The 57,042-nt window shown below is 72.0% G+C and carries 49 protein-coding genes, 2 tRNA genes and 1 pseudogene (1 of these 52 cut by a window edge); 8 read left to right on the top strand and 44 right to left on the bottom strand.

The window, feature by feature from the left end; translation table 11 throughout:
• From ACGFYQ_RS02025 to ACGFYQ_RS02000, 6 genes are all read right to left on the bottom strand, one after another.
• A protein-coding gene (locus ACGFYQ_RS02025; RefSeq protein ID WP_393738918.1) for a cytidine deaminase crosses the window boundary here: on the bottom strand, window positions 1-236 show its 5' portion. The gene continues 118 nt to the left of window position 1, outside the view; only the first 236 of its 354 coding nucleotides appear in the window; it begins with the start codon at window positions 234-236; its stop codon lies beyond the left edge, outside the window.
• Between the two features lie 50 nt (window positions 237-286).
• Window positions 287-649: an MmcQ/YjbR family DNA-binding protein gene (locus ACGFYQ_RS02020; RefSeq protein ID WP_393738916.1), complete on the bottom strand. Its 363-nt coding sequence runs from the start codon at window positions 647-649 to the stop codon at window positions 287-289.
• Window positions 646-1,950 carry a hemolysin family protein gene (locus ACGFYQ_RS02015; RefSeq protein ID WP_393738914.1) on the bottom strand — a complete coding sequence of 435 codons (1,305 nt, stop codon included), beginning with the start codon at window positions 1,948-1,950 and terminating at the stop codon, window positions 646-648. Before ACGFYQ_RS02015 ends, ACGFYQ_RS02020 begins: the two co-directional genes overlap by 4 nt.
• A complete protein-coding gene (ybeY, locus tag ACGFYQ_RS02010; protein ID WP_393738912.1) occupies window positions 1,947-2,444 on the bottom strand; it encodes an rRNA maturation RNase YbeY in 498 nt (165 codons plus the stop codon). Before ybeY ends, ACGFYQ_RS02015 begins: the two co-directional genes overlap by 4 nt.
• Before the next feature lie 13 nt (window positions 2,445-2,457).
• The gene (locus tag ACGFYQ_RS02005; protein ID WP_393738910.1) at window positions 2,458-3,501 is read right to left on the bottom strand and encodes a PhoH family protein; all 1,044 of its coding nucleotides are present in this window, start codon (window positions 3,499-3,501) and stop codon (window positions 2,458-2,460) included.
• A 126-nt stretch (window positions 3,502-3,627) separates the two neighbouring features.
• On the bottom strand, window positions 3,628-4,725 hold the full coding sequence (locus ACGFYQ_RS02000; protein WP_393738908.1) for a carbohydrate kinase family protein: 1,098 nt from the start codon (window positions 4,723-4,725) through the stop codon (window positions 3,628-3,630).
• A 213-nt stretch (window positions 4,726-4,938) separates the two neighbouring features.
• Between ACGFYQ_RS02000 and ACGFYQ_RS01995 the strand changes: the two genes are divergently transcribed.
• Window positions 4,939-6,387: an MFS transporter gene (locus ACGFYQ_RS01995; RefSeq protein ID WP_393738906.1), complete on the top strand. Its 1,449-nt coding sequence runs from the start codon at window positions 4,939-4,941 to the stop codon at window positions 6,385-6,387.
• Window positions 6,388-6,435: 48 nt separating this feature from the next.
• On the opposite strand, the gene ACGFYQ_RS01990 is transcribed toward ACGFYQ_RS01995, so the two are convergent.
• From ACGFYQ_RS01990 to hrcA, 6 genes are all read right to left on the bottom strand, one after another.
• Complete coding sequence (locus tag ACGFYQ_RS01990) at window positions 6,436-7,347, bottom strand: ribonuclease Z (protein ID WP_393738904.1); 912 nt, start codon at window positions 7,345-7,347, stop codon at window positions 6,436-6,438.
• A gap of 3 nt (window positions 7,348-7,350) precedes the next feature.
• Window positions 7,351-7,710: a histidine triad nucleotide-binding protein gene (locus ACGFYQ_RS01985; protein WP_393738902.1), complete on the bottom strand. Its 360-nt coding sequence runs from the start codon at window positions 7,708-7,710 to the stop codon at window positions 7,351-7,353.
• 248 nt (window positions 7,711-7,958) lie between these two features.
• Window positions 7,959-8,702 carry a 16S rRNA (uracil(1498)-N(3))-methyltransferase gene (locus tag ACGFYQ_RS01980; protein ID WP_393738900.1) on the bottom strand — a complete coding sequence of 248 codons (744 nt, stop codon included), beginning with the start codon at window positions 8,700-8,702 and terminating at the stop codon, window positions 7,959-7,961.
• Entirely contained in the window at window positions 8,699-9,790 is a 1,092-nt protein-coding gene (locus tag ACGFYQ_RS01975) for a nitronate monooxygenase (protein WP_393738898.1), read from the bottom strand. The genes ACGFYQ_RS01980 and ACGFYQ_RS01975 overlap by 4 nt, the downstream gene beginning before the upstream one ends.
• A gap of 157 nt (window positions 9,791-9,947) precedes the next feature.
• A complete protein-coding gene (gene dnaJ / locus ACGFYQ_RS01970) occupies window positions 9,948-11,087 on the bottom strand; it encodes a molecular chaperone DnaJ (RefSeq protein ID WP_393738896.1) in 1,140 nt (379 codons plus the stop codon).
• Window positions 11,088-12,104: a heat-inducible transcriptional repressor HrcA gene (gene hrcA / locus ACGFYQ_RS01965; protein WP_393738894.1), complete on the bottom strand. Its 1,017-nt coding sequence runs from the start codon at window positions 12,102-12,104 to the stop codon at window positions 11,088-11,090.
• Window positions 12,105-12,254: 150 nt separating this feature from the next.
• Here hrcA and ACGFYQ_RS01960 point away from each other — a divergent pair, with 150 nt between their 5' ends.
• Together ACGFYQ_RS01960 and ACGFYQ_RS01955 are read left to right on the top strand one after the other, a co-directional pair.
• Entirely contained in the window at window positions 12,255-12,980 is a 726-nt protein-coding gene (locus ACGFYQ_RS01960; protein WP_393738892.1) for an MBL fold metallo-hydrolase, read from the top strand.
• Between the two features lie 28 nt (window positions 12,981-13,008).
• Entirely contained in the window at window positions 13,009-13,806 is a 798-nt protein-coding gene (locus ACGFYQ_RS01955; RefSeq protein WP_393738890.1) for a DUF3097 domain-containing protein, read from the top strand.
• 29 nt (window positions 13,807-13,835) lie between these two features.
• On the opposite strand, the gene ACGFYQ_RS01950 is transcribed toward ACGFYQ_RS01955, so the two are convergent.
• The 4 genes from ACGFYQ_RS01950 to lepA all read right to left on the bottom strand — a co-directional run bounded on the left by ACGFYQ_RS01950 (window position 13,836) and on the right by lepA (window position 20,029).
• Entirely contained in the window at window positions 13,836-14,450 is a 615-nt protein-coding gene (locus ACGFYQ_RS01950) for an HdeD family acid-resistance protein (RefSeq protein ID WP_393738888.1), read from the bottom strand.
• A gap of 149 nt (window positions 14,451-14,599) precedes the next feature.
• A complete protein-coding gene (gene hemW / locus ACGFYQ_RS01945) occupies window positions 14,600-15,832 on the bottom strand; it encodes a radical SAM family heme chaperone HemW (protein ID WP_393738886.1) in 1,233 nt (410 codons plus the stop codon).
• 235 nt (window positions 15,833-16,067) lie between these two features.
• Window positions 16,068-17,960, bottom strand: coding sequence for an AMP-dependent synthetase/ligase (locus ACGFYQ_RS01940; RefSeq protein WP_393738884.1), 1,893 nt, complete (start codon window positions 17,958-17,960; stop codon window positions 16,068-16,070).
• A gap of 203 nt (window positions 17,961-18,163) precedes the next feature.
• Window positions 18,164-20,029, bottom strand: coding sequence for a translation elongation factor 4 (gene lepA / locus ACGFYQ_RS01935; RefSeq protein WP_393738882.1), 1,866 nt, complete (start codon window positions 20,027-20,029; stop codon window positions 18,164-18,166).
• A 256-nt stretch (window positions 20,030-20,285) separates the two neighbouring features.
• On the opposite strand from lepA, the gene rpsT reads away from it, so the two are divergent.
• Window positions 20,286-20,552 (top strand): 30S ribosomal protein S20, encoded by a 267-nt coding sequence (gene rpsT, locus ACGFYQ_RS01930; protein ID WP_030384651.1) that lies wholly within the window; start codon window positions 20,286-20,288, stop codon window positions 20,550-20,552.
• A 256-nt stretch (window positions 20,553-20,808) separates the two neighbouring features.
• Here the strand turns inward: rpsT and holA are convergent, their stop codons facing one another.
• Entirely contained in the window at window positions 20,809-21,801 is a 993-nt protein-coding gene (gene holA, locus ACGFYQ_RS01925; RefSeq protein ID WP_393738879.1) for a DNA polymerase III subunit delta, read from the bottom strand.
• A 61-nt stretch (window positions 21,802-21,862) separates the two neighbouring features.
• Here holA and ACGFYQ_RS01920 point away from each other — a divergent pair, with 61 nt between their 5' ends.
• Window positions 21,863-22,105 (top strand): hypothetical protein, encoded by a 243-nt coding sequence (locus ACGFYQ_RS01920; RefSeq protein ID WP_393738877.1) that lies wholly within the window; start codon window positions 21,863-21,865, stop codon window positions 22,103-22,105.
• A gap of 53 nt (window positions 22,106-22,158) precedes the next feature.
• Here ACGFYQ_RS01920 and ACGFYQ_RS01915 read toward each other — a convergent pair whose 3' ends face one another.
• The 14 genes and pseudogenes from ACGFYQ_RS01915 to ACGFYQ_RS01850 all read right to left on the bottom strand — a co-directional run bounded on the left by ACGFYQ_RS01915 (window position 22,159) and on the right by ACGFYQ_RS01850 (window position 36,352).
• Window positions 22,159-23,040: a YceI family protein gene (locus ACGFYQ_RS01915; protein WP_393738875.1), complete on the bottom strand. Its 882-nt coding sequence runs from the start codon at window positions 23,038-23,040 to the stop codon at window positions 22,159-22,161.
• 136 nt (window positions 23,041-23,176) lie between these two features.
• A pseudogene (locus tag ACGFYQ_RS01910) lies at window positions 23,177-25,549 on the bottom strand (ComEC/Rec2 family competence protein); the annotation flags it as partial.
• Window positions 25,546-26,178, bottom strand: a complete 633-nt coding sequence (locus tag ACGFYQ_RS01905) for a helix-hairpin-helix domain-containing protein (protein WP_393738873.1) — start codon at window positions 26,176-26,178, stop codon at window positions 25,546-25,548. The pseudogene ACGFYQ_RS01910 and the gene ACGFYQ_RS01905, both read right to left, overlap by 4 nt.
• A gap of 548 nt (window positions 26,179-26,726) precedes the next feature.
• On the bottom strand, window positions 26,727-27,572 hold the full coding sequence (locus tag ACGFYQ_RS01900; RefSeq protein WP_393738871.1) for a DegV family protein: 846 nt from the start codon (window positions 27,570-27,572) through the stop codon (window positions 26,727-26,729).
• Between the two features lie 130 nt (window positions 27,573-27,702).
• On the bottom strand, window positions 27,703-28,419 hold the full coding sequence (locus tag ACGFYQ_RS01895; protein ID WP_393738869.1) for a hypothetical protein: 717 nt from the start codon (window positions 28,417-28,419) through the stop codon (window positions 27,703-27,705).
• 131 nt (window positions 28,420-28,550) lie between these two features.
• Window positions 28,551-31,421 (bottom strand): leucine--tRNA ligase, encoded by a 2,871-nt coding sequence (leuS, locus tag ACGFYQ_RS01890; RefSeq protein WP_393738867.1) that lies wholly within the window; start codon window positions 31,419-31,421, stop codon window positions 28,551-28,553.
• A 290-nt stretch (window positions 31,422-31,711) separates the two neighbouring features.
• Window positions 31,712-31,784, bottom strand: a tRNA-Ala gene (locus ACGFYQ_RS01885).
• Window positions 31,785-31,915: 131 nt separating this feature from the next.
• Complete coding sequence (locus ACGFYQ_RS01880) at window positions 31,916-32,149, bottom strand: hypothetical protein (RefSeq protein WP_008738908.1); 234 nt, start codon at window positions 32,147-32,149, stop codon at window positions 31,916-31,918.
• 144 nt (window positions 32,150-32,293) lie between these two features.
• A tRNA-Ala gene (locus tag ACGFYQ_RS01875) sits at window positions 32,294-32,366 on the bottom strand.
• Between the two features lie 180 nt (window positions 32,367-32,546).
• Window positions 32,547-33,227, bottom strand: coding sequence for a histidine phosphatase family protein (locus ACGFYQ_RS01870; protein WP_393739697.1), 681 nt, complete (start codon window positions 33,225-33,227; stop codon window positions 32,547-32,549).
• Entirely contained in the window at window positions 33,224-33,670 is a 447-nt protein-coding gene (rsfS, locus tag ACGFYQ_RS01865) for a ribosome silencing factor (RefSeq protein ID WP_362396666.1), read from the bottom strand. The genes ACGFYQ_RS01870 and rsfS overlap by 4 nt, the downstream gene beginning before the upstream one ends.
• A 118-nt stretch (window positions 33,671-33,788) precedes the next feature.
• Window positions 33,789-35,480 carry an LCP family protein gene (locus ACGFYQ_RS01860; RefSeq protein WP_393738865.1) on the bottom strand — a complete coding sequence of 564 codons (1,692 nt, stop codon included), beginning with the start codon at window positions 35,478-35,480 and terminating at the stop codon, window positions 33,789-33,791.
• 24 nt (window positions 35,481-35,504) lie between these two features.
• A complete protein-coding gene (nadD, locus tag ACGFYQ_RS01855; protein WP_355406730.1) occupies window positions 35,505-36,122 on the bottom strand; it encodes a nicotinate-nucleotide adenylyltransferase in 618 nt (205 codons plus the stop codon).
• A 62-nt stretch (window positions 36,123-36,184) separates the two neighbouring features.
• Window positions 36,185-36,352: a hypothetical protein gene (locus tag ACGFYQ_RS01850; protein ID WP_393738862.1), complete on the bottom strand. Its 168-nt coding sequence runs from the start codon at window positions 36,350-36,352 to the stop codon at window positions 36,185-36,187.
• Window positions 36,353-36,492: 140 nt separating this feature from the next.
• On the opposite strand from ACGFYQ_RS01850, the gene ACGFYQ_RS01845 reads away from it, so the two are divergent.
• The gene (locus tag ACGFYQ_RS01845) at window positions 36,493-37,569 is read left to right on the top strand and encodes a M48 family metallopeptidase (protein ID WP_393738860.1); all 1,077 of its coding nucleotides are present in this window, start codon (window positions 36,493-36,495) and stop codon (window positions 37,567-37,569) included.
• Here ACGFYQ_RS01845 and ACGFYQ_RS01840 read toward each other — a convergent pair.
• The 7 genes from ACGFYQ_RS01840 to ACGFYQ_RS01810 all read right to left on the bottom strand — a co-directional run bounded on the left by ACGFYQ_RS01840 (window position 37,553) and on the right by ACGFYQ_RS01810 (window position 44,071).
• On the bottom strand, window positions 37,553-38,716 hold the full coding sequence (locus tag ACGFYQ_RS01840; protein WP_393738858.1) for a hypothetical protein: 1,164 nt from the start codon (window positions 38,714-38,716) through the stop codon (window positions 37,553-37,555). The two genes, ACGFYQ_RS01845 and ACGFYQ_RS01840, sit on opposite strands and share 17 nt — an antisense overlap.
• Before the next feature lie 68 nt (window positions 38,717-38,784).
• Complete coding sequence (locus ACGFYQ_RS01835) at window positions 38,785-39,339, bottom strand: hypothetical protein (RefSeq protein ID WP_393738856.1); 555 nt, start codon at window positions 39,337-39,339, stop codon at window positions 38,785-38,787.
• Between the two features lie 77 nt (window positions 39,340-39,416).
• Window positions 39,417-40,694 carry a glutamate-5-semialdehyde dehydrogenase gene (locus ACGFYQ_RS01830; RefSeq protein WP_393738854.1) on the bottom strand — a complete coding sequence of 426 codons (1,278 nt, stop codon included), beginning with the start codon at window positions 40,692-40,694 and terminating at the stop codon, window positions 39,417-39,419.
• Between the two features lie 253 nt (window positions 40,695-40,947).
• The gene (locus ACGFYQ_RS01825) at window positions 40,948-41,415 is read right to left on the bottom strand and encodes a hypothetical protein (RefSeq protein ID WP_393739694.1); all 468 of its coding nucleotides are present in this window, start codon (window positions 41,413-41,415) and stop codon (window positions 40,948-40,950) included.
• A 34-nt stretch (window positions 41,416-41,449) separates the two neighbouring features.
• Window positions 41,450-42,577 carry a glutamate 5-kinase gene (gene proB / locus ACGFYQ_RS01820; RefSeq protein WP_393738852.1) on the bottom strand — a complete coding sequence of 376 codons (1,128 nt, stop codon included), beginning with the start codon at window positions 42,575-42,577 and terminating at the stop codon, window positions 41,450-41,452.
• 76 nt (window positions 42,578-42,653) lie between these two features.
• Window positions 42,654-43,079 (bottom strand): GtrA family protein, encoded by a 426-nt coding sequence (locus ACGFYQ_RS01815; RefSeq protein ID WP_393738850.1) that lies wholly within the window; start codon window positions 43,077-43,079, stop codon window positions 42,654-42,656.
• Window positions 43,076-44,071: a glycosyltransferase family 2 protein gene (locus ACGFYQ_RS01810; RefSeq protein ID WP_393738848.1), complete on the bottom strand. Its 996-nt coding sequence runs from the start codon at window positions 44,069-44,071 to the stop codon at window positions 43,076-43,078. Before ACGFYQ_RS01810 ends, ACGFYQ_RS01815 begins: the two co-directional genes overlap by 4 nt.
• 177 nt (window positions 44,072-44,248) lie before the next feature.
• Here ACGFYQ_RS01810 and ACGFYQ_RS01805 point away from each other — a divergent pair, with 177 nt between their 5' ends.
• A complete protein-coding gene (locus ACGFYQ_RS01805) occupies window positions 44,249-47,137 on the top strand; it encodes a CDP-glycerol glycerophosphotransferase family protein (protein WP_393738846.1) in 2,889 nt (962 codons plus the stop codon).
• Entirely contained in the window at window positions 47,134-48,306 is a 1,173-nt protein-coding gene (locus tag ACGFYQ_RS01800; protein ID WP_393738844.1) for a glycosyltransferase, read from the top strand. The genes ACGFYQ_RS01805 and ACGFYQ_RS01800 overlap by 4 nt, the downstream gene beginning before the upstream one ends.
• 77 nt (window positions 48,307-48,383) lie before the next feature.
• Here ACGFYQ_RS01800 and galE read toward each other — a convergent pair whose 3' ends face one another.
• From galE to ACGFYQ_RS01770, 6 genes are all read right to left on the bottom strand, one after another.
• The gene (gene galE / locus ACGFYQ_RS01795; RefSeq protein ID WP_393738842.1) at window positions 48,384-49,409 is read right to left on the bottom strand and encodes a UDP-glucose 4-epimerase GalE; all 1,026 of its coding nucleotides are present in this window, start codon (window positions 49,407-49,409) and stop codon (window positions 48,384-48,386) included.
• A gap of 51 nt (window positions 49,410-49,460) precedes the next feature.
• The gene (locus tag ACGFYQ_RS01790) at window positions 49,461-51,077 is read right to left on the bottom strand and encodes a glycosyltransferase family 2 protein (protein ID WP_393738840.1); all 1,617 of its coding nucleotides are present in this window, start codon (window positions 51,075-51,077) and stop codon (window positions 49,461-49,463) included.
• A 70-nt stretch (window positions 51,078-51,147) separates the two neighbouring features.
• Entirely contained in the window at window positions 51,148-52,593 is a 1,446-nt protein-coding gene (obgE, locus tag ACGFYQ_RS01785; protein ID WP_393738838.1) for a GTPase ObgE, read from the bottom strand.
• A 167-nt stretch (window positions 52,594-52,760) separates the two neighbouring features.
• Entirely contained in the window at window positions 52,761-53,015 is a 255-nt protein-coding gene (gene rpmA, locus ACGFYQ_RS01780; RefSeq protein WP_048480572.1) for a 50S ribosomal protein L27, read from the bottom strand.
• 13 nt (window positions 53,016-53,028) lie between these two features.
• Window positions 53,029-53,349 carry a 50S ribosomal protein L21 gene (rplU, locus tag ACGFYQ_RS01775; RefSeq protein WP_030715748.1) on the bottom strand — a complete coding sequence of 107 codons (321 nt, stop codon included), beginning with the start codon at window positions 53,347-53,349 and terminating at the stop codon, window positions 53,029-53,031.
• Between the two features lie 274 nt (window positions 53,350-53,623).
• Window positions 53,624-57,042, bottom strand: a 3,419-nt coding sequence (locus ACGFYQ_RS01770) for a ribonuclease E/G (protein WP_393738835.1), incomplete at its 5' end; no start/stop codon positions are given.

Here is a 57,042-nt window from a genome sequence, read left to right as displayed (position 1 = left end):
GCGCTGACGACGGCGGCGGCCTCCAGGGACCGGGCCCCGCTCGCCACCGCCATCGCGACCGCGGTCTGCAGCGCGCTCAGCTTCAGGGAGTCGAGCTCCACCGTCCCGGCGACGTAGGTGCGGCCCGTCTCGTCCCGCACCGCCGCCCCCTCGGGCACGCCGTTGCGGGCCCGGGCGCTGCGCGCCAGCGTGATGATCTTGCTGTCCTCGGGGTCGATCCCGGTGCTGTCGGTCATGGTCGAAAGCATAGGGAGCGTCCCGGCAGGGCCGCGCAACGACCCCGCGGTCAGGGCCGGTCGAGCCGCAGCCGTTCCGCCTTCGGCAGTCCCGCGACCACCAGGTCGTACGAGTCCTCCACCAGCTCCCGGACCATCTCGTCCGGCAGCGCGCCCGGGCCGCCCACGGTCACCGTGTTCCAGTGCCGCTTGTTCATGTGAAAACCCGGCACTACCGCCGCGTGCTCCTCGCGCAGCCGCACCGCCAGCTCCGGCTCGCACTTGAGGTTGACCTTCAGCGGCTCGGCGTCCAGCGCCGTGAGCGCGAACACCTTGCCCAGCACCTTGAACACCGAGGTCTCCGGAGTGAAGGGGAACTCCTCCACCGCCGCGTTGAAGCCCAGGCAGAACTCCCGCAGCTGCGCCGGGGTCATTCCCCCTCCTCGCCCACGGTCTCGGCCGCGGCGACCGGTTCCACCAGCACCGTCACGATCTTGTTCCGCCGCCCGGCCGGGGACTCGGCCGTCAGCCGCAGCGGCCGCCCGTCCGGCAGCTCCACCAACGCCGAGGCGCCCGCGATCGGCACCCGGCCCAGCGCCTTCGCCAGCAGTCCGCCGACCGTCTCCACGTCCTCGTCGTCGAAGGCCTCGACCTTGAACAGCTCGCCGAGGTCGGTGATGTCCAGGCGCGCCGTGACCCGGTAGCGGTCCTCGCCGAGGTCCTCGACCGGCGGGAGCTCCCGGTCGTACTCGTCGGTGATCTCACCGACGATCTCCTCCAGGATGTCCTCGATCGTGACGATGCCGGCCGTGCCGCCGTACTCGTCGATGACCACGGCCACGTGGTTGCGCACCTGCTGCATCTCCCGCAGCAGATCGCCCGCGTTCTTGGTGTCCGGCACGAAGACGGCCGGCCGCATGACCGTGGAGACCAGGTCGGACTCCGCCTCGCGGCTGATGTGGGTCTTGCGGACCAGGTCCTTCAGGTAGACGATCCCGACGATGTCGTCCTCGTTCTCCCCGGTCACCGGGATGCGCGAGAAGCCGGACCGCAGCGCGAGCGTCGTCGACTGACGGATCGTCTTGTACCGCTCGATGCAGATCAGGTCGGTGCGCGGCACCATGACCTCGCGCACCAGGGTGTCGCCGAGCTCGAAGACCTGGTGCACCATCCGGCGCTCGTCGTCCTCGATCAGCGATTCCTTCTCCGCGAGGTCGACCATCGCGCGCAGCTCGGCCTCGGAGGCGAACGGCCCCTTGCGGAAGCCCTTCCCGGGCGTGAGCGCGTTGCCGATGAGGATCAGCAGCTGCGGGATCGGGCCCATCACCCGGGCGAGCGGTACGAGGACGTACGCGGCCGCCGTCGCGGTGTTCAGGGGGTGCTGGCGGCCGATCGTACGCGGGGACACCCCGACCGCGACGAAGGAGACCAGCACCATCACGGCGATGGCCACGAGCAGCGCGGTCCAGTTCTCGCCGAACTCGTCGAGGCAGACGTAGGTGACGAGCACCCCCGCCGCCATCTCGCAGGTGACCCGGACCAGCAGCGCCACGTTGAGGTAGCGGGTGGGGTCCCCGGCCACCTGGGCGAGCTTCTCGCTGCCGCGCCGGCCCTCCCGTACGGCCTGCTCGGCGCGGAAGCTGGAGATGCGGGCGATCCCGGACTCGGCGCACGCCGCGAACCAGGCCACCACCACCAGCAGGACGGCGCCGGTGATCAGTTGGGGGGCGGTCACGAGACGGTCGGCGCCGGGGACGGGCCGGTCATCCCGCGCTCGGTGCGCCAGCCGTCGACGATGGCCGCCTGGAGGCCGAACATCTCGGCCTTCTCGTCCGGCTCCTCGTGGTCGTAGCCGAGCAGGTGCAGCACCCCGTGGACGGTCAGGAGCTGGAGCTCCTCGTCCATGGAGTGCTGCGTCGGGGCTTCCTCGCCCTGCCTCTTGGCGACCTCGGGGCAGAGCACGATGTCGCCGAGGAGCCCCTGCGGGGGCTCCTCGTCGTCCTTCGCCGGCGGACGGAGCTCGTCCATCGGGAAGGACATGACGTCGGTGGGTCCGGGCAGGTCCATCCACTGGATGTGGAGCTGCTCCATCGCGTCCTCGTCGATGACGATGACGGAGAGCTCCGAGAGCGGGTGGATCCGCATCCGGGTGAGCGCGTAGCGGGCGATGTCGAGGATCGCCCGCTCGTCGACCTCGGTTCCGGACTCGTTGTTGACGTCGATCGACATGGTGCGCTGAGTTCTACTTCCCGTGTTGGCCGTTCCGGCCGTCCTGGCCGTCCTCGTACTTCTCGTACGCGTCGACGATACGGCCGACCAGCTTGTGCCGGACGACATCCTCGGACGTGAGCCGCGAGAAGTGGATGTCCGGGACCCCTTCGAGGATCGACTGCACCTGGCGCAGACCGCTCCTGGTGCCGCCCGGCAGCAGGTCGACCTGGGTGATGTCACCGGTGATGACGATCTTCGAGTCGAAACCGAGCCGGGTCAGGAACATCTTCATCTGTTCCGGAGTGGTGTTCTGCGCCTCGTCGAGGACGACGAACGCCTCGTTCAGGGTGCGTCCGCGCATGTAGGCGAGGGGCGCCACCTCGATGGTCCCGGCGGCCATCAGCCGGGGGATCGAGTCCGGGTCGAGCATGTCGTGCAGCGCGTCGTAGAGCGGACGCAGGTACGGGTCGATCTTGTCGAAGAGCGTGCCCGGCAGGAAGCCGAGCCGCTCCCCCGCCTCGACGGCCGGCCGGGTCAGGATGATCCGGCTGACCTGCTTGGACTGCAGCGCCTGGACCGCCTTGGCCATGGCGAGGTAGGTCTTGCCGGTACCGGCGGGGCCGATGCCGAAGACGATCGTGTGCTTGTCGATCGCGTCGACGTACCGCTTCTGGTTGAGGGTCTTGGGCCGGATGGTGCGGCCGCGGCTGGAGAGGATGTTCTGGGTGAGCACCTCGGCGGGCGTCTCCTCCCCTCCTTCCACGCCGGTTCCATTGGCCCGGAGCATGGCGATCGAGCGTTCCACTGCGTCCTCCGTCATCGGCTGCCCGGTGCGGAGCACCAGCATCATCTCGTCGAACAGGCGCTGGATCAGGGCGACTTCCGCCGCGTTCCCGACAGCGCTGACCTGATTGCCCCGCACGTGGATGTCGGCCTTCGGGAAGGCCTTCTCGATCACGCGCAACAGGGCGTCACCCGAGCCGAGCACCGTCACCATCGGGTGCGTCGCCGGAACGGTGAAGTGGGCTCGCGCCTGGCCCGGCGCTGGGATCTGGGCTGTGGGTGTCTGAGTCATGGGCCGGCACTGTGGCCTGCGCATACCTCCCGCTGAGGGGCCGCGCCGATCGACGACCTCCGGACTACCAAGCCTACGTCGCCGCCGGGCCTTCCCCGAGAGGTTTTCCGCGCCGGACCCGGCCGGCTACGCGGAGTGCCGGAAGCCGATCGTCGGCACCGCCCTGCGCCGCGCCGCCGGGGTCGAGCCGGGCGGGATCAGGTCGTCCAGGAAGCCGTACCGGCCGCGCAGCCCGTCCGGGGCGGCCCGCCACCAGTGGGCCACCTCCGGCCAGCCGGGGGCCGACAGGGAGCCGCCGAACTCCTGCACCGACAGGGCCGCCGTCAGCCCGGCGAAGGCCAGCCGGTCCGCCAGCGGCCAGCCGGCCAGCGTGCCGGTGACGAAGCCCGCCACGTACACGTCGCCCGCCCCGGTCGGGTCCAGCTCGTCCACCGCGATCCCCGGGACGTGAGCCGTCTCCCCCGTATGCCCGTCCACCGCGTACGAGCCCTCCGCGCCCATCGTCACGACGGCGATCGGCACCTTCTCGGCCAGCGCCCTGGCCGCCGCGCGCGGACAGTCGGTCCGTGTGTACCGCATGGCCTCGCCCGCGTTCGGCAGGAAGGCCTCGCAGTGCTCCAGGTCGGCCAGGGCGCCCAGGTCCCAGCGGCCGCTCTCGTCCCAGCCCACGTCCGCGAAGACCCGCGAGCCGAGCCGCGCCGCCTCGCCGATCCACTGCTCGCCCCGGCCGGGCCCCAGCGAGGCCACGGCCGCCCGGGCCAGCGGCGGGCACTGCGGGAAGGGCCCGGGGCCCGCCGGCGGAGGCGCCTCGTGGCCGTGCGAGACCATCGTGCGCTCGCCCTCGTACGCCATCGAGACGGTGACGGGGCTGTGCCAGCCGGGGATGGTCCGCGACATGGAGAGGTCGATTCCCTCGCCCTGTTCGAGGGCGTCCCAGCAGTACTCCCCGTAGTGGTCGTCGCCGAAGGCCGCGGCGAGCGAGGTGCGCAGGCCGAGGCGGGCGAGGGCGGTGGCCATGTTGGCGACGCCGCCGGGGCTGGAGCCCATGCCGCGCGCCCAGGACTCCGTACCGCGCACGGGGGCCGAGTCGAGGCCGGTGAAGATGATGTCGAGGAAGACCGTTCCGGTCAGGAAGACGTCGCAGCCCGGTTCCTGGGGGTCACGCAGCGGACCGAGCGGGTCCACTGCTGCTGCGCGGCTGTCGTCTCTGTCCCGACTGGTCACGGTGTACTCCCCGTTGTTCTTGAAGGGTCGTTTCTGCACGAGGGTTTTCAAGGGAAAGCTGCCAGCTATTCCCGCCCCGGGCGGGGTCAAAACCCAGTGTGGCGCAGATCACCACCCAAGGGCCCTTATCTTCAACTCCCGCCGCTTGATAGACATGGGCCCCCGCTCTCTCCGCGGCGCCTCCGGCATCCCCACGCACCACCTGGAACGCACGTGCTCCACCGCGCCTCCGCGCCGCCCGCCGCCTGGCCCCTGACGGCCCTCTTCACCGCCGGCTACGTCGCCCCGTACCTGCTGCCGACCCTCGTCGGACGGCTCGACGCCCATCTCCCGCTGAGCCCCGCGCAGGCCGGTCTGATCGGCTCGGCCCTGCTGCTCGGGTCCGCCGCGGCCGGTTTCACCCTGGCCTCCCGCATCCCGCGCCACGGGCCCCGCCCGCCGGCCCGGCTGGGACTGCTGCTCGCCGTCCTGGGCTACGGCACGGCGGCCGCGACCCCGCACCTCCCCCTGGTCGTCGCGGGCGCGGTCGTCGGCGGCTTCGGCTCCGGCACCGCGACGGCCGTGGCCGCCGCCGGGATCGCCGGGCAGCGGGACCCGCACCGCACCTCCGCCCTCGGGCTGCTGTCGGTGTCGGCGACCGCGGGCGCGCTGTACCTGACGCTGCCGTGGCTCGGGGGCGGCCACGGTCTGCCGTTCGCCGCGATCGCGCTGGTCGCGGCGGTGGCCTGGCCGGCCACGGGCCGTCTGGGCGGGCCCACCGGCGCCGCCGTCACCGGGATCCCCGCGGGCCGGCTGCCGTATCCGCGCGCCGGGGCGGTCCTGGCGGGCGGCCTGATGCTGTGGTCCCTCGCGCAGAACGCCCTGTGGGGGGTCAGCGGCCGGATCGGCGCCCAGCAGGCGGGCCTCTCGGAGGTCACCCTGGGGGTCGTCTTCGCCGCGGCGCTCGGGGCGGGCCTGCTCGGGGTCACCGCCGCCTCCGCGCTCGGCGCCCGCCTGGGCAGGGCCGTGCCGATCGGCGCGGGCACCGCCGTCATCGCCTGCTGCGTGGTGGTCTCGTCCTCGGCGCACAGCCTCGCCACCTTCGCGGCGGGCGAGATCCTCTGGAACGCGGCCTACCCGGTGGTCCTCTCCTACGCCATCGGCCTCGCGGCGGCGCTGGACCCGCGCGGCCGCTGGGCGGTGCTGACCGGGTCAGCGTCCTCACTGGGCGTGGCCTGCGGGCCGGTCACCGGCAGCCTGCTCGCCGAGGGCGCGGGCTTCCCGGGCATGGGCCTGGTACTGGGCGCGCTGCTGCTGGCCGTGGCGGGGCCGATGACCGCGGTCGCGCTGCACGCCGGTGGCCGCCCGCTGACGGCCGGCTCGGTACGCCGCCGTGGCGGGGCCCCGGCGGCGGTCCTGGCGGCCGGCGCGGGGGCGCCGTCCGGCGCGGTGCCGCGGGTCGGTGCGGCGGAGCTGGAGATCACGGAGATCCCCCTCCGCCGCCTCCCGCGCCGCGTCCTCCTGCTCTCCCCGGCCCCCCGACGCTCCCGCACCCGCGTCCAGCCGCTGCGCGGAGCCGTTCCCCGGGCTCTGCCCGGACCCGCGCCTCACACGCCGGCGGGGCTGGATGAAGCGGGTGCTGGAGTGCCGCGCAGCGGCATTTCCAGCCCCGCCGGCGTTTGAGGCGTGGGGTCTGGGGCGGAGCCCCAGCAGCGGCGCCAGACCCCCCGTTCAGCCCCGCTTGGGCAGCGGCACCCGCACCAGGTCCGCCGCCACCGTGAGCTCACCCTCGAACCCGGCCTCGCGGGCCTGCCGTTCGAACGCGGACGGGTCCGTGTACCGCTGCGAGAAGTGCGTCAGCACAAGGTGCCGCACGCCCCCGTCCCGCGCCGCCCGCGCCGCCTGCCCGGCGGTGAGGTGCCCGTGGTCGGCGGCCAGTTGCGCGTCCTCGTCGAGGAACGTCGACTCGATGACCAGCATGTCGCAGCCCTCGGCGAGCTCGGCCACGCCCTCGCACAGCCGGGTGTCCATGACGAACGCGAACCGCTGCCCGGGCTTCGGCTCGCTGACCTCCTCCAGCGTGACCCCGCCCAGCCGCCCCTCACGCTGGATCCGGCCCACGTCCGGCCCCTTGATCCCGTGCCGCGCGAGCAGCTCCGGCACCATACGGCGTCCGTCGGGCTCGGTGATCCGGTAGCCGAAGGACTCCACCGGGTGCGAGAGCCGCCGCGCCTCCAGGACGTACGAGGCCCCGCGCGCCAGCGTCAGCGTCCCGTCCCCGGCCACCGGCTCCTCGTCGATCAGGACGGTCTCCCGGTAGGCCGTGGCGTACCGCAGCCGGTCGAAGAACTTCTGCCCCGAGGCCGGGTAGTGCGCGGTCACGGCGTGCGGGACCCGGTCGAGGTTGATCCGCTGGATCACCCCGGCGAGGCCGAGGCTGTGGTCGCCGTGGAAGTGGGTGACGCAGATCCGGTTGATGTCGTGCGCGGCCACCCCGGCCCGCAGCATCTGGCGCTGGGTGCCCTCGCCCGGGTCGAAGAGGATGCCCTCGCCGTCCCAGCGCAGCAGGTAGCCGTTGTGGTTGCGGTGACGCGTGGGCACCTGACTGGCGGTGCCCAGCACCACGAACTCGCGTACGGACACGGTCTATCCGGGGGGCCACTGGAGGCCGCGGCCTCCGAGGACGTGCGCGTGTGCGTGGAAGACGGTCTGGCCGGCGCCGGAGCCCGTGTTGAACACGACCCGGTAGCCGTGGTCGTCGATCTTCTCCTCGGCGGCGATCCGCCCGGCCTCGCGCAGTATGTCGGCGGCGATGACCGGCTCGGCCGCGGCCAGTGCGGCGGCGTCGGGGTAGTGGACGCGCGGGATGACCAGCACGTGCGTGGGCGCCTGCGGGTTGATGTCCCGGAACGCGACGGTCGTCTCGGTCTCCCGGACCACGGTCGCCGGGATGTTCCCAGCGACGATCTTGCAGAACAGGCAGTCGGCCTGCGGTTCCCCGGCCATCGCTTCGCCTCCGTGTCGTTGATCGCTCCGGGCATCGTATCCCCGGAGCGATCGACGCCAACGGCTAGTAGTGCTTTGTCGGGTTCCGCTGACCAGGGGCGATGCGACGGGGCTGGCGCTTTGGCAGCGGCGGGCCGACGCCCTCAGCCGCAGGTCGCGGGCATAGCCCGGCGCCGCCGAGTGAGGGCGCCGGGGGCCGAAGCCCAGACCCGACAGAGCACTACTAGGCCCTGTCCGGGCGACAGAACCTAGGCCCAGCGCCCCGTGCGGGCGAGCAGGACCGCCGTCGCGGCGGTGCCGGCCGTGGAGGTCCGCAGGACGGAGCGGCCCAGGCGGTAGGGGCGGGCGCCCGCCCCGGCGAAGACGGCCAGCTCCTCCGGGGAGACCCCGCCCTCGGGGCCGACGACCAGCACGATGGACCCGGCCGCCGGGAGCTCGGCGGAGGCCAGCGCCTCGGAAGGGGCGTCGCGGTCCTCGTGGAGGACCATCGCCAGGTCGGCGCCGGCCAGCAGTGCCGCCACCTGCTTGGTGGACATGGCCTCGGACACCTCCGGGAAGCGGACCCGGCGGGACTGCTTGCCCGCCTCCCGGGCCGTGGCCCGCCACTTGGCCAGGGACTTGGCCCCGCGGTCGCCGCGCCACTGCGTGATGCAGCGCGAGGCCTGCCACGGCACGATCGCGTCCACGCCCGTCTCGGTCATGGTCTCCACGGCCAGCTCGCCGCGGTCCCCCTTGGGCAGGGCCTGCACCACCGTGATGCGGACCTCCGGTTCGGCTTCCAGCCCGGCCGAGGACACCGCCAGGACCAGGCGGTCCTTGCCTTCCGCGGCCTTCACGACCGCCTCCGCCCAGCCGCCCCGGCCGTCCGTGAGGACCACCGCCTCGCCCGGGTTCAGCCGCTTCACGGACACCGCGTGCCGGCCCTCAGGGCCGTCCAGGACGAACTCCGGTCCCGCCGGGACCTCTTCGACCACGAACACCGGGGCGGTCATGACGCACTCCTCATCTGCCTTGCCTTCAACGTGCACTGTGCCTCGGCCAGTTCGGCCGCCAGCACCTCCACCAGCTCCCCGGCCGGCAGCGTCCGCGCCAGCCGGTGCCCCTGGCCCGCCCACAGGGCCATGCCCTGCGGGTCCCCGGCCGCCGCGGCCGCCTTGCGCAGCCCCGAGGTCAGGTGGTGGACCTGCGGGTAGGCGGCGGGGGCGTACGGTCCGTGCTCGCGCATGAACCGGTTCACCAGACCCCTGGCCGGCCGCCCGGAGAAGGCCCGGGTCAGCTCGGTCCGGACGAACAGCGGGTCGGTCAGGGCCTTCTTGTGCAGCGGGTCCGCCCCCGACTCCGGACAGGCCAGGAAGGCCGTCCCGAGCTGGGCCGCCTCCGCGCCCGCCGCCAGCAGCGCGGCGATCTGCGAGCCCCGCATCAGGCCGCCCGCCGCGATGATCGGGAGCGCCACGGCCTCCCGTACCTGCGCCACCAGCGCGAGCAGGCCCACCGCCGCCGTGCCGTCGGCCTGCGGGTCGTCCCGGAAGGTGCCCTGGTGGCCGCCGGCCTCCACCCCCTGCACGCAGACGGCGTCGGCCCCGGCCTCCTGCGCGGCGCGGGCCTCCTCGACCGAGGTCACGGTGACGACGGTGTACGTACGGGCCTTGCGAAGGGAGGCGAGGACCGCCGGGGCGGGGCAGCCGAAGGTGAAGGAGACGACCGGAACCGGGTCCTCCCGCAGAATGGCGAGCTTCGCGTCATAGCCGTCGTCACAGGTGCCGATGATGTCCTCGTCGGCGAGCGAGATCTCGTACCAGCTCGCCTCGCCGGCCAGCTGCCCGCGGTACGCCTCGACGGCGGCCGGGTCCACGTAACCGGTCTGCGGCATGAAGAGGTTCACGCCGAACGGGCGCCGGGTGAGGGCGCGTACCTGCTTGATCTCCTGGTACATGCCGTCGGCGGTCTTGTAGCCACCGGCCAGGAAGCCCAGCCCGCCCGCCTCGCACACGGCCGCGACGAGCGGCGGACAGGAGGCTCCGCCCGCCATGGGTGCCTGCACGATCGGGTAGGGGGAGAGACCGTTCGGTGCGGTGGACATGGACTGCATCGTGCCATGTCCCGCTCAGGGGACCGAATCACGGCATTCGCCTGGCATAGTCCGCTTCCTGGCATGGCCGGGAAGCGGCCCCGCGGGAAGGCGGCGAGCCCGGCCGGGGGCGTCCCCGGGCCGGGCTCGTCGATGAGGTCGCGGGCGGTCAGCGGCCGTTGAAGGCGTCCTTCAGCCGGCTGAACAGACCCTGCTGCCCCGGGGCGAACTGGCCGGTCGGCCGCTCCTCGCCGCGCAGCTTCGCCAGCTGCCGCAGCAGGTCCTCCTGCTGCGGGTCCAGCTTGCTCGGAGTGGTGACCTCGACGTGCACGATCAGGTCGCCGCGCCCGCCACCGCGCAGGTGGGTGACACCGCGCCCGTGCAGCGGGATCGCCTGGCCGGACTGGGTGCCGGGCCGGATGTCGATCTCCTCCAGGCCGTCCAGCGTCTCCAGCGGGCACTTGGTGCCCAGCGCGGCCGCCGTCATCGGGATGGTGACCGTGCAGTGCAGGTCGTCCCCGCGCCGCTGGAAGGTCGGGTGCGGCAGCTCGTGGATCTCCACGTACAGGTCGCCGGCGGGGCCGCCGCCGGGGCCGACCTCGCCCTCGCCCGCGAGCTGGATGCGGGTGCCGTTCTCGACGCCGGCCGGGATCTTGACCGTGAGACTGCGGCGGGAGCGGACCCGGCCGTCGCCCGCGCACTCGGGGCACGGGGTCGGGACCACGGTGCCGAAGCCCTGGCACTGCGGGCAGGGGCGCGAGGTCATGACCTGGCCCAGGAAGGACCGGGTGACCTGCGAGACCTCACCGCGGCCGCGGCACATGTCGCACGTCTGCGCGGAGGTGCCGGGAGCGGCGCCCTCACCGGAGCAGGTGGTGCAGACGATGGCCGTGTCGACCTGGATGTCCTTGGTGGTCCCGAAGGCCGCCTCGTCCAGCTCCAGGTCCAGGCGGATCATGGCGTCCTGGCCTCGCCGGGTCCGCGAGCGCGGGCCGCGCTGCGAGGCCTGGCCGAAGAAGGCGTCCATGATGTCGGAGAAGTTGCCGAAGCCGCCCGCCCCGAATCCGCCCGCGCCACCGCCGCCGCCCGAGGAGGACAGCGGGTCGCCGCCGAGGTCGTAGACCTGCTTCTTCTGCGGGTCCGAGAGCACCTCGTAAGCCGCGTTGATCTCCTTGAAGCGCTCCTGCGTCTTCGGGTCCGGATTCACATCCGGGTGGAGTTCACGCGCGAGGCGCCGGAAGGCCTTCTTGATCTCGTCCTGCGATGCGTCGCGGCGCACGCCGAGAACGGCGTAGTAGTCCGTGGCCACTTACGACTCCGCCAGGATCTGTCCGACGTAACGTGCCACTGCGCGTACCGCTCCCATCGTTCCGGGGTAGTCCATGCGGGTCGGTCCGACCACGCCGAGTTTGGCGACAGTTTCGCCGCCCGAACCGTAACCGACCGAGACGACGGACGTGGAGTTCAGTCCCTCGTAGGCATTCTCATGCCCGATCCGTACGGCCATTCCCGACTCGTTGGCCTCGCCCAGCAGCTTGAGGAGCACGACCTGCTCCTCCAGCGCTTCGAGCACCGGCCTGATCGTCAGGGGAAAATCGTGTCCGAAGCGGGTGAGATTGGCGGTACCGCCGATCATCAACCGTTCCTCGGCTTCCTCGACCAGGGTTTCGAGGAGCGTCGCCAGCACGGTGGAGACCGTGCCGCGGTCCTCGGCCTCGAAGGATTCGGGGAGGTCCTGGACGAGCGGGGGCACATCGGTGAACCGGCGGCCGACGACCCTGCTGTTGAGCCGGGCCCGCAGATCCGCGAGCGAGGTCTCGCCGAAGGGGCTCGCGCAGTCGATGAGCCGCTGCTCGACGCGGCCCGTGTCGGTGATCAGTACGAGCATCAGCCGGGCCGGGGCCAGCGACAGCAGCTCGACGTGGCGCACGGTGGAGCGCGTCAGCGAGGGGTACTGGACGACCGCGACCTGACGGGTGAGCTGCGCGAGCAGCCGCACCGTCCGGCCGACCACGTCGTCGAGGTCGACGGCGCCGTCGAGGAAGTTCTGGATGGCCCGGCGCTCCGGCGACGACAGCGGCTTGACCCCCGCCAGCTTGTCGACGAAGAGCCGGTATCCCTTGTCCGTGGGGATCCGGCCGGCGCTGGTGTGGGGCTGGGCGATGTAGCCCTCGTCCTCCAGCACGGCCATGTCGTTGCGCACGGTGGCGGGCGAGACGCCGAGCCGGTGCCGCTCGGTGAGCGCCTTGGAGCCGACCGGCTCCTCCGTCCCGACGTAGTCCTGGACGATGGCGCGCAGCACTTCGAGTCTGCGTCCGCTGAGCATCGCGCACACCTCCAGCTGTGGTCCGTTGCCATGTTTGTCGGAACTCGGTCGTTGGCACTCCGGGCGTTCGAGTGCCAGAGATCCCCCGCTCAGTGTACGGCCGGGTAGTAAGACCCTGGCAAGGGAGGCCCGCCAGGGTAGCGTCGCGGCATGGACGTGCGTTGGGAAGAGGCGGGCTGGGAACGGCTGACCGGGCGGACCGGCCGGCAGCGGCTGCCGGTGTGGGACTGCACGGTGGGACTGGTGGTGGGGGACGAATCCGTCCTCCTCGTCGACCCCGGTTCGTGCCTGCGGGAGGGCGCGCGGGTGCGGGCCGAGGCGGAGCGGCTGACCGGTCGGCGAGTGACCCATATCGCATTCACGCACGGCCATTTCGATCACGTACTGGGCGGGGCCGCCTTCTCCGGGGCCGAGGTGTTCGGGGCGGTCGGACTGGACGCGCTGCTCGCCACGGGCCGCGACGAGCTGCGCGAGTCCGCCGTACGGCACGGACTGGCGGAGGCGGAGGCGGCGGAAGCCGTGGACCGGCTGGTGCTGCCGCAGCACCCGGTGTCGGGCGAGTGGACGCTGGAACTGGGCGGGGTGCAGGTACTGCTGGCGAACGTGGGCCCCGGGCACAGCCGGCACGACCTGGCCGTGTTCGTGCCCGGCGAGCGCGAGACGGTCTTCTGCGGGGACCTGGTCGAGGAGTCGGGCGAACCGCAGGCGGGCGACGACGCCGTGCCGGCGCAGTGGCCGGCGGCCCTGGACCGGCTGCTGTCGCTGGGCGGGGACGACGCGCTGTACGTGCCGGGTCACGGAGCGGTGGTCTCCGCCGGCTTCGTCCGTGCGCAACGCGCCACACTGGCCGCCCGTTTCGGCGTGTCGGAGGCATGACGGCCGCGGCTCTCCTACTGTCGGCCGGATGCGCGAGTACTCCCCCGACCTGACCCCGCAGTGGAAGCGCCCCAAGGCCGTGCCCGAGGTGCCGGCGGAACCCGATCTGGTGGTCGAGGTGGCCGGTACGGACTTCTGCGGCGCGGTGGTGGCCTGCGAGGCGGGCACGGTGACCCTGGAGGACCGCTTCGGCAAGCGGCGGGTGTTCCCGATGGAGCCGCGCGGGTTCCTGCTGGAGGGGGCGGTCGTCACCCTGGTCCGCCCGTCGCGCGCCCCGGCGGCTCCGGCGCGCACCGCGTCCGGGTCGATCGCCGTCCCGGGCGCGCGGGCGCGGGTGGCGCGGGCGGGCCGGATCTACGTCGAGGGCCGGCACGACGCCGAGCTGGTGGAGCGGGTCTGGGGTGACGACCTGCGGATCGAGGGCGTGGTGGTGGAGTACCTGGAGGGCATCGACGACCTCCCGGCCGTCGTGGCGGAGTTCGGCCCGGCCCCGGACGCCCGGCTGGGGATCCTGGTGGACCACCTGGTGCCGGGCTCGAAGGAGTCCCGTATCGCGGCGTCGGTGACCTCGCCGGACGTGCTGATCGTGGGCCACCCGTACGTGGACGTGTGGCAGGCGGTGAAGCCGTCCGCGCTGGGCATCCCCGCGTGGCCGGCCGTCCCCCGGGGCCAGGACTGGAAGACGGGCGTCTGCCGGTCCCTGGGCTGGCCGGAGAACACGGGGGCCGCCTGGCAGCACATCCTGTCGAGGGTGACCTCGTACCGCGATCTGGAGCCGACCCTGCTGGGCGCGGTGGAACACCTCATCGACCACGTCACGGCCTGACCCTCCGCGGGTCCGTCAACGCCCGGCGCTCACCCCGGGGGCGGGACGGGAGCCCGGCGGAGGGCGGATCGCAGCGCGAAGGCCATCACCAGTTCGAACACGCCGAGCAGGACGAGCCACAGTCCCAGCAGCCGTGTCAGGGCGACCGCGGAGTCCACCGGGAAGCAGAGCACGACGATTCCGGCGACGGCGCCGAGGGCGCCCAGGCCGAAGGTCAGGCCGCGGTGCACGAGCGTGCGGTCGGCGATCGCGACGTACGCCGTGAGCACTCCGGTCAGCAACCAGAACACCCCGACGATCAGGGACAGCGCGCCGATCGTCTGCATCGGATGCCGCAGTACGAGGACGCCCGCCAGGAACGCCAGCACGGCGATCAGGACGCCCGCCAGTCGGCTGCCACCCTCGTCCGTGCTGTGCGAGAAGGCCGTCACGAACCGGAAGCCACCCGCCACCAGGAGCTGCAGGCCGATGATCACGGCCAGGATGTGCAGCGTCTCGTCGGGCCAGACGAGCACCAGGATGCCCGGGATCAGGGTCGCGAGGGCGAAGCCGAGTGCCCAGTGCCACGAGCCTCCGAGCTGCTTGAGGACGTCTTCGGGGTCGCTCTGTGTGTGCAGCGGTGACGCGTTGGACGGTACGGTCATCACGCCTCCCGGGCCAGCCGGACGGCCCGTAGGGGCACCTCGAAGCCGCCGGACGCACCTTGCTTACCTTTATATCCATTTTAGGTCGCTGTGGTGCGGATCGCCGCCCCGGGCGGACGCGGGCTCGCGTCCGACCGCCCGGACAGGAGCTAGTCGACCAGGTCCCGGACCACGGCGTCGGCCAGCAGCCGTCCCCGCAGGGTGAGCACGGCGCGGCCCGCCTCGTACGGCCCCGGCTCCAGCAGTCCGTCCGCGAGGGCGCGTCGCGAGGCCGCCAGCCCGGCCGGCGCCAGCAGGGACAGCGGGACGCCGTCCACCAGCCGCAGTTCCAGCAGGATCCGCTCCACCCGCCGGTCCTCCTCGGACAGCAGCTCGCGCCCCGCCCCCGGCGACCGGCCCTCCGCCAGCGCCGCGGCATACGCGCCCGGGTGCTTGACGTTCCACCACCGCACCCCGCCCACGTGCGAGTGGGCGCCGGGTCCCGCGCCCCACCAGTCGGCGCCGCGCCAGTACAGCTCGTTGTGCAGGCACCGGCCGGCCTCCGAGGTGGCCCAGTTCGAGACCTCGTACCAGGAGTACCCGGCCTCGGCCATCACCGAGTCCGCGATCAGGTACCGGCCCGCGTGGACGTCGTCGTCCGTCATCGGGACCTCGCCCCGGCGGATCCGCCGCGCCAGCTGGGTGCCCTCCTCCACGATCAGCGCGTACGCCGAGACGTGGTCCGGCCCGGCTCCGAGCGCGGCGGAGAGGGACGCCCGCCAGTCGTCGTCGGACTCCCCGGGCGTCCCGTAGATCAGGTCGAGGTTGACGTGCTCGAAGCCCGCCGCCCGTGCCTCCGCGACGCACGCCTCGGGGCGCCCGGGCGTGTGCGTGCGGTCGAGGACCTTCAGGACGTGCTGCTTGGCGCTCTGCATGCCGAAGGAGATCCGGTTGAATCCGCCGGCCCTCAGCTCGGCGAGGTACTCCGGATTCACCGACTCCGGATTGGCCTCCGTGGTGATCTCCGCGTCCTCGGCCAGACCGAACTCGTCCCGGATCGCCGCGAGCATCCGTACGAGGTCCCCGGCGGGCAGCAGCGTCGGGGTGCCTCCGCCCACGAAGACGGTGCGGACGGCCCGGCGGTCGTCGCCCAGCACCTTGCGGGCGAGGCGGACCTCGTCGATCAGGGTGTCGGCGTAGTTCTCCCGGGAGGCGAGCACGCCGCCGGTACCCCGCAGCTCGGTGGCCGTGTAGGTGTTGAAGTCGCAGTACCCGCAGCGCGTGGCGCAGTACGGAACGTGCAGGTAGAAGCCGAGCGGCCGCTCGCCGGCGCCCGCCAGGGCGTGCGACGGCAGCGAGCCGTCTTCGGGCATGGGTTCACCGTCGGGCAGTGCGGAAGGCATGCACCCATTGTCCCGCACCTCGCCGCCCCGCCCGCCCGCGCAAAATCCAGCCTCGCCGGCGTTTGAGGCGCGGGGGTCCCCCCGGACGGAGTCTGGGGGAGGGTCCGGGGCGGAGCCCCAGGAAGCGGCCCGCAGGGAACGACAGCTCGACAGGGCCCGCCGCCCGGACCCGCCCGGGCGGGGCGGGGTTCGCGGGGCGGTCTGCCGCCCCGCCCCGCAGGGCCCGCGGCAGGCGTCAGGCCTCGCGGGCGCCCTCGTACATCTCGTCGATCAGGTGCTTGAACTCACGCTCGACGACCGGTCGCTTCAGCTTGAGGCTGGGCGTCAGGTCACCGTGCTCGACGTCGAGGTCGCGCGGCAGCAGCCGGAACTTCTTGACCGTCTGCCACTTCTGCAGGCCCTCGTTCAGGGTCTGGACGTACGTCTCGATCAGCCGGACGGTCTCCGGCGCGGCGAGCACCTGCGCGTACGTCTTGCCCTCCAGCCCGTTCTCGGCCGCCCACGTGAGGATGGACGGCTCGTCGAGCGCGATCAGGGCCGTGCAGAAGTTCCGGTCGGCGCCGTGTACGACGATGGTCGACACGTACGGGCAGATCGCCTTGAACTGGCCCTCGACCTCCGCCGGGGCGACGTACTTGCCGTTCGAGGTCTTGATCAGGTCCTTCTTGCGGTCGGTGATGCGCAGGTAGCCGTCGGGCGACAGCTCGCCGATGTCTCCCGTGTGCAGCCAGCCGTCGGACTCCAGGACCTCGGCGGTCTTCTCCGGCTGCTGGTGGTAGCCCTGCATGATGCCGGGACCGCGCAGCAGCACCTCGCCGTCGTCGGCGATGCGGACCTCGGTGCCGGGGAGCGGCTTGCCGACGGTGCCGGTGCGGTAGGCCTCGCCCGGGTTGACGAAGGAGGCCGCGCTGGACTCGGTGAGGCCGTAGCCCTCCAGGATGTGGATGCCGGCGCCGGAGAAGAAGTAGCCGATGTCGGGCGCCAGGGCGGAGGCGCCGGAGACGGCGGCGCGCAGCTTGCCGCCGAAGGCGTCGCGGAGCTTGGAGTAGACGAGCGCGTCGGCGATCTTGTGCTTGGTGGAGAGGCCGAAGGGGGCGGTCGCCTGGCCGGTGCGGCGGAAGTTGTCCTGGGTGACCTTGGCGTACTCCCGGGCGACGCCGACCGACCACTGGAAGATCTTGTACTTGGCTCCGCCGCCGGCCCGCGCCTTGGCGGCCACGCCGTTGTAGACCTTCTCGAAGATGCGCGGGACGGCCGCCATGTACGTCGGCTGCACGATCGGCAGGTTCTCGATGATCTTGTCGATCCGGCCGTCGACGGCGGTCACGTGCCCGACCTCGATCTGGCCGGAGGTCAGCACCTTGCCGAAGACGTGGGCCAGCGGCAGCCACAGGTACTGGACGTCGTCCGAGTGGATCATGCCGGTGGCCACGGTGGCCTTGGCCATGTACGACCAGTTGTCGTGCGGCAGCCGGACGCCCTTGGGGCGGCCGGTGGTGCCGGAGGTGTAGATGAGAGTGGCCAGCTGGTCGGCGGTGATGGCGCCGATCCGCTCCTTGACGGCCTCGGGGTGCTTGGCGAGGTACTCCGCGCCGCGCTTCTCCAGATCGGCGAGGGAGAGCACCCAGCCCTCGGGGTCGCCGTCCTCGGCGATCGCGTCGGCGGCCTCCAGGACCACCACGTGGGCGAGGTTCGGCAGGTCGGCGCGGCGCTCGCGGGCCTTCGCCAGCTGCTTGCCGTCCTCGGCGATGAGCACCCGGCTCTCGGAGTCCGAGAGGATGAACGCCGACTCGTCCGCGTTGGTGCTGGGGTAGACGGTGGTGACCGCGCCGCCCGCGCACATCACACCGAGGTCGGACAGGATCCACTCGACGCGGGTGTTGGAGGCGAGCGCGACCCGCTGCTCCGGCTGGAGGCCGAGATCGATCAGCCCGGCGGCGATGGAGAAGACCCGCTCGGCCGCCTGGCCCCAGCTGAGCGACTTCCAGTCGTCGGGGCCGCCGGTGCCGTCGGCCGCCGGCACCGGGTACCGATAGGCCTCGGCATCCGGCGTGGCCGAGACACGCTCAAGGAAGAGGGCCGCCACAGTGGGCGGGCGGTTCTCGATCAAGGTCTGTGTATCGCTCACGGACGTCCTCCGGACCACGCGGCAGGGCCTGTCATTGGGGGCGGTGACTCTAGGCTTGTAACTGGCGAGTAACCATCGAGCAGTGATCAGACTAGGGGCCCTCCGCCTGGTGCGTAAGAGCCCCCGAGCGGCCGATTCATAACGAAACAGGCCCCCGCGCTTCCGCGCGGGGGCCTGTTTCGTACGCAACGCCCGGTGCCGGGCTACTTCTTCTTGCCGCCGGACTCGTCGCTGGACAGCACCGCGATGAAGGCCTCCTGGGGGACCTCCACGGAGCCGACCATCTTCATCCGCTTCTTGCCTTCCTTCTGCTTCTCCAGCAGCTTCCGCTTACGGGAGATGTCACCGCCGTAGCACTTGGCGAGGACGTCCTTGCGGATGGCTCGAATGGTCTCGCGGGCGATGACGCGGGAGCCGATCGCGGCCTGGATCGGCACCTCGAAGGCCTGCCGCGGGATGAGCTCGCGCAGCTTGGCGACCAGGCGCACGCCGTAGGCGTAGGCGGCGTCCTTGTGCGTGACGGCGGAGAAGGCGTCGACCTTGTCGCCGTGCAGCAGGATGTCGACCTTGACCAGGCTGGAGGACTGCTCGCCGGTGGGCTCGTAGTCGAGGGAGGCGTAGCCGCGCGTCTTGGACTTCAGCTGGTCGAAGAAGTCGAAGACGATCTCCGCGAGGGGGAGGGTGTAGCGGATCTCGACCCGGTCCTCGGAGAGGTAGTCCATGCCGAGGAGGGTGCCGCGGCGCTGCTGGCAGAGCTCCATGATCGCGCCGATGAACTCGGTGGGCGCGAGCACGGTGGCCCGTACGACCGGCTCGAACACGTCCGAGATCTTGCCCTCGGGGAACTCGCTCGGGTTGGTGACGGTGACTTCCTTGCCGTCCTCCATGACCACCCGGTAGACCACGTTGGGCGCGGTGGCGATGAGGTCGAGGCCGAACTCTCGCTCCAGGCGCTCGCGGACCACGTCCAGGTGGAGCAGGCCGAGGAAGCCGACGCGGAAGCCGAAGCCGAGCGCCGCCGAGGTCTCCGGCTCGTAGACGAGCGCGGCGTCGTTGAGCTGCAGCTTGTCCAGGGCCTCGCGCAGGTCCGGGTAGTCCGAGCCGTCGAGCGGGTACAGGCCCGAGAAGACCATCGGCTTCGGGTCCTTGTAGCCGCCGAGGGCCTCGGTCGCGCCGTTGTGCAGGCTGGTGATGGTGTCACCGACCTTGGACTGACGGACGTCCTTCACGCCGGTGATGATGTAGCCCACCTCGCCGACGCCGATGCCGTCGGCCGGGGTCATCTCCGGGGAGGAGACACCGATCTCCAGCAGCTCGTGGGTGGCGCCGGTGGACATCATCCGGATGCGCTCGCGCTTGTTCAGCTGTCCGTCGACCACACGCACGTACGTCACGACGCCGCGGTACGAGTCGTAGACCGAGTCGAAGATCATCGCGCGGGCCGGGGCGTCCTTGGGGCCGACCGGGGCCGGGACCGTGGCGACGATCTTGTCGAGCAGCGCGTCCACACCGAGACCGGTCTTCGCCGAGACGCGCAGCACGTCCTCGGGCTGGCAGCCGACCAGGTTCGCGAGCTCCTCGGCGAACTTCTCCGGCTGGGCGGCCGGCAGGTCGATCTTGTTCAGGACCGGGACGATCGCGAGGTCCTTCTCCATCGCCAGGTACAGGTTGGCGAGGGTCTGCGCCTCGATGCCCTGCGCGGCGTCCACCAGGAGGACCGTGCCCTCGCACGCGGCGAGGGAGCGGGAGACCTCGTAGGTGAAGTCGACGTGCCCGGGGGTGTCGATCATGTTGAGGATGTGGGTGCTGCCCTGGCCCTCGCCGGTGGTGGGCGCCCAGGGCAGCCGGACCGCCTGGGACTTGATCGTGATGCCGCGCTCACGCTCGATGTCCATGCGGTCGAGGTACTGGGCGCGCATCTGCCGCTGGTCGACCACACCGGTGAGCTGGAGCATCCGGTCGGCAAGGGTCGACTTGCCGTGGTCGATGTGCGCGATGATGCAGAAGTTGCGGATCAGCGCCGGGTCGGTACGGCTCGGCTCGGGCACGTGGCTGGGGATCGCGGGCACGCAGTGTCCTGATTCTCGGTCGCAGTCGGAAGCGTTTGCGGAGCGTCGGTCGGAGCGAAAGTCCGGCTCCCGTCGCTCTCGGCGGCGCGATGTCGGATCTATACGCAGACTCCCATGGTCCCATGGACGGGGCAGTGCGCTCGGTTTGGGCCGCCCGGAGCGTGCCTGGTAGCCTGGGCAGCTGTGTCTCGTATGCCCTCTCAGCTGTCGAGGCACAATCCGAAGATCAAATCTCTGAACCTGAAAAGGCTCTTTCGTGGCGAACATCAAGTCCCAGATCAAGCGGAACAAGACGAACGAGAAGGCGCGCCTGCGCAACAAGGCCGTCAAGTCTTCGCTCAAGACCGCGATCCGCAAGGCCCGCGAGGCCGTCGTCGCCGGTGACGTCGAGAAGGCCACCGTGGCTTCTCGCGCCGCCGCGCGTGCGCTCGACAAGGCTGTCTCGAAGGGTGTCATCCACAAGAACGCCGCCGCCAACAAGAAGTCGGCGCTGGCCACCAAGGTTGCCTCCCTGCAGGGCTGAGCTCTGATGTGATCGCCGGAACGGACCCAGCGGGCCCTCTCTCCCGCTCCTGACCGGCACCCCGCGCCGCACACGAAGCGTTCGCCACGCGGGTGCGGCGCAACAAAAGCAGTGACCGAAGGCCCCGGCCCACCACCCTTCCCCAGGGTGACGGCCGGGGCCTTCGTGTTGCCCGGACGGGTCCGGGCAGGGTCTGGCGCTGTGACCGGCACGGTTCACCGGGTCGCGACGCCCGGCAACCTGTCCGGCCACAGCGCTAGCGGCGCTGGGGGCGGGCCGCGCGGGCCACCGCGACGACCGCCTTCTCCAGGGCGTACTCGGGGTCGTCGCCGCCGCCCTTGACCCCCGCGTCGGCGGCGGCCACGGCGCGCAGGGCGTCCGCGACTCCGTCCGCCGACCAGCCGCGCATCTGCTGGCGGACCCGGTCGATCTTCCAGGGCGGCATCCCCAGGTCCCGGGCGAGGTCGCCCGGGCGGGCTCCGCGCGGGGCGGAGGCCAGCTTGCCGATCGCGCGCACGGCCTGGGCCAGGGCGCTGGTGATCAGGACCGGCGCCACCCCCGTGGACAGGGACCACCGCAGGGCTTCGAGGGCCTCCGCCGCCCGCCCCTCGACCGCCCGGTCGGCGACCGTGAAGCTGGAGGCCTCGGCGCGGCCCGTGTAGTAGCGGCCGACCACGGCCTCGTCGATGGTTCCCTCGACGTCCGCGCACAGCTGCGCCGCCGCGCTGGCCAGCTCCCGCAGGTCGCTGCCGATCGCGTCGACCAGGGTCTGGCACGCCTCCGGGGTCGCGGAGCGGCCCAGCGTGCGGAACTCTCCGCGGACGAACGAGAGCCGGTCCGCCGCCTTCGTCATCTTCGGGCAGGCGATCTCCCGCGCACCCGCCTTGCGCGCCGCGTCCAGCAGGCCCTTGCCCTTGGCCCCGCCCGCGTGGAGGAGGACGAGGATGATCTCCTCGTAGGGCGCGTCGAGGTACGCCTTCACCTCCTTGACCGAGTCCGCGGACAGGTCCTGGGCGCCCCGCACGACCAGGACCTTGCGCTCGGAGAAGAGCGAGGGGCTCGTCAACTCGGCCAGCGTGCCGGGCTGGAGCTGCTCGGAGGCGAGGTCGCGGACGTCCGTGTCGGCGTCGGCGGCGCGGGCGGCCGCCACCACCTCCCGTACGGCACGGTCGAGCAGCAGGTCCTCCTGCCCCACCGCGAGGGTGAGCGGGGCGAGCGGATCGTCGGTGGAGTTCTTCCTGGTGGCCATCGGCTCCAGCATCCCACGCCGCACCGACAGCCCTCCTCGCCGCGTGCCCGAGAATGGTCGCGTGAACGTGCGACATGTACTCGTCCTGCCCGACCGCGACGCCGCCGAGGAGGTGGCACAGGAAGCCGTCGACCGCTTCGGCCTCCCCGAGGAACCGCAGTTGGTCCGAGACGCCCTGGCCGGTGAGGACGACGCCGAGGACGCCCAGTGGCTGGTGGTCGTCGAGGACCCGCGCGAACGGCTCGACTCCACCTCGCTGGACGCCCTCGCCGCCGAGTACGAGGGCTGGCTGGAAGCCCCCTAGTACCTGAGGGACCAGAGGGACTCCTGAGGGACTCCTGAGGGACTCCTGAGGGCTCAGGCCTTGTGGACGATCTGCACGTCCAGGGCCACTTCCACGCTCGATCCGATCGCCGCGATCCCGTGCGCCAGCATCGACTGCCAGTTCAGGGTGAAGTCCTCGCGGTGCAGTTCGGCCGTGGCCCGGCAGGCGGCCCGCGGCTCGCCCTCCAGGCCCGTACCCAGGCCCAGGTACTGGGTGTCCAGGGTGACGGAGCGGCTCACCCCGTGGAGGGTGAGGGCACCGGCGACGGCCCAGCGGCTGCCGCTGCGGTGGATGAACCGTTCGCTGTAGAACTCCACCGTCGGGTGGCGGACCGCGTCCAGGAAGTCGCCGGACCTCAGGTGGTCGTCGCGCATCCGCACCCCGGTGTCGATGCTCGCCGCGTCGATGATCACGTGCATGGAGGAGTCCTCCATGCGCTCGGCTATCCGGACCGCGCCGGCGAACGTGTTGAACCGGCCGCCGATCCGGGCGAAGCCGATGTGCCGGGCCGTGAAGGCGATGGACGAGTGGGTCGGGTCGAGCTCCCAGTGGCCGGGCTGCGGCAGCAGCGGAGGCTCCACCGCGTCGAGGACGATCTCCCCGGTACCGGGCTGTGCCGGGTCCCCCACGAGCGTCGCCCCGTGGAACGGCGCGTACCCCTCGGCGGTGACGGAGAGCCGGTACTCGCCCTCCGGTACGGCCGCCGTGAACCCGCCGTACGGGTCGGTCTCGCCGCTGACGATCCGTCGGCCGATCGGGTCGGTCACCTCGAACGCGGCCTGCCGGATCGGCTGGTGGACCGTGTCGAGGACCCGGCAGCTGAGCAGACGTGCCGTCGGCGGCAGCGTCAGTGTCGCGGATGTATGCGGACTGGAACTTCCGGCCGTCTCCATCCCCCGTCGGCGACCGAACATGGCTGATGCACCCCCGTGCTGTGTGGATTTGGACCGCTCTGGCGAAGACGCATTCGATCATGCTGTCGGGTTGTGGGCAAACAGAATGACCGCGCCCGGTATGGGCGTGTCGTCTGCGCCCCCGGCCGGCCGGAAACGCGCGCATCCGCGAGCCGCTGCCGGAGACGGCGATCGAGCCGTCGGTGTCGGTGCGCAGCACGGTCGCCCCCATCGCCCGCAGCCGGGCGAGCGTACCGGGTGCGGGGTGCCCGTAGCGGTTGCCCGCGCCGACCGGGACGAGGGCGAGCCGGGGCCGGACCCGGGCGTACAGCACGGGATCCTGGTGCGCCGAGCCGTGGTGCGCGACCTTGAGCACGTCCACCGGGCCCAGTTCCGGATGGTCCCTCAAGAGGGCCTGCTGCGCGGCCGGTTCGAGATCGCCGAGCAGCAGCAGGGTCAGCCCCGCACCGCGCACCAGCAGGGCGACGCTCGCGTCGTTGGGCCCCTCGGGCGGCGCCCCGGCCGCCGGCGGCCAGAGCACCTGCCACTCCAGGGGTCCGGCCCGCCGCCGCTCCCCCGCCACCGCCCGTACGACGGGTACGCCGGCGCCCGCCGCGGTCCGGTGGACGAACCGCGCCTGCCCCGGCGGCTCTTCCAGCGCGGTGGTCTGAATCACACCCACCGACCGGCCCCGCAGCACCCCGGACAGGCCCGCCACGTGGTCGGAGTGAAAGTGCGTCAGCAGGAGCATCGGCACCCTGGTCACGCCCAGGGAACGCAGACAGGCGTCCACCGGGCCGGGCTCCGGTCCGGCATCCACGACCACGGCCTCGCCCGGCCCGACGGCGAGCACCGCGGCGTCCCCCTGGCCCACGGCGCACTGCACGTAGCTCCAGTCGGGCGGCGGCCAGCCGGTGAGGGTACGGGTGAGCTGCGGCGGCCGCAGTACGGCCAGGATCAGCAGCACCGCCAGGGCGGAGCAGACCCCGCGCCGCCGGCCGAACCGGGCGCCGAGGCCTATGACGGCCAGGGTGGCGGCGGCCAGCAGCAGCCCTCCGGCGAGCCCGCCCGGCCAGGCCAGCTCCGCTCCCGGCAGCCGCGCCCCGGCCCGGGCCACGACGGCGATCCACCCGGCGGGCACCCCCGCGCACCAGGCGAGCACCTTCGCGGCGGACATCCACAGCGGGGCCACCGCGAGAGCCGCGAAGCCGAGCACCGTCGCCGGTCCGGCCGCCAGCTCGGCCAACAGGTTGCACGGCACCGCGACCAGGCTGACCCGGGCGGCGAGCACGGCGACCACGGGCGCGCACACCGCCTGGGCGGCCGCGGCGGCCCCCAGCGCCTCGGCGAGCCGGGGCCGCATCCCGCGCCGGGTCAGGGCATCGCTCCACCGGGGCGCGAGCGTGAGCAGGGCGCCCGTGGCCAGGACGGAGAGCAGGAAGCCGTAACTGCGGGCCAGCCACGGGTCGTAGAGGACGAGCAGCAGCACGGCGGCGCCCAGGGCCGGGATCAGGGATCTGCGACGCCCGGTGGCGATGGCCAGCAGGGTCACCGACCCGCAGGCGGCGGCCCGCAGCACGCTCGGCTCCGGCCGGCACACCACCACGAACGCCAGCGTCAGGGCCGCGCCGCACAGGGCGGTCGTCCGGAGGGAGAGCCCGAGCCGAGGCGCCAGCCCGCGCCGCTCGGCCTGCTGCGCGCGGGCCGGGGGCCCGATGAGCAGGAACAGCACCACGGTCAGGTTGGACCCGGACACGGCCAGCAGGTGCAGCAGGTCGGTGGCCCGGAACGCCTCCTGCAGATCGGAGGGCACCCGGGACGTGTCTCCGACGACCAGCCCGGGCAGCAGGGCCCTGGCATCCGGCGCGAGCCCCTCGGTGGCCTCGCGCAGCCCGGCCCGCAGCCGCCCGGCGAGCCGCTGTGCGGTGTCCGGGCCGCCGGTCACCCCGGGCGGGGTGTCACCGGCGGGCCGCAGCAGCGCCACGGCCCGCTCCCCGCCGCGCGCCGGGGCCAGCCGGGCGACCACCGACACCCGGGTGGAAGGCTGCAGCCGGGCCCAGTCCGGATGCCCGGCCAGCACCCGCACCGGGGTCTCGACCCGGGTCCGCGCCCCGTCCGGCCCCGTCACCCCGGTCACCAGCGCGTCCAGCACCACCACCGGCGGTCCGCTCCCGCTCCGGGCGACCCGTGGATCGGAGCCGACGGTGATCTCCGCGAGGACGCGGGCATGGTCCCGGGCCAGATCCGCCACCGGCCCGGCCCGCGCCTCGGCCCGCTGGAGCCCCGCCACCCCGGCTCCGGCACAGGCGCACAGCAGGGCCGCCGCCAACGCCGGAGCGGCCCCCCACAGCCGCCCGGGACGCCGGCACCCGGCCAGTATCAACAGCCCCGCCGCGGCCACTCCCACGGCCACCCCGGAGGCGGTGGGTCGGGCGGGCGCGTCCAGCGCGAGGGCGGCCGCCGCCCAGGCGGCCAGGGCGGGCGCCACCAGCCGCAGGTCCGCCGCTCCCGGGGCGTCGGGGCGGTTCACGGCCGCACCAGCGCGCGCAGGTCGGCGAAGCGCCGTTCGCCGATGCCGTTGACCTGCCGGAGATCCTCCACGGAACGGAAGCCGCCTCTGGCGGTGCGGAAGTCCACGATGTGCTGCGCCAGCACCGGCCCGACCCCCGGCAGGCCGTCCAACTGCTCGACGGTGGCCGAGCCGAGGCTGAGCGGGCCCTGGCCGGGCCCGCCCCCGACCGGCGGAGGCTGCGCCGGGGCGCCCACCAGGACCTGCTCGCCGTCCACCAGCACCCGGGCCCGGTTGAGTCCCGTGGTGTCCGTACCGGGCCGCACTCCCCCGGCCGCGGCCAGCGCGTCCTCGACCCGCGAACCGGCGGGCAGCCGCCGCACGCCCGGGTCCCGCACCTTGCCGCCGATGTCGACGACGATCCGCGCGGCGCCGCCACCGGAGCCCGCTGTCGGGCCCGGTGCCGCGGCCGCGGCCGGTACCGCCCCCGGGGAGACCACGGCGGGAGCGGTCACCGCCCGCGGCCGGGCCGACCAGTACTGCTGCCCGGCGAAGCCGACCGCGACGACCAGCACCATCCCGACGGCGGCCACCGTGCGCGGCTCCACCCCGCAGCGGGCCTGGAACCACACCGGCAGCCGCTCCCGCACGGCCAGCCTCCGCGCCAGACCGGGAGCCAGCCCGGCAGCCTCCTCAGGCGGGGCCCCGGACGGCGCCCCGGGATCCACCTCAGCCGCCGCCGACGGCGACGGCGACCGCGACGGCGACGGCGACGGCGACGGCGACGGCGACGGCGACGGCGACTGTAAAGCCAGTGGCGATGGCGATGGCGATGGCGAAACCCCCGGCGGCGCCAAGGCCGCCTGCGGTGGCGATAGCGGTGGCGATGGCGAAGCCGGCGGCGGACTGCTGCCGCCCAGCAGGGCTTCGGCCCGCCGCCGCACGGCATCCGGCTCCGCGTGCGGAGCCCGGTGGCCACGGCGGGCACCATGGCCGCGCCGGTGCCGCAGACGGCTGTCGGAGAAACGGGACCGGCCCGGGCCGCTGGTGGCGCCCGACGGCCGGGAGGACGGATGCGACGTACGTGCTCGAAGAGTCATGCCACGACCGTAGGGGCGGATCCCGAAGCCCGTTCGGAGGGTTCAATTCCGGTGGACAGCGGCCCCGTTGTGGATATCCGGGCCACTCGTTCCGGTGATCAGCGCGGCGAGACGACCGCCGCCAGCAGCCCCGGCCCGGTGTGCGCGCCGATCACCGCGCCCACCTCGCTGACATGCAGCTCGACCAGGCCCGGGATGCGTTCCCGCAGCCGCTGGGCGAGCTTCTCGGCCCGCTCCGGGGCCGCCAGGTGGTGCACCGCGACGTCGACGCTGCCCGATCCGGCGCGCTCGACGGCCAGCTCCTCCAGCCGGGCGATGGCCTTGGAGGCCGTACGCACCTTCTCCAGCATCTCGATCCGCCCGCCGTCCAGGGTCAGCAGCGGCTTCACCGCGAGGGCGGAGCCGAGGAGGGCCTGGGCGGCTCCGATCCGGCCGCCGCGGCGCAGGTAGTCGAGGGTGTCGACGTAGAAGTACGCGGACATGTTCGCCGCGCGCTTCTCGGCGGCGGCCACGGAATCGTCGACGGAACCGCCCGCCTCCGCCACCTCGGCGGCGGCCAGCGCACAGAAGCCGAGGGCCATCGCGACCATGCCGGTGTCCACGACCCGCACGGGCACGGGCGCGGTCCTCGCGGCCACCACGGCGGCGTCGTAGGTACCCGAGAACTCGGCGGACAGGTGCAGGCTGACGATGCCGCTCGCGCCGGCGTCCGCGGCCGCCTGATAGGCCCGTACGAACTCCTCCGGGCTGGGGCGCGAGGTGGTGACCGAGCGGCGCTTCTGCAGGGCCAGCGCAAGGCTGCGCGCCGAGATCTCGGTGCCCTCCTCCAGTGCTTCGCCGCCGAGTACCACGGTGAGCGGTACGGAGGTGATTCCGTGCCGCGCCATGGCCGGTTGGGGCAGGTAGGCCGTGGAATCGGTGACGATGGCGACATGGCGGGACATGAGCCGGAGGTTACCGCCAGTGGGGGTGGGACGGCAGCCTGGGCCCCTCGGCGGGGCCGCTGACCGTGTCCGGGCAGCGGGCGGAGCATACGGCACCCCGGTCACGGCACCGGGCCCCGCACGCCCCGGATCAGGTGGTGCTCTCCGGCCGGCGCGCCTTCTGCCAGGGGTACTGGGGCGCCGGAGCGGCCTGGTTCAGAGCCGCCGGCCCCGGCCCCGACCCCGGCCCCTGACCATGCGGCGCCTGCGCCTGCGCAGCGTCCCATGCCGCGGCCGCCGCCGTCAGGTCGTCCACCGACTCCCGCGACCAGTCCCGCAGCGCCACGGACTCGTTCTCGATCTGCGCCGACAGCGTGGACAGGTCGTCGGCCGCGAACCGGTGGGCACGGTCCCGCGCGGCCCACCGCAGCGAGTCCGCCGCCTTCGTGATCTTGGCGGTGCGCTCGCGCAGGTCGGGCAGGCTCTCGGCGATCCGCCGCCGGTCCGGCTCCTGCTCCAGCCGCTTCAGCTCGGCGTCCAGCTCCTGCCCGTGCTCGCTCAGCCGCTGGAACAGCCCGATGGACTCCTTCAGCGAGGCATCCGTCCGGACTCCGTCGGACAGCGCCTGCTGCGTCGCCCGCATCGACGTCCGCAGGTCCAGCCGCAGCTGCGCCAGCGCCCCCGCGACCCCCACCTGGCCCAGGCTCTTGGCCCGCAGCGTGGTGTCCTCCACCGTCCGGCGGGCCTGTGTGATCGTACGGTCCACGCCGCGCTTGGCTGCTCCCACCACCTTGACGGTCGCGTACAAGCCCAGCCCCAGGAAGGCGAAAAGCACCATCAGCGCGAAGATGATCAACGCGGCCTCCATGAGTGTCCCTTCCCCAAGTCCCCGCAGCTCTTGTCCGTCCCCTCCACCGTAAACGCCACAGGCAGGTTGAGGGTTCCAATCGAACCCCCAACCTGCCCGTACGGGATGTCCCCCATGGGGAGCGGGTGACGTCAGATGACGATGTTCACCAGCTTCGGCGCGCGCACGATCACCTTGCGGATCTCCGCACCGCCCAGCGCCGCGACGACACCCTCATCGGTGACGGCCAGCTGCTCCAGCTCCGCGTCCGAGATCGTCGGCGGCACCTCCAGACGCGCCTTGACCTTGCCCTTGACCTGCACAACGCACGTCACGCTCTCGTCCACGACGTACGCCGGGTCCGCGACCGGGAAGTCCTGGTGGACCACCGAGTCGCTGTGGCCCAGACGGTTCCACAGCTCCTCCGCGATGTGCGGGGCCAGCGGGGCGACCAGCCGTACCAGCGCCTCGGCGACCGGGCGCTCCAGCGGCCGGCCGGCCTTCGTCAGGGCGTTGTTCAGCTCGGTGATCTTCGCGATGGCCGTGTTGAAACGCAGCCCCGCCATGTCCGAACCGGCCCCGTCGATGGCCTTGTGCAGGGCGCGCAGCGTGTCCTCGCCCGGCTCCCCGTCCACCACGGTGACCCGGCCGGTCTCCTCGTCCACGATGTTGCGCCACAGGCGCTGCAGCAGCCGGTACTGGCCGACCACGGCCCGGGTGTCCCACGGGCGCGAGACGTCCAGCGGACCCATCGCCATCTCGTACAGGCGCAGGGTGTCCGCGCCGTACTCCTCGCAGATCTCGTCGGGCGTGACGGCGTTCTTCAGGGACTTGCCCATCTTGCCCAGCTCGCGCTTGACCGGCTCGCCCTCGAAGAAGAACTTGCCGTCCCGCTCCTCGACCTCCGTCGCGGAGACCGGGAAGCCGCGCTCGTCACGGTAGACGTACGCCTGGATCATGCCCTGGTTGTACAGCTTGTGGAACGGCTCGACCGAGGAGACGTGTCCCAGGTCGAACAGCACCTTCGACCAGAAGCGGGCGTACAGCAGGTGCAGCACCGCGTGCTCGGCGCCGCCCACGTACAGGTCGACGCCGCCGTGCGGCTGCCCCTCGCGCGGGCCCATCCAGTACTGCTCGATCGCCGGGTCGACCAGCGCCTCGGAGTTGTTCGGGTCCAGGTAGCGCAGCTCGTACCAGCAGGAACCGGCCCAGTTCGGCATGGTGTTGGTCTCGCGCCGGTAGCGCTTGACGCCCTCGCCGCGACCCAGGTCCAGTTCGACCTCGACCCAGTCCGCCTTGCGGGACAGCGGGGTCTCCGGCTTCGAGGTCGCGTCGTCGGGCTCGAAGGTGCGCGGCGAGTAGTCCTCGACCTCCGGCAGCTCCAGCGGCAGCATCGACTCGGGCAGCGGGTGCGCGACGCCGTCCTCGTCGTAGACGATCGGGAAGGGCTCGCCCCAGTAGCGCTGACGGCTGAACAGCCAGTCGCGCAGCCGGAAGTTGACCGTGCCCTCGCCGATGCCGCGTTCGGCCAGCCAGTCGGTGATCGCGGCCTTGGCCTCGACGACGCCCAGGCCGTCCAGCGCGATGCCCTCGCCCGTGGAGTTGACCAGCTCGGCGTCGTACGAGACGAAGGCGTCGTCCCACTCCGCCGGGTCGGTGCCCCGCCCGTCGCCGGGCTGCACGACGCAGCGCATCGGCAGCTCGAAGGCGCGCGCGAACTCGAAGTCGCGGCTGTCGTGCGCCGGAACGGCCATGATCGCGCCGGTGCCGTAGCCCATCAGCACGTAGTCGGCGATGAAGACCGGGACCTTCGCGCCGCTGACCGGGTTGATCGCGTACTCACCGGTGAAGACACCGGTCTTGTCCTTGGCCTCGGCCTGGCGCTCGACGTCGGACTTCGAGGCGGCCTGCTTGCGGTAGGCGGTGACGGCGTCCAGCGGCGTGGCGTGCCCGCCGGTCCACACGTCGTGGGTGCCCTCGGGCCAGGCGGCCGGGATGAACTCGTCCACGAGCGGGTGCTCGGGCGCCAGCACCATGTAGGTGGCGCCGAACAGGGTGTCCGGGCGGGTGGTGAAGACGGTGATCGCCTGGTCGCCCAGCGGGAAGTCGACGCGCGCGCCCTCGCTGCGGCCGATCCAGTTCCGCTGCTGCAGCTTGATGGCCTCGGGCCAGTCCAGCGCGTCCAGGTCGTCCAGCAGCCGGTCCGCGTACGCGGTGATGCGCATGTTCCACTGGCTCAGCTTGGCCTTGAAGACCGGGAAGTTGCCGCGCTCGGACCGGCCGTCCGCGGTGACCTCCTCGTTGGCCAGTACGGTGCCCAGCCCGGGGCACCAGTTGACGGGCGCGTCCGAGGAGTACGCCAGCCGGTACTCGTTCAGTACGTCGGCCCGCTCGCCCGCGGTCAGCTGCGCCCACGCGCGGCCGCCGGGGACCTCACGGGTGCCGGCCTCGAACTCGGCGACCAGCTCGTCGATCGGCCGGGCCTTGCGCGCGTCCGCGTCGTACCAGGAGTTGTAGATCTGCAGGAAGATCCACTGGGTCCACTTGTAGTAGTCCGGGTCGATCGTCGCGAAGGACCGGCGCTTGTCGTGGCCCAGGCCCAGCCGGCGCAGCTGGACCTTCATGTTCTCGATGTTCGCCTCGGTGGACACGCGCGGGTGCGTGCCGGTCTGCACGGCGTACTGCTCGGCCGGCAGGCCGAAGGCGTCGAAGCCCAGGGTGTGCAGGACGTTGTGGCCGGTCATCCGCTGGTGGCGGGCGTAGACGTCGGTGGCGATGTACCCGAGCGGGTGGCCGACGTGCAGCCCCGCGCCGGACGGGTACGGGAACATGTCCATGATGAACTTCTTGGGCCGTGCGACCACCGCGGGGTCCCCGGCCAGGTCACCGGACGGGTTCGGGGCCTCGTACGTGCCCTGCGCGTCCCATACGTCCTGCCAGCGTGCCTCGATGTCGGCGGCCATGGCAGCCGTGTAACGGTGCCCCTCGGCCGCCTCGGGGGCCGGGGTGTTCGTCTCGCTCATGATTTCTGAAGCTCCATCGATCGTCTCTGCCGTCTCTGCCTGCCCAAACGAAAAAACCCCTCGCACAGGAGGGGACGCCGCGCCGAGGCCGACCGTCTCGAAGGGTCGGTACTGATCAGCGCGGCTCGGTAAGCAGAAGGCGTACGGCACGCATGGCGTCAGGGTACCGCAGCGGCCCCTGCCGACGCTCAGCCGTTCCGACCGGTGGGCACAACGAGAGGTGTGCACAACGATGGGGTGGGCACAACGAGAAGCGGGCCACCCGATCCGGGTGGCCCGCTTCTTCACTGTGGAGCTAAGGAGAATTGAACTCCTGACCTCCTGCATGCCATGCAGGCGCTCTACCAACTGAGCTATAGCCCCTTGTCTTGCCTGCCGCCCGGGCTTCCGTTTCCGGTTCCCCTTGGCGACGTCCCAAACATTACACGGTCATGGCCCTGGTCCAAAAATCGGTTTCCGTCGACCGCAGGCCATGCCCGATTTGACCTATTTAGTCACGCTCTTGCGAACTGATAGAACCGCTTGAGCGTGCAGTGCTCGTCGAGCAGCCGGCCGTAGATCGGCTCCCCCTCCAGCTCGCGGTACGTCTCGATCGGGTCGCCTTTTATGATCAGCGCCCGCGCGCATTCCTCGCACCAGTACTGGTAGTCGGGGTTGACCGGGTCCATGTCCCGCACGATCGGCGTGCCGTTGTTGCACCAGTCGCACCGGCGCCGGTGTGCACCCATCCGTCAGCGACTCCCTCCCGCATCGGGCCGTCGTCTCCCCCCTCCGGCCGTCCGATTCTGCCATGCCGGTGCGGGCCCGGTCAGCAAACGCAAAGGGGGCAAAAACAAGGATCCCGCCCCCTGTTGGGGACGGGATCCTGATTGTGGAGCTAAGGAGAATTGAACTCCTGACCTCCTGCATGCCATGCAGGCGCTCTACCAACTGAGCTATAGCCCCGCTCTCCGCCGCGCTCCCCCCGTCTCCGGTGTTCCGCGCTGCGAACAAGAAGAACTCTAGCCTGTGACCAGCCGGAAAGTGAAATCCGGGTGGCAGCCCCGGCAGGGACCGGCGAAGGAGTGGCGGAGGACCGGCTGGGCACCGGCCCGAGCACCGGCCGAGGAGCTGCGGAGGAGCCGCTCAGTCGTCGTCGCCGAGCACCGGTTCCGGCAGCGTGCCGGCGTTGTGCTCCATCAGACGCCAGCCGCGCGCGCCCTCACCGAGGACGGACCAGCAGCAGTTGGAGAGCCCGCCCAGGCCCTCCCAGTAGTACGACTCCAGGCCCAGCAGGCGGCCGATGGTCGTACGGATGGTGCCGCCGTGGCTGACCACGACGAGCGTGCCGCCCTCCGGCAGCCGGCCGGCGTGCTCCAGCACCACCGGCGCGGCGCGGTCGGCGACCTCGGTCTCCAGCTCACCGCCGCCCCGTCGGACCGGCTCGCCGCGCTTCCACGCCGCGTACTGCTCGCCGTACTTCCCGAGGATCTCGTCGTGCGTGAGGCCCTGCCACTCTCCGGCGTAGGTCTCGCGCAGCGCCGCGTCGTGCGCCACGGGCAGCCCCGTGACGGCGGCCAGCTCCGCGGCCGTGGCGGCGGCCCGCTGGAGGTCGGAGGCCACGATGGCGTCCGGCCTCAGCGAGGCGAGCAGCCGCGCGGAGCGGCGCGCCTGCGCCACTCCGGCCTCGGTCAGCCCGATGTCCGTGGAGCCCTGGAAGCGCCGCTCCAGGTTCCACGAGGTCTGGCCGTGCCGCCAGAGGACGATCTTCCTGCCGGACTTGCTGCCGGACTTGTTGCCTGACGTTCCCGAGGTGCTCGCGCTCAGAACAGATCACCGTCCAGTTCGTCGTCGCCGGCCGCCTCACGCAGCTTGGCGTGCTCCTCGGCCTTGCCGATGGTGAGCTTGGCGTCCTCGGGGAGCTCGATCTCGGGGCAGTCCTTCCACAGGCGCTCCAGCGCGTAGAAGACCCGCTCCTCGCTGTGCTGGACGTGGACGACGATGTCGATGTAGTCGAGCAGGATCCAGCGGGCGTCGCGGTCGCCCTCGCGGCGCACCGGCTTGGCGCCGAGCTCCTTGAGCAGGCGCTCCTCGATCTCGTCCACGATCGACTTGACCTGGCGGTCGTTGGGCGCGGAGGCGAGCAGGAAGGCGTCGGTGATCGACAGCACGTCGCTGACGTCGTACGCGATGATGTCGTGCGCGAGCCGGTCGGCCGCGGCCTGGGCGGCGGCGGTGATGAGCTCGATGGAGCGGTCCGTGGCGGTCACTGGCCATGCTTTCGGGTTGGCGGGCAGATCCATACAAGGGTCTCATGTACCGCCGACACCGCCCGCGCGGAACGTCCCGCGCGGGCGGAGCCACAGGTCGGAGCCGGGTCAGGACGCCTCAGGACGCCTTGTAGTCCTTGCCGAGGAGCACCACGACGTCCGCGTTCACCGCGTTCTCGGCCTTCTTCACGGCCGTCTCGGGCAGACCCAGCGTCTTGGCGACCTCGATCGCCCGGTCCCGCTGGGCGTCGTCCTGGTACGTGATCTGCGAGGTGGCCGCGGTCTTGTCCGCCTTGCCGCCGTCCACGAAGTCGTAGCCGCCGTTGAGCAGCGCCGCCCTGGCCGCGACCTGCGTCTTCTCGTCGCCGGTGGCGTCCTTGAGGCCGACCCGCGGGGCGGCGCCGGGCTGCCCCGCGGTGACGGAGCCGCCGAGGACCTCCTTGACGACCTTCTTCGTGGCATCGTCCGTCACGCCGCCGTCCGGCTTCACCGCCAGGACGTCGGTGCGGTACGCGCCCACCTTGGCGTGCGCGCCCAGCCGGGACAGCAGGGCTCCGAGCGTCTGCGCGTTCAGGGCCGGGTCGAGGATCTGGCCCATGCTCTCGACCGTGAGCGCGGCCGCCTTCGGGTCGCTCGGGACCTTGCGCAGCACCGCGTACAGCACCTTGCCCATGCGCTCCAGCTGCTTGGCCTCCGGTTCGCCCTGGGCGCGGTGCGTGGCGTAGGCGACGGCCATCGGGCCGCTCAGGCTCTGCTTCTGGCCCTGGCCCACGGCCGGGGCCTTGGCCGCGTCGTCGGCCGGGACGGCGGTGTCGGTGTCGACCTCGATGCCGCCGACCAGCTCGACCAGGTTCTCCAGGAAGGGCGTGTCCAGGCGCCAGGTGCCGCCGATGTGCGTGCCGAGCACCGAGTCGAGTGCCTCGCGGGTGCCGAGGCCGCCTTCCTCGACCGCTTTGCCGAGGCCGGTGGCGGTCCCGTCGGTGCCGGGGACGCCGAGGGTGTTGGGCAGCAGGACGGTGGCGCCCTGCTTGGCGGTGACGTTGTCGACGAGCAGCGCCGAGGAGGTGCCGCCCTTCTTCGTGTTGTGCACGTGGACGACGATCATGTCGCGCTTCTGTGCCCCGGCGTCGGCGGTCGCGGGGGCCTTGCTCTGACCGGGACCGTCGAGGAAGGGCAGCTTGCCCGCGTACCACAGGTAGCCGAGGCCGCCGACGGCGAACACGGCGAGGACGACGATCAGCGCCACCACCCGGTTGCGGCCGCGCCGGCGGGCCTCCTCGCGGCGCTCGGTCCGGCTCTCGGTGAACTTGAGCCAGTCGATGACGTCCTCGGAGTCCTCGTCCGGCTGGTCGATGAAGGCGAACATCTCGGTGCGGTAGTCCCGACCCGCCTCGCGCTCGGGCTCGGCGCCGGCGCCCGTGTCGGGCCGTCGCGGTTCCGGGACCTGCGGGGTCCGCTGCCGCTCGACTGCCGGCTCCTGGGCGGCCTGCTGCGGGATCCACTGCTGGGTCTGCTGCGTGTCGTACCCGTAGCCCGGGGCCGCGGGGGCGGCGGGAGGCTGGGAGTACTGCTGCTGCCCCTGCCCGTAGTCGTAGTCCTGGGCGGGCTGGTCGTAGTACTGCTGCGGCTGCTGCCGGCCGTACCCCTGGGCCTGGTAGTCGTAGCCGTACTGCTGCTGCCCGTACTCCGGGGCGGGCTGGGCGGGCTGCGCGGGCGCCTGGCTGTACACCGGCCGCCCGTACGCGTCGTAGCCGATGAGCTGCTGCTCGTGAGTGGCGTACGGGTCGTACGGCTCCTGTCGGTCGTTCACCGCGGGGCCCCTCTCTCCGGAAGCTCAGGCTCCCCGGTACAGCTCACGCTTGTCGATGTAGCGCACGACGCCGTCCGGCACCAAGTACCAGACAGGATCCCCCTCGGCGACCCGTGCACGGCAGTCCGTGGACGAGATGGCCAGGGCGGGAACCTCGACGAGGGAGACGCCGCCCTCGGGCAGCCCGTCGTCGGTGAGCACGTGGCCGGGCCGGGTGACCCCGATGAAATGGGCGAGCGAGAAGAGCTCGTCGGCGTTCCGCCAGGTCAGGATCTGGGCGAGCGCGTCGGCGCCCGTGATGAAGAACAGGTCGGCGTCGTCGTTCAGCGCCTTCAGGTCGCGCAGGGTGTCGATCGTGTACGTCGGCCCGCCGCGGTCGATGTCGATGCGGCTCACCGAGAACTGCGGGTTCGAGGCGGTGGCGATGACCGTCATCAGGTAGCGGTCCTCGGCGGGCGACACGGCACGCTGCGACTTCTGCCACGGCTCGCCGGTCGGCACGAACACCACTTCGTCGAGGTGGAACAGGGCGGCCACCTCGCTGGCGGCCACCAGGTGTCCGTGGTGGATCGGATCGAATGTGCCGCCCATCACGCCGAGCCGGCGCTTGACCGGGCCGGTAGGCATCTCCTGCTCTCCCATGAGCGCAGAGCCTACTGGCCCGGCGGACTCCGAGGCCTCGGCGAGAGTGCTAAATCACGGGCCTAGCGGTCACGGTTCAGGCGCGTGGTGACCCACAGCATCAGGCACAGGATGAGGAACGCGCCGCCGCCGGTCAGGTAGGGGTTGAGGCTGTCGTGGTTGCCGCTGTGCTGCTCGGCCCCCTCCGAGGCGAGGACGACCAGGTTGTGGGCGGTGGAGGAGAGGCTCATCAGGCAGGTACCTATCGAGTCGGGGAGCGGGCGGAGACTTCGCTCACATCGTATGCGGGGGCCTGGGGCACGCTCACGCCGACTCAGGCGTTGGAGAGGATAGACGCAGTGCCAGTCAGGCCGATCCAGGGGAGGGCGCTATGACGGAGACAGGGTTCGAGAAGGTACCGGCGCGGGACCGAAAGAGGTTCCCCGGTATCTCCTCAAGGGCGTACGAACATCCGGCGGACCGCTCGGCGCTGGTCGCGCTGCGCAAACTGAGCGGCTTCGACACGGTGTTCAAGGCCCTGAGCGGGCTGCTTCCGGAGCGCAGCCTGCGGCTGCTGTTCCTGTCGGACTCGGTGCGGGTGGGCGAGACGCAGTTCCCGCACCTGTACGAGATGCTCCGCGACGCCTGTTACATCCTGGACCTGGAGAAGGTCCCGCAGATGTACGTGCAGCAGGACCCGAAGCCGAATGCCATGTGCATCGGGCTGGACGAGCCGATCATCGTGGTGACGACGGGCCTGGTCGAGCTGCTCGACGAGGAGGAGATGCGGGCGGTGGTGGGCCACGAGGTGGGCCACGCGCTGTCGGGTCACGCCGTGTACCGCACGGTCCTGCTGTTCCTGACGAGTCTGGCGCTGAAGGTGGCGTGGATCCCGCTGGGCAATGTGGCGATCACGGCGATCGTGACGGCGCTGCGGGAGTGGTTCCGCAAGTCGGAGCTCTCCGCGGACCGGGCCGGGCTGCTGGTGGGGCAGGACGTGCACGCCTCGATGCGGGGGCTGATGAAGATCGCGGGCGGCAACCACCTCCACGAGATGAATGTGGACGCCTTCCTGGCCCAGGCCGAGGAGTACGAGGCGGGCGGCGATCTGCGGGACTCCGTGCTGAAGATCTTGAACATGCTGCCCCGGACGCATCCCTTCACCACGGTGCGGGCGGCCGAGCTGAAGAAGTGGTCGGAGAACCGCGACTTCCAGCGGATCATGGACGGCCACTACCCGCGGCGGGACGAGGACAAGGACACCTCGGTGACCGATTCCTTCCGGCAGTCCGCCGCGCACTACGCCGACTCGGTGCGTACGAGCAAGGATCCGCTGATGAAGCTCGTGGGCGACATCGCGGGCGGCGCGGGCGACCTGGGGGGCAAGCTCCGCGACAAGTTCACCGGCGCCGGTACGGGTTCCGGTGGCGGCCCGGAGGGCAAGGGCGGGGCTACGGAGCAGGGCTGACCGGGCTGACCGGGCTGACCGGGGTCGCCACCGGGCCCGCGGGCTGCGCGAGCACGCCGCACAGTCCGGTGGCGCGCCGCGGTTGGCCGCTGGCGTACGGGTCGCTGGCGGCCGGGCCCACCGTGGTCGGGCCGGCTCCGGCCAGGAGCGGGCGGAAGCCCACGGCCGGGTCGTCGGAGCAGGCCTGCGGTCCGGCCATCACATAGGCCGAGACCAGCTCGGTCCGCCGGGCGCCCAGGTCCTCCCGGTCGAAGCGCAGCCGCAGCTCGCGCCGGACGGTGAAGAGCGAGGCGCCGTCCGCCGCGGCCGGGGCTCCGGTGGCAGGGCGTACGGCGTACACGAAGGTGTGGTCGGTGGTCACTTCCAGCATGTCGGGGGTGACCTCCTGGAAGGTGAGGGTGCCGCTCACACGGACCCGGGAGTCGGCCACGACGGCGGTACCCGGGTCGAAGCGGACCAGCCAGCCGGTGGCCGCGTGCCGGCCGTCGCCGGAGGGCGTGGTCATGCTGTGGTCGAACTGTGCCAGCTGGTCGGGGTCGAGCAGGACCCGTACGGGCCGGGAGGCGGTGCCGGCCAGGATGTCGGGGTCCAGGGAGGACTGCACCAGGTAGTCCTTGGCGATGGACAGCGCGGCGACGACCTGGGCGTCGGTGAAGTGGTGCGTACGGCGTACGGCGGGCAGGGTGATTCCGGCCGCCCCTACGCGGTACTCGGCGGCGGGGCTCTGCGCGTACAGGTCGGCGGGCCGCCCGCCGGGCACGGCGGAGCTGGGCGCGAGCGGGACGACGGTGCTGCTGAGCGGCTCGGCGGGGCCGCCGGGCGGCGGCACGTACGGGTTGCGCAGCCCCAGGTAGACGGCGGTGGCGAAGGCCGTGGCGATGAGCAGCACGAGCAGCATGCCCTGGCGCGCGCCACGGCCGGGGGTGCTGGTCCGGGAGCGGGAGCCGCCGTTCGACCAGAGGGAGCGGCTGCGGACGGCCCGGGCGTGCTCACCCATGCGTTCCTGTGCGGAGTACTCCTGAAGGCGGGCAGCCCGGACGAAGTCCTCGTCGAACACCACCGAGCGGTACTCGTCCGACCGGAATTCGTCGTCACCCCCGCCGATGCCCTCCGGGGTGCCGTTGGGTGGATCTCCTGGCACGGCCATCGCTTCTCCCCGCTGTCCCCGCTTCAGAGAAGCCCCCAGCTCCTGCGTATGCGCGTGGGGTCGTACCTTCAGGGTTGGCGGTCGGAGGGGTACGTAAACGCGCCGACGCCGGTGACTTCCCTCAGGGGGGTGCTGGCGGGCGCCGGGGCGGGCTCCGCCTCGCCCGCGGCGCTGCGGTAGACGGCACTGAAGGCGAGCGCGACCATGCCGAGGCCCATCACGAAGGCGAGCACCCAGGCGACGGGACGAAGCCAGGGCGAGCGGCCGCGGTAGGGACGCAGAGTGCCGCCGTAGGCCCCGTAGGGGCCGTCGGCACTGCCGTGGCCGCGGTCGTACTCCCAGCCGTCGTCGTCGTGGCCGTACCCGTCGGGATGGCCGTAACCGTAGCTGTCGTAGTCGTCGTCGCCCGTCCAGCCGCCGGCGACCGCGCGGGCGGCTTCGGCCTCCGCGCGTGCCCGGTCGGCCGCCCGCTGGCGCTCGGCGGCGCTCGGTTCATGGATCTCGGCGTTCCGGACGAAGGCCTCGTCGAACACCACGGAGGCGAAGTCCTTGTCCGCGCCTCCGCGGTCGTCGTCGGGCTCCCCGTCGTCCGGGAACGGCTTGCCCCCCACGTCGTCCGGCACAGGACCAGCGTAGACCTGGGGGGCTGCTTTGGGCAGGGTGTGCGCCGAAATCCGGCCACACCGTGTTCAGCCCGCGACTACCGGATGTGACCGTCGCCGGTGACGATGTACTTGGTGGAGGTCAGTTCGGGCAGGCCCATCGGGCCCCGGGCGTGCAGCTTCTGGGTCGAGATGCCGATCTCGGCGCCGAAGCCGAACTGGCCACCGTCCGTGAACCGGGTGGAGGCATTCACGGCAACGGTGGTCGAGTCGACCAGCTGGGTGAAGCGCCGGGCGGCGGCCTGCGAGGTGGTGACGATGGCCTCGGTGTGGCCGGAGGTCCAGCGGCGGATGTGGGCGACGGCGTCGTCGAGGGAGTCCACGACGCCGGCGGCGATGTCGTAGGAGAGGTACTCGGCGGCCCAGTCCTCGTCGGTGGCGGGCAGGGCGGTGGCCTTGGTGCCCTCGGCGGCGGCGAGCACGCGGGCGTCGCCGTGGACGGTCACGCCGGCGTCGGCGAGGGCGTCGAGGGCGCGCGGCAGGAAGGCATCGGCGATGTCGCGGTGGACGAGGAGGGTTTCGGCGGAGTTGCAGACGGAGGGCCGCTGGGCCTTGGAGTTGATGAGGATGTCCACGGCCATGTCCAGGTCGGCCTGGGCGTCGACGTAGACGTGGCAGTTGCCGGTACCGGTCTCGATGACCGGGACGGTGGACTCCTCGACCACGGTCTTGATGAGGGAGGCGCCGCCGCGCGGGATGAGCACGTCGACGAGGCCGCGGGCGCGCATCAGCTCGCGGACGGAGTCGCGGGACTCTCCGGGGACGAGCTGGACCGCGTCGGCGGGCAGGCCGGCGCTCTCGACGGCATCGCGCAGGATGGTGACGAGCGCGGTGTTGGAGGCGTAGGCGGAGGAGCTGCCGCGGAGCAGGACCGCGTTGCCGGACTTGAGGCAGAGGGCGGCGGCGTCGACGGTGACGTTGGGGCGGGCCTCGTAGATGATGCCGACGACGCCGAGCGGGACGCGGATCTGCCGGAGGTCGATGCCGTTGGGGAGGGTGCTGCCGCGGACGACCTCGCCGACGGGGTCGGGGAGGGCGGCGACGTCCCGTACGTCGGAGGCGATGGCGGCGACCCGCTCCGGGGTCAGGGTGAGGCGGTCGATGACGGTCTCGCTGGTGCCGGCCGCCCTTGCCTTGCCCGTGTCCGTGGCGTTGGCCTCGATGATCTCGGCCGTACGGGCCTCCAGCGCGTCGGCGATCGCCAGCAGGGCCGTGTCCTTGGCGGACCGCGGGAGGGGGGCGAGGGTGGCGGCCGCCGTGCGGGACCGCTGCGCGGTGGCGAGGACGGGCGAGGTGGCGGCATCGAGCGAGGTCATGCCGCCCAGGGTAATCCCCGGCCGTGCCCCGGCCGACGGGGTTTCACCCCGCGAGACGGCCGTCGCGGCCTGCGCTGGGGCGGGGCCTGTCCCCACCCCGCCCCTCCCCGAAACCGGGCTCCGCCCGGACCCGGTCCTCAAACGCCGGACGGGCTGAATGAACTGGCGCTCCGCCCCGGACCCTCCCCCAGACTCCGTCCGGGGGGACCCCCACGCCTCAAACTCCGGCGGGGCTGGAAAGGGCTCCGCGCGTTCAATAGGGGTGCACGCCTACCGGGTGGGCCGGGGGTGGGCCGTAGCCCTCTGCCACACGTTGGTGGTAGGTGGCGCGGTCGATGACCTCCAGGCCGACGATCTCCCAGGGCGGGAGCTGCGCCGAGGAGCGGTGTTCGCCCCACAGGCGCAGGGCGACGGCCGCCGCGTCGTGGAGGTCGCGGGCCTCCTCCCAGTAGCGGATCTCCGCGTGGTCGTCGGCGTACCGGCTGGTCAGCAGGAAGGGGTGGTCATGGGCCAGTTGTTCCAGCCCGCGCCGGACCTCGGACAGCGGCGCCGGTTTGCCGGAGACGCTCAGGGTCACGTGCCACAGGCGGGAGTCGTGGTCCTGCTCATCCCCGCCACCGCCGCCGTCACCGTCCCCCGGCCCGACGCTGGTCAGCGCTCGTCTCACCAGCCGCCTCCTGTCTCCGCCGCGCGTGTCCGCCCGCCTCTCACAGTTGACCAGTCCCCGGGCCGCCGCGCGGCGGTTTTACCGAACCTCAGCCCTGGAGCAGGACGAGATCGTCCCGGTGGACGACCTCCCGCTCGTACGCGGGTCCGAGTTCCCGTGCGAGCTCGCGGGTGGAGCGGCCGAGGAGCTGCGGGAGTTCCTTCGCGTCGAAGTTGACCAGTCCCCGGGCGACCGCGCGGCCGTCGGCGGCCCGCAGTTCCACCGGGTCCCCGGCGACGAAGTCGCCCTCGACCGCCGCGATGCCCGCCGGCAGCAGCGAGCTTCCGCGCTCCGTGACCGCGCGCACCGCGCCGTCGTCGAGGACGAGGTGTCCCTGCGGGGTCGATGCGTGCTGGAGCCAGAGCAGCCGGTCCGCCGAGCGGCGCCCGGTGGAGTGGAACAGGGTGCCCGTCCCCCGGCCGGCCAGCGCGTCCGCGGCCTGGCTCGCGGAGGTCAGGACGACCGGGATCCCGGCGGCCGCCGCGATCCGCGCCGCCTCGATCTTGGTGACCATGCCGCCGGTGCCCACGCCCGCCTTGCCCGCGCTGCCGATGGAGACGTGCGCGATGTCCTCCGGTCCGCGGACCTCGTCGATGCGGGTGGTGCCGGGCTGCGACGGGTCGCCGTCGTAGAGGCCGTCCACGTCGGAGAGGAGGACGAGGAGGTCCGCGCGGACGAGGTGGGCGACCAGGGCCGCCAGGCGGTCGTTGTCGCCGAAGCGGATCTCGTCCGTGGCGACGGTGTCGTTCTCGTTGACGACGGGCAGCGCGCCCATGGCCAGCAGCTGGTCCAGGGTGCGGTACGCGTTGCGGTAGTGGGCGCGGCGGCTGGTGTCGTCGGTGGTGAGGAGCACCTGGCCGACGCGGACGCCGTACCGGGCGAAGGAGGCGGTGTACCGGGCGACGAGCAGTCCCTGCCCGACGCTGGCGGCGGCCTGCTGCCGGGCCAGGTCCTTGGGGCGGCGGCGCAGGCCGAGCGGGGAGAGCCCGGCGGCGATCGCTCCGCTGGAGACGAGGACGATCTCCTTCTCCCCGCCGCTGCGGGCCTTGGCCAGGACGTCCACCAGTGCGTCCACCCGGTCGGCGTCGAGTCCGCCGGCCGCGGTAGTCAGGGAGGAGGAGCCGACCTTGACCACGATCCTGCGGGCGTCCACGACACCTTGCCTAGCCGCTGACACGTCTGTCCCCTTGCCCCTTGCCGAAATGCCTGCCACCTCAATCTACGGGGTGGCGGACAGCGGCCGCTCAGGGGTTTCAGACCGTGGACGAGGTCCTGGCCGGCTCCGGCTCCGCGGCCCGGGCGGCGCCCGGGACGAGGATCTTGCGGGAGAGCAGGAAGGTGAACGGGATGGCCACGACCGCCGCGACCAGCGGGGCGATCCGGGTGTCCATCCCGGCCCAGGTCACCAGGGCGTAGAGGCCGGCCGACTGGATGACGTAGTTCGTGACGTTGGTCAGCGGGAAGAGGAGGAACTTCTTCCACGTCGGCCGCGTCCGGTAGGTGAAGTAGGTGTTCATGAAGAACGAGCCGACCATCGCGAGCACGAAGGCGAGGGAGTAGGCGGCGAAGTACGGCATCCACGGGTGCAGGAGCAGGTAGATGCCGAAGAAGGTGCCGGTGTTGACCCCGCCCACGAGGGCGAAGCGGAAGATCTGGCCGAGCTGGTCCTTGCGGCTCATCGTGTGCTGCGCTCCGTGATCGTCGGCTCTGCCACGCGCGGCGCCCGGTCGGCGCGCGGGAGCGGGTCGGCGCCGTGCGCTTCCTTCACCAGGAAGTGCGGGCGGCGCTTGGTCTCGTAGTAGATGCGGCCGATGTACTCGCCGATGAGACCCAGCATGATCATCTGTACGCCGCCGATGCCGGCGATCATCGCGACCAGGGTGACGTAACCGGGCGAGTCGACGCCGTGGGTCATCGCCATGATCGTGATCCACAGGGCGTACAGGCCGGTCAGCGCGACCAGCGACACGCCGAGCCAGATCCCGATCCGCAGCGGCCTGTTGTTGAAGGAGATCAGGCCGTCCATGCCGTAGTTCAGCAGGGAGCCGAACTTCCACTTCGTCTCGCCGGCCTCGCGCTGCGCGTTCTGGTAGTCGAAGTGGACGGTGTCGAACCCGATCCAGGAGAACAGGCCCTTGGAGAAGCGGTTGTACTCCGGCAGTGAGAGCAGCGCGTCCACGGCGGGGCGCGAGAGCATGCGGAAGTCGCCGACCCCGTCGGTGAGTTCGACGTCGACCCAGCGGTTCACACCGCGGTAGTACAGGCGGCTGAGCGCGGAGCGGAGCTTCTTGTCGCCCTCGCGCGTGCGGCGGGCGATGATCTGGTCGTGGCCCTGCCGGTAGAGGTCGAGCATGGTCGCGATGAGCTCCGGCGGGTGCTGCAGGTCCGCGTCCATGATCACGACGGCGTCGCCGGTGGCCTCGCGCAGGCCGGCGAGCATGCCGGCCTCCTTGCCGAAGTTGCGGCTGAACGAGACGTACCGGGTCTGTTCGCCGTGCTCGGCGGCGATCTTGCGCAGCTTGCCGAGGGTGCCGTCGCGGCTGCCGTCGTCGACGTAGCAGACCTCGTACTCGACGGGGAGGGCGTCCAGGACCCTGCGGATCTCGACGTCGAAGCTGTCGATGACGGCCTCTTCGTTGTAGCAAGGGACAACTACGGACAGCTTCGTCATGAACACTTCCTGCTGGGTCCGAACGGGTGATTGTCGGCGACCGGACCCGCCACTCACCTCTTCCTTAGAAGTATGCACGGCGAGAGTCGGCCTGCCTGAGTCGAGGGCGGCACGCGGTAGCGTGGACGAGATAAACGGAATGAGCTGAACGAAACGCAACGAAACGAAGGGATCGAGGTGCACGTGCCCGACGTCTCCGTGGTCGTCATCGTCTACAACGACGCAGAGCGTCTGTCGACAGCAGTCCAGTCGGTTTTGGACCAGACCCTGCACGGGGTCGAAGTCGTGATCGTCGACGACTGCAGCAAGGACCGCTCGTACGGGGTCGCCCAGGAACTGGAGGCCGCGCACCCGGGGAGAGTGCGCGCTTTCCGCCTGCCCGAGAACAGCGGCGGCTGCGGCGCGCCCCGCAACCACGGCATCCAGCAGGCCACCGGCAAGTACGTCATGTTCCTGGACAGCGACGACGTACTGGAGCGCAACGCCTGCCGGAACATGCTGGACGCCGCCGAGCGGACCGGCTCCGACCTGGTCTCGGGCATGTGCGTACGCGTGCACCTCGACAACCGGTGGGGCAAGACCACCGAGTGGTACCCCTGGATCTACTCGCGCACCCGCACGCTGGAGTCGATCACCGAGTTCCCCGACCTGCTGGTCTACGACACCCTCTCCACGAACAAGTGCTACCGGCGCGCGTTCCTGCTGGAGCAGGGCCTGGAGTTCCCGGTCGGCATCCACTACGAGGACCTGCTGTTCTCCGCCCAGGCGTACGTGGCGGCCCGCCGCATCACGCTGATCCCGAACCACGTCTACTTCTGGAACGTGGTCGAGAAGGCCGCGGCGAAGTCGATCAGCAACCGGCGCCACGAGATCGCGAACTTCGTCCACCGGATGGAGATCCACCGCCGGGTCGACCAGCTGCTCGCGGCCAAGGGCCACACGGACATCAAGTCCGCGAAGGACGCCAAGTTCCTCAAGCACGACCTGGTCCTGCACCTGCGCGACCTGCCTCTGCTGAGCGACGCGTACCGGCAGGAGTTCGCCCGCCTCGCCAACGGCTACCTCGCCGGCATCGACCCGGCCGCGTACGAGAACGTCACGTACCTCCAGGCCATCTGCGCCTATCTGCTCGGCAAGGAGGACTGGGACAACCTGCTCCCGGCCGCCGACGCCATGACCAACAAGGGCCGGCTCTCCTCCCCGCTCGCCGAGCGGGACGGGCGGGTCTACTGGTGCGCTCAGCACATCGACAGCCCCGACACCGCCGAGGCCGCCGAGGCCCGCCGGATACTGGACGTCACCGAGCAGGGCTTCCACACCGCCCCGCTCGCCTCGCTCCAGCTGGGCAACCGTCTCACCTCGTACGAGGACGACGGGCGCGGCACCGTCACGCTGTCCGGCGCCGTGGTGAACCCGCTGGGCCGGATCGCGGCCGACGCGGAGCTGAAGGCCTCGCTCGAATTCCGGGCCCGCCGGCAGATCGGCGTGCGTTCGTTCAGCTTCCCGGTGGCAACCGTGCGTCACGCCGGTGACACGATCGAGTGGTCCGGTACCGCCGACGTCGGCAGCACCGTCCGCCCCCTCGGCATCATCGACGCCGTCTGGGACGTCCGGCTGAAGCTGACCGCCGGGAGCGACCGGGTCACCACCCGCGTCTCGGTCGGCGGTGTCGACCTGGAGTCGGCGGCCCGCCTGCGCGTGCGGCCCCGGCTGACCCGGCTGGTCTCCGACCGCTTCGAGCCGGAGGTCACCAAGAAGGGCAACCTCTCCTACGTCCTGACCGCCGAGAGCGCCGCCGCCGTCCGTACCCAGAGCCTGATCAACAACGCCATACAGGGCAAGGCGGCCAACGTGGTCAAGCGGGGCCTGCGCAAGGCCCTGCGGGTCCGCCGGAGCATGGGCTCCGGCGAGCAGAAGGTGAAGCTCTACCACGAGGTCTTCTCGAAGCTGCCGATCAAGAAGGGCACGGTCGTCTTCGAGAGCCACATGGGCAAGCAGTACAGCGACAGCCCGAAGGCGATCTACGAGGAGCTGGTCCGCCAGGGCGCCCCGTTCGAGGCGATCTGGTCGTACGCGGGCGCCAAGCCCACCGGCTTCCCCAAGGAGGCCACCCTGGTGCGGCGCTGGAGCTGGCCGTACCTGCGCGCCCTGGCCCAGGCCGAGTACTGGGTCGACAACCAGGGCTTCCCCCTGGCCCTCGCCAAGCGCCCGGGAACCACGTACATCCAGACCTGGCACGGCTCCGCGCTCAAGCGGATGGGGTTCCACGAGCCCCGCACCAAGGCGCAGGGCCGCGCGGGCCAGAACCGCTTCCAGGCGGCCGTCGACCGCTTCGACCACTTCCTGATCCGCTCGGAGCACGACGCGCGGACCCTCGCCAAGGGCTTCCGGCTGCGCGACGAGGTGCTGCTGCGCACGGGCTACCCGCGCAACGACGCCCTCGTCGAGGCGCACCTCGGTGAGGCGGACAGCGGTGAGCGGGTACGCGGACCGCTGGCGGCCGAGCTGGGCATCGACCCGGACAAGAAGGTGCTGCTGTACGCGCCGACCTTCCGGGCCGGCGCGGACGGCGCGGTCGAGGGCTTCAGCTTCCCGTTCGACGTGGAGGAGTTCGCCGACCGGCTCGGCGACCGCTTCACGCTGCTGGTGCGGACCCACTACCTCAACAGCGTCTCGCTGCCGCCGTCGGTCGCGGGCCGGGTCATCGACGTGTCCCGGCACCACGACATCACCCCGCTGCTGGCCCTCGCCGACGGACTGATCACCGACTACTCGTCCGTGATGTTCGACTACGCGGTCCTGGACCGGCCGATGGTGTTCTTCGCGTACGACTACGAGAAGTACGCCAACGACATCCGCGGCACCTACTTCGACCTGAAGGAGAAGGCCCCGGGCCCGGTGGTGGCGACGGCGGACGAACTCCTGCAGGCGCTCTCCGCCTTCGAGGAGGCCGACGCCAAGTTCGCGGAGGCGCGGCAGCGTTTCCTCACCGAGTTCGGCGAGTACGACCGCGGGGACGCGGCCCGCCAGATCGTCGAGAAGTTCTTCACCAGGAGCGGCAAGTGAGCCAGCAGACCGCCACCCCGGGCGGCCGTGACATCTTCCTCGTCTCCAACAACGTCGACGAGCTCGGCGGCGTGACCACCTGGTCGCACCAGATGGCGCGGCTGTTCACCGAGCGCGGGCACAAGGTGCACATCGTCGGCATCGCCCCGGTCGCCGAGGAGATCCGGCAGAAGCTCCCGCAGGACCTGCCGTACGAGATGACCACGCTGTACGACGCGCACCCGCCGGCCGCGCGCCGGCTGCACGGGATCAAGGGCCGGCTGAACGCGCCCGAGCGGCGCCGCCAGGCGGCCCGCCGGGCGGGGATGCGGGCCAAGGCGGAGAAGCTGAGCGAGCTCTTCCGGGACGCGCGCCCGGGCGGCGTCGTGATCGTCACCCAGGTCTGGGCGATGGAGTGGGTGGCCCTCGCCGACACCAAGGGGCTCAGCGTCATCGGCATGAGCCACGAGTCCTTCGAGGCCAGCCGGAAGTCCACCCGCGGTGAGCGGGTCCGCCGCCACTACCCCGAGGTCGACCGGCTGCTGGTGCTGACGGCCGAGGACGCGGACCTGTGGATCCGGGCGGGCATGGAGAACGTCGGGAGCATGCCGAACCCGCTGCCCTTCATGCCGGACTCCCCCGCACCGCGCACGGAGAAGGTCGTCGCGAGCGTCGGCCGCCTCGCCTTCGAGAAGGGCGTGGACCTGCTGCTCGACGCGTGGGCCGACGCCGCCCCGCACCACCCCGAGTGGGTGCTGCGGATCTACGGGGCGGGCCTGGAGGAGCCGGCCCTGCGGGCGCACTGCACCTCGCTGGGCCTGGACGACTCCGTGGAGTGGATGGGCAGCACCGACGACGTGCTGGGCGCGCTGCGCGGAGCCTCCGTCTTCGCGCAGGCCTCGCGCGCCGAGGGGTTCCCGATCACGCTGCTGGAGGCGATGGCGGCGGGCGTGCCGGTGGCCGCCTTCGACTGCGCGCCAGGCGTACGGGAGATCGTCGAGCACGGCGAGGACGGGCTGCTGGCCCGGCTGGGCAACACGATGGAGCTGGCCGGGCACCTGGACGCGCTGATGTCGGACCGAGAGCTGCGCGACCGGCTCGGCGACACCGCCTTCCAGTCGGTCAAGCGGTACTCCAGCGCCGAGATCACCGACCGGTGGGAAGCGCTGTTCTCCTTCCTGGAGCGCTGAGCACCCCACGGCCACGACGAAGCCGCCCGCCCCGGACAGGTCCGGGGCGGGCGGCTTCGTCGTGGGCACCTTGGGGATCAGGGCTTGTGGACGTCCTTGTGCGCGTCCCGGTGAGCGTCCTTGCGAGCGGCCTTGTCGGCCTCCCAGCCGGCCCATGCGGAGGTGACCATCTCGCGGACGTCGTGCCGGGCCTTCCAGCCCAGCTCGGCGGTGATCTTGTCGGCCGAGGCCACGACCTTCGCCGGGTCGCCGGCGCGGCGCGGAACGACCACCGGCGGGATGTCGTGACCGGTGTGGGTGTTCAGGAGCTCGACCATCTCGGCGACCGAGACGCCCTCGCCGCGCCCGATGTTGACGGTGAGGTCCTTGTACTCCCCGGCCGCGGCCCACTCGGCGAGCTTGCGGGCCGCCGCCACGTGAGCCTCCGCGAGGTCCTCGACGTGGATGTAGTCGCGGATGCAGGTGCCGTCCGGGGTCGGGTAGTCGTTGCCGAAGATCTTGGCGCCCTGGCCCGCGTCGTAGCGCTCGAAGACCATCGGGACCAGGTTGAAGACGCCGGTGTCGGCGAGCTCGGGGGTCGCGGCGCCCGCCACGTTGAAGTAGCGCAGGCAAGCGGTGGCGATGCCGTGGGCCTTGCCGGCGGCGCGGATCAGCCACTCGCCGGCCAGCTTGGTCTCGCCGTACGGGCTCAGCGGCGCGCACGGGGTGTCCTCGGTGACCAGGTCCACGTCGGGCATGCCGTAGACGGAGGCGGAGGAGGAGAAGAGGACGTTGCGGATGCCCGCGTCGGCCACGGCCTGGAGCAGGACCGTGAGGCCCTGCACGTTCTCGTGGTAGTAGTACAGCGGCTTCTCGACGGACTCGCCGACCTGCTTCTTGCCCGCGAGGTGCACCACGCCGGTGATCTTGTGCGCGCGGAAGGTCTTCTCGAGGATCAGCCGGTCCAGGACCGAGCCGACCACCAGCGGTACGCCCTCGGGGACGCGGTCCTCGTTGCCCGTGGAGAGGTCGTCGAGGACGACCACCTTCTCGCCCGCGAGCAGCATCGCCCGGACGACGTGCGCGCCGATGTATCCGGCGCCACCGGTGATCAGAAACGTCATGTGTATCTCCTGGTCCTGTCCGACTTCGGTGTGAAAGGTGTGAGAGGGCCCTCAGCCCGTCCCGCGGCCTGCCCGGGCCCGGCGGAGGCGGTTGCGTACGAGGTACAGCGCGCCCTCGGCGCCGGGCGCCAGGCGCAGCGCGAGGGCGCCGGCCCCCGTGCGGTACGGCTGCGCCAGCAGAACACCGTACCGGCTGCTGGGCAGGGCCCGGCGGCGGAGCAGCCGGCCCCGGGGGCGCAGGGACGTGAACACGGAGGTCCCGTCGGCGCACTCCACGCCCACCCCGACGTTCCACGCCTGCATCCGGCGCAGCCCCTGGCGGCGGCCCGTGGCGGCCAGGTCGGCGAGGCGGAAGGGCAGCAGCGCGACCCAGCCGCCGTTGCGGTCGGGGCGCAGCTCCACCGGCTGGGCGAGGACCGGGTCGCCGCCCGCGCGGGGCAGGAAGCGCAGCTGCGCGGTGCGCGGGCCGGCCTCGGCGAGGCGGCCGTACAGGTCGTGCACGCGGATCCGGACGGCGGCCCGGCCGGCCGGCTCGGCGTCGACGGTGACGGGCAGCCCGGCCGTCGGCAGCGTGGCCAGGCCGTCGAGCGGGACCGGGAGCTCCTCGCTCCACACCGGCGTCCCGCCGGCGTCGGCCGCGTACGGGGGCAGCAGGCGCGGCGGCTCGGCGGCCAGCCGGGTGAGCCGCTCGATGTCGGCGGGCGGGGTCGGGGTGGCGCGCAGCAACGCGACGATCCAGCGGGCGTGGGCCGCGGCGGACTCGATGTCGGCCTCGGCGAAGGTGTCGACGTACTCGCGGGTCAGGTTCCACCAGGCGGCCTGGTAGTCGGGGTCCTTGCCGAGCTCGCGCAGGTACATGCGCAGGTCGTACTCCAGGAACTTCACCTGGCAGGCGCTGCCCAGCGCCGGGGAGGCGGCGGCGAGGGTCCGGGAGGCCGTGCGGTGGGCCTCCACGCGGGCACGCCAGTTCGAGACGTCCTTGCGGTCCAGGGAGATCGACACCTGGGCGGCGCTGCGGCGCACGTGCCAGACGTACACGAGGTCGCCGATGACGGCGATGCGCGGGGCGGCGGCCAGCACCCGGGCGGTGAAGGCGAAGTCCTCGTAGACGAACCGGCCGTCGGGGAAGCGCAGGCCGTGCTTCTCCAGGAAGGCGCGGTCGTACAGCTTGTTGACGCAGAGGGTGTCCCGGACCAGCTCCGGGCGGTCCGCCGGGCGCTCGATCACGTCGCCGGGGGTGTAGAGCCCCGGCATCCACGGCACGTCGTGGTGCTGCGGCAGCTCGCGCCGTACGGCGGCGCCGACGGTCACCTGCGCGCGGTGCTCCTCGGCGGCGCGCACCAGGGCCTCGGCCGCGCCCGATGGCAGGATGTCGTCGCTGTCGAGGAACAGGACGTACGGGGCGGTCGCGACGGCGATCCCGTCGTTGCGCGGGGTGCCGCACCCCCCGCTGTTCTCCGTACGGTGAACGACCTTGAGGCGGGGGTGTACGGCGGCCAGCTCGTCCAGCACCCGCGCGGTGCCGTCGGACGAGGCGTCGTTCACGGCGATGACCTCGGCGACGACCGGGCCCTGGGCGAGAGCCGAGGAGACGGCCTCGCCCACGAGCCCGGCGTCGTTGTACGCGATCACCACGACGGAAACGGTGGGGAGGTTGGTGCTGTTCACCCGAAGGATCCTAGGCGACCCGCGTAAAGACGCCTTCAAAGCCGCCCGGGTGCCCTCCGGGGAAACGGGACTAGAACGGCCGGAATTCGTCGTACTCCTGCTGCGCCGAGTCCCCGCGCTTGGCTTCCTTCTCCTTGCGGCGCGTCGTGGCCGGGCGCGGAGCCTCCAGGCGGTGGTCCTCGCCGCGGCGGCCCAGCATCTCGGCGCCGGCCATCATGGTCGGCTCCCAGTCGAAGACGACCGCGTTCTCGTCGGATCCGATGGCCACGCCGTCGCCGGCGCGGGCGCCGGCCTTCTTCAGCGCCTCCTCGACACCGAGGCGGTTGAGGCGGTCAGCGAGGTAGCCCACGGCCTCGTCGTTGTTGAAGTCGGTCTGGCGGACCCAGCGCTCGGGCTTCTCGCCGCGCACGTTGTAGACGTCCTCGGCCTCGTCGTAGGTGACGGTGAAGCCGGCGTCGTCCACGGCCTTCGGACGGATGACGATGCGGGTCGCCTCCTCCTTCGGCTTGCGGGCGCGGGCCTTGGCGATGACCTCGGCGAGGAAGTAGGAGAGCTCCTTCAGACCCGTACGGGCGACCGCGGAGACCTCGAAGACCTTGTAGCCGCGCGCCTCCAGGTCCGGGCGGACCATGTCGGCGAGCTCCTGGCCGTCCGGGATGTCGACCTTGTTCAGGACGACGAGGCGGGGGCGCTTCTCCAGGCCGCCGCCGTAGAGCTTGAGCTCCTCCTCGATGACGTCGAGGTCGGCGACCGGGTCGCGGTCGGACTCCAGCGTGGCGGTGTCGAGCACGTGCACCAGGACCGAGCAGCGCTCGACGTGGCGCAGGAACTCCAGGCCGAGGCCCTTGCCCTGGCTGGCGCCCGGGATCAGGCCCGGGACGTCGGCGATCGTGTAGACGGTCGAGCCGGCCGTGACGACGCCCAGGTTCGGGACGAGGGTGGTGAAGGGGTAGTCCGCGATCTTCGGCTTGGCGGAGGAGAGCACCGAGATCAGCGAGGACTTGCCGGCGCTCGGGAAGCCGACCAGCGCCACGTCGGCGACGGTCTTGAGCTCCAGGACGATCTCGCCGGTGGTGCCGGGGACGCCGAGGAGCGCGAAGCCGGGCGCCTTGCGGCGGGCGGAGGAGAGCGCGGCGTTGCCGAGGCCGCCGCGGCCGCCCTCGGCGGCGACGTAGGTGGTGCCCTGGCCGACGAGGTCGGCGAGGACGTTGCCCTCCTTGTCGAGGACGACGGTGCCGTCCGGCACGGGCAGGACCAGGTCCTGGCCGTCCTTGCCGGAGCGGTTGCCGCCCTCGCCGGGCTTGCCGTTGGTGGCCTTGCGGTGGGGGCTGTGGTGGTAGTCCAGCAGGGTGGTGATCGCCTGCTCCACCACCAGGATGACGTCGCCGCCACGGCCGCCGTTGCCGCCGTCGGGGCCGCCGAGCGGCTTGAACTTCTCCCGGTGAACGGAGGCGCAGCCGTGGCCCCCGTTACCCGCGGCGACATGCAGCTCGACGCGGTCCACGAAGGTGGTCATGGTTGTTCCTCCAGTTACATGCGGGAATGTCCCGGGCAGGCCTTGCCGCCCATTAAACGTCTGTACGTACCAACGCGCCGAGGGCGGACCTCTCTTCCCGGCTTGCGCCGGAAAGAGCTGAGATCCGCCCTCGGGAAGTTACGAACGCTTGATCAGCCGAAGCTGGATCAGGCGGCCGGAACGATGTTGACGACCTTGCGGCCACGGTGCGTGCCGAACTCGACGGCACCGGCCTGCAGCGCGAACAGCGTGTCGTCGCCACCGCGACCGACACCCGAACCCGGGTGGAAGTGGGTGCCGCGCTGGCGGACGAGGATCTCACCAGCGGAGACGACCTGACCGCCGAAGCGCTTCACGCCGAGCCGCTGGGCATTGGAGTCGCGCCCGTTCCGGGTGGACGATGCGCCCTTCTTGTGTGCCATGTCTCAGTCCCTCTTACTTCGCAGCCGCGGGGATACCGGTGACCTTGATCGCCGTGTACTGCTGGCGGTGACCCTGGCGACGGCGGTAGCCGGTCTTGTTCTTGTAGCGCAGGATGTCGATCTTGGCGCCCTTGTGGTGGTCCACAATCTCGGCCGTGACCTTGATGCCGGCCAGGACCCACGGGTCGCTGGTCACGGCGTCGCCGTCGACAACGAGCAGGGTCGAGAGCTCGACCGTGTCGCCAACCTTGGCAGTGGAAATCTTGTCAACCTCAACGATGTCACCAACAGCAACCTTGTGCTGGCGACCACCGCTGCGCACGATGGCGTACACGCGGATCTCTCTCTCACTCGGGGCGGATGCTCCTGAAGCCAGCCGCTCAGTCGGGCCGGGGCCCGCACTGATCCGGAATGGACGAGCGGCCTCTCCCGTACGACGCTTGCGCGTACGCGGCGGGAGGAAGGTGCTCAGGAGCGCGGCGCACAGAACGGTATTCGTTCAAGACACGCCGACGGTCTAGGTTACGGGGCCGGTTCCTAGGGGTCAAACCGGGCCCCGCACGGCCGTGGGCCCCGCCTCGCGGCGGGGCCCACGGTCACGGAGCGGATCAGGCTTCGGTCGGAGCCGAGACGGAGGGCAGCGTCTGCTGCTCGGCCGCCGCGGTCTTCTTCGTCGCCCGCTTCGCCGCGGTCTTCTTGGTCGTGGCCGCCTTCTTGGCCACGGTCTTCTTGGCCGCCGTCGCCTTCTTGGCGGTGGTGGCCTTCTTCGCCGCGGTCGCCTTCTTGGCCGGAGCCTTCCTGGCGGCCTTCTTGGCCGGAGCGGCCTCCTCGGCCGGGGCCTCCGGCTCCGGCTCGCTCACGGGGGCCTCCACGACCACCACGGCGGCCTCCGTCGCACCTGCCGGGGAACCGGCGGGTGCGGTGGCCTTACGGGTGGCACGCCGGCGCGGACGGGCCGGCGCGGCCTCCGCCACGGGGGCCTCCTCGACCGCGGCGACGACCGGCTCGGGCTCCGGCACGACGACCGGCTCCGGCTCGGGTTCCGCCACGACGGCCGGCTCCGGGGCCACCTCGGCCGCGGGGGCCGGGGCACCCGCCGGGGCGGTGGCCTTACGGGTTGCGCGGCGACGGGTACGGCCCTTCGGCGCGGCCTCCTCGACCGGGGCGGCCTCGACCGTCTCCACGGCCTCCACGGCCTCGGTGACGACCTCGGCGGCCGGCTCCAGGACGGTGTCGGCCGGCTCGGCGACCGGCTCGGCGACGACCTCGGCCACGGGGGCCGGTGCCTGCGCCGGAGCGGCCGCACCGCGCGGGGCGCCCGCCGGAGCGGTCGCCTTGCGGGTGGCACGGCGACGGTTGCGACGGCCGCTCAGGCCCGCCGCGGCCTCCGCCTCGGCGGGGCTGCTGTACAGCTCCTCGTCCGCGACGAACTCGGGCTCGGGCAGCGCCCGCGGCGCGGCGGCCTCGGCGGCCACCTCGGCCTCGGACTCGAACTCCACGTCGACGGTCTCGATCTCGTGCTCGTGCTGGTCGAACTCCGCCTTGCCGCCGCGGCGCTTGGAACGCTTGCCGTTGCCGCCGCCGCCGATCGCGGTCGGGGTCTCCATGTGCACGATGACACCGCGGCCGTTGCAGTGGACGCAGGTCTCGGAGAAGGACTCCAGCAGGCCCTGACCCACCCGCTTGCGGGTCATCTGGACCAGGCCCAGCGAGGTGACCTCGGCCACCTGGTGCTTGGTCCGGTCGCGGCCCAGGCACTCCAGCATGCGCCGCAGGACCAGGTCGCGGTTGGACTCCAGGACCATGTCGATGAAGTCGATGACGACGATGCCGCCCAGGTCGCGCAGCCGCAGCTGGCGCACGATCTCCTCGGCCGCCTCCAGGTTGTTCCTGGTGACGGTCTCCTCGAGGTTGCCGCCCTGACCGGTGAACTTGCCGGTGTTGACGTCGATGACGATCATCGCCTCGGTCTTGTCGATCACAAGCGAACCGCCCGAGGGCAGCCACACCTTGCGGTCGAGCGCCTTGGCGAGCTGCTCGTCGATCCGGTACGTCGCGAAGACGTCGACCTCGGAGGTCCAGCGGGACAGCCGGTCGGCCAGGTCCGGGGCCACGTGGTTCACGTAGCCGTGGATGGTCTCCCAGGCACCGTCACCACTGACGATGACCTTCGAGAAGTCCTCGTTGAAGATGTCGCGCACGACGCGGACGGTCATGTCCGGCTCGCCGTACAGCAGGCTCGGCGAAGAGGTCGAGATCTGCTTCGACTTCTTCTGGATGTCCTCCCACTGGGCCTGCAGACGCTCGACGTCGCGGCGCAGCTCGTCCTCGCTCGCGCCCTCGGCGGCGGTGCGCACGATGACGCCCGCGTCCTCGGGGACGATCTTCTTGAGGATGGTCTTCAGGCGCGCGCGCTCGGTGTCGGGCAGCTTGCGGCTGATGCCGGTCATCGAGCCCTCGGGCACGTAGACCAGGTAGCGGCCGGGCAGCGAGACCTGGCTGGTCAGGCGGGCGCCCTTGTGGCCGATCGGGTCCTTGGTGACCTGCACCAGGACCGACTGGCCGGACTTGAGGGCGGACTCGATGCGGCGCGGCCCGTTGGCCATGCCGAGCGCCTCGAAGTTGACCTCACCGGCGTACAGGACCGCGTTGCGGCCCTTGCCGATGTCGATGAACGCGGCCTCCATGGACGGCAGCACGTTCTGGACCTTGCCCAGGTAGACGTTGCCGACGTACGAGGTGGCCTCTTCCTTGTTGACGTAGTGCTCGACGAGCACGTTGTCCTCGAGGACGCCGATCTGGGTGCGCTCGCCGGCCTGGCGGACGACCATCACGCGCTCGACGGCCTCACGGCGGGCCAGGAACTCGGCCTCGGTGATGATGGGCACGCGGCGGCGGCCCTGCTCGCGGCCTTCGCGGCGGCGCTGCTTCTTCGCCTCCAGGCGGGTCGAGCCCTTGATGGACTGGACCTCGTCGGACGGCTCGGCCTTCTCACGGGCCGGGCGCGGCTCGCGGACCTTGACGACGGTGCGTACGCCGTCCTCCTCGGCCGCCTCGGCGGACTCGGTGGCGGTGTCACCGCTGCGACGGCGACGGCGACGGCGACGACGGCTGGAGCTGGAGCCGAGGGCCTCTTCGGACTCGTCGTCCTCTTCCTCCTCCTCGGCGGCCTCCTGCTCGGCGGCCTCGGCCTCCGCCTCTTCCTCGGCGGACTCGTCGAGGTCGGCGGACTCGCCACGACGGCGGCGACGGCCACCGCGACGGCGGCGGCGCGAGGGGCGCTCGCCCGACTCGTCGCCCTCCTCGAACTCGGCGGACTCCTCTTCGAGCTCGGCCTCGGGCTCCTCCTCGGCGAGCACCTCGGGGAGGGAGACCGGCGCGGACTCGGCGACCGGGGCGGCCTCGGCGGCGCCGCGCCCACGGCGACGGCGGCGGCCGGCGGGCTGCGGGGCGGGGGTCTGGACGACCTCGGCCTCGACCTCCGTCTCCTCCTCCTCGACCTCGTCGGCCGGGGCGGCGGCGCGGGCGGCCGCGGCGGCCATGGCCGCGGTCTCGGGGGTCTGGAACATCGGCTCGGCGAAGACCGGGGCCTGGAAGACGGCCACGGCGGGACGCGCGGCGCGGCGGGCCCGGGCCGGGGCGGCGGGCGCCTCGGTCTCGGCGGCGGCGGGCTGCGCGGGGGCGGCCGGGGCGGTGGTGGAACGGGTGGCGCGGCGGCGGCCGCCGCGCTTCGGGGAGTCCAGGGCGTCGGCCACGGTGAAGGCGCGGGCGGCGGCCTTGGGGGCCTCCTCGGCCTCGGCGGGGACCTCGTCCTCGACGGGGGCCGGGGCGGCCGGGGCGGCGACGGCGCGGGTGGCACGGCGGCGGGCACGCGGAGCGGGAGCGGCCGGAGCCTCCTCCTCGACCACGGGCGCGGCCTCCGCGACCGGAGCCTCGACGACCTCGGCGGCTGCTGCGGCCTCGGCGGCCGGAGCGGCGACGGCGCGGGTGGCACGGCGACGGGCACGCGGAGCCGGAGCGGCCGGAG

This window comes from Streptomyces sp. NPDC048258 (assembly GCF_043201995.1).
In the GTDB taxonomy this organism is placed as follows: Bacteria; Actinomycetota; Actinomycetes; order Streptomycetales; family Streptomycetaceae; genus Streptomyces.
This window is presented reverse-complemented; position numbering and strand designations above follow the sequence as displayed.

Excerpts from the sequence above, each read along its gene's own strand:
- ACGFYQ_RS01955 (WP_393738890.1), top strand. The coding sequence starts at position 13,009 with ATGCGCGAGTACTCCCCCGACCTGACCCCGCAGTGGAAGCGCCCCAAG.
- ACGFYQ_RS01960 (WP_393738892.1), top strand. The coding sequence starts at position 12,255 with ATGGACGTGCGTTGGGAAGAGGCGGGCTGGGAACGGCTGACCGGGCGG.
- ACGFYQ_RS01950 (WP_393738888.1), bottom strand. The coding sequence starts at position 14,450 with ATGACCGTACCGTCCAACGCGTCACCGCTGCACACACAGAGCGACCCC.
- leuS (WP_393738867.1), bottom strand. The coding sequence starts at position 31,421 with ATGAGCGAGACGAACACCCCGGCCCCCGAGGCGGCCGAGGGGCACCGT.
- ACGFYQ_RS01900 (WP_393738871.1), bottom strand. The coding sequence starts at position 27,572 with ATGTCCCGCCATGTCGCCATCGTCACCGATTCCACGGCCTACCTGCCC.
- ACGFYQ_RS01850 (WP_393738862.1), bottom strand. The coding sequence starts at position 36,352 with ATGAGCCTCTCCTCCACCGCCCACAACCTGGTCGTCCTCGCCTCGGAG.
- hemW (WP_393738886.1), bottom strand. The coding sequence starts at position 15,832 with ATGCCTTCCGCACTGCCCGACGGTGAACCCATGCCCGAAGACGGCTCG.
- ACGFYQ_RS01895 (WP_393738869.1), bottom strand. The coding sequence starts at position 28,419 with ATGGAGGCCGCGTTGATCATCTTCGCGCTGATGGTGCTTTTCGCCTTC.
- ACGFYQ_RS01830 (WP_393738854.1), bottom strand. The coding sequence starts at position 40,694 with ATGACCTCGCTCGATGCCGCCACCTCGCCCGTCCTCGCCACCGCGCAG.
- obgE (WP_393738838.1), bottom strand. The coding sequence starts at position 52,593 with ATGACCACCTTCGTGGACCGCGTCGAGCTGCATGTCGCCGCGGGTAAC.
- ACGFYQ_RS01975 (WP_393738898.1), bottom strand. The coding sequence starts at position 9,790 with ATGTCCACCGCACCGAACGGTCTCTCCCCCTACCCGATCGTGCAGGCA.
- ACGFYQ_RS01980 (WP_393738900.1), bottom strand. The coding sequence starts at position 8,702 with ATGACCGCCCCGGTGTTCGTGGTCGAAGAGGTCCCGGCGGGACCGGAG.
- ACGFYQ_RS01810 (WP_393738848.1), bottom strand. The coding sequence starts at position 44,071 with ATGACGAAGCTGTCCGTAGTTGTCCCTTGCTACAACGAAGAGGCCGTC.
- ACGFYQ_RS01915 (WP_393738875.1), bottom strand. The coding sequence starts at position 23,040 with ATGTTCGGTCGCCGACGGGGGATGGAGACGGCCGGAAGTTCCAGTCCG.
- rpmA (WP_048480572.1), bottom strand. The coding sequence starts at position 53,015 with ATGGCACACAAGAAGGGCGCATCGTCCACCCGGAACGGGCGCGACTCC.
- hrcA (WP_393738894.1), bottom strand. The coding sequence starts at position 12,104 with ATGCTCAGCGGACGCAGACTCGAAGTGCTGCGCGCCATCGTCCAGGAC.
- ACGFYQ_RS01880 (WP_008738908.1), bottom strand. The coding sequence starts at position 32,149 with ATGGGTGCACACCGGCGCCGGTGCGACTGGTGCAACAACGGCACGCCG.
- nadD (WP_355406730.1), bottom strand. The coding sequence starts at position 36,122 with ATGGGAGAGCAGGAGATGCCTACCGGCCCGGTCAAGCGCCGGCTCGGC.
- galE (WP_393738842.1), bottom strand. The coding sequence starts at position 49,409 with ATGACGTTTCTGATCACCGGTGGCGCCGGATACATCGGCGCGCACGTC.
- ACGFYQ_RS01845 (WP_393738860.1), top strand. The coding sequence starts at position 36,493 with ATGACGGAGACAGGGTTCGAGAAGGTACCGGCGCGGGACCGAAAGAGG.
- ACGFYQ_RS01815 (WP_393738850.1), bottom strand. The coding sequence starts at position 43,079 with ATGAGCCGCAAGGACCAGCTCGGCCAGATCTTCCGCTTCGCCCTCGTG.
- ACGFYQ_RS02020 (WP_393738916.1), bottom strand. The coding sequence starts at position 649 with ATGACCCCGGCGCAGCTGCGGGAGTTCTGCCTGGGCTTCAACGCGGCG.
- holA (WP_393738879.1), bottom strand. The coding sequence starts at position 21,801 with ATGGCCACCAGGAAGAACTCCACCGACGATCCGCTCGCCCCGCTCACC.
- ACGFYQ_RS01985 (WP_393738902.1), bottom strand. The coding sequence starts at position 7,710 with ATGGCCGGGGAACCGCAGGCCGACTGCCTGTTCTGCAAGATCGTCGCT.
- ACGFYQ_RS01840 (WP_393738858.1), bottom strand. The coding sequence starts at position 38,716 with ATGGCCGTGCCAGGAGATCCACCCAACGGCACCCCGGAGGGCATCGGC.
- ACGFYQ_RS02005 (WP_393738910.1), bottom strand. The coding sequence starts at position 3,501 with ATGACTCAGACACCCACAGCCCAGATCCCAGCGCCGGGCCAGGCGCGA.
- ybeY (WP_393738912.1), bottom strand. The coding sequence starts at position 2,444 with ATGTCGATCGACGTCAACAACGAGTCCGGAACCGAGGTCGACGAGCGG.